Source organism: Microbulbifer thermotolerans (assembly GCF_001617625.1).
In the GTDB taxonomy this organism is placed as follows: Bacteria; Pseudomonadota; Gammaproteobacteria; order Pseudomonadales; family Cellvibrionaceae; genus Microbulbifer; species Microbulbifer thermotolerans.
The window spans coordinates 1,078,210-1,135,880 of sequence record NZ_CP014864.1 but is presented as its reverse complement, the minus strand read 5'-3'; the positions used below and the strand labels follow the sequence as shown (position 1 = coordinate 1,135,880).

The 57,671-nt window shown below is 58.7% G+C and carries 46 protein-coding genes (2 of these 46 only partly in view); 20 read left to right on the top strand and 26 right to left on the bottom strand.

The features are described from left to right. From A3224_RS04730 to A3224_RS04720, 3 genes are all read left to right on the top strand, one after another. Positions 1–821 carry the 3' portion of a PstS family phosphate ABC transporter substrate-binding protein gene (locus A3224_RS04730; RefSeq protein WP_139223108.1) on the top strand. It extends 514 nt beyond the left edge of the window, so only the last 821 of its 1,335 coding nucleotides appear in the window; the start codon falls outside the window, past its left edge; its stop codon occupies positions 819–821. Between the two features lie 138 nt (positions 822–959). Beyond that, positions 960–1,826, top strand: coding sequence for a DUF6279 family lipoprotein (locus tag A3224_RS04725; protein ID WP_067152098.1), 867 nt, complete (start codon positions 960–962; stop codon positions 1,824–1,826). A 280-nt stretch (positions 1,827–2,106) separates the two neighbouring features. After that, positions 2,107–3,381: an aminotransferase class I/II-fold pyridoxal phosphate-dependent enzyme gene (locus A3224_RS04720; RefSeq protein WP_067152096.1), complete on the top strand. Its 1,275-nt coding sequence runs from the start codon at positions 2,107–2,109 to the stop codon at positions 3,379–3,381. Positions 3,382–3,423: 42 nt separating this feature from the next. Here A3224_RS04720 and A3224_RS04715 read toward each other — a convergent pair whose 3' ends face one another. From A3224_RS04715 to A3224_RS04705, 3 genes are all read right to left on the bottom strand, one after another. Next, complete coding sequence (locus tag A3224_RS04715; protein WP_067152094.1) at positions 3,424–5,097, bottom strand: lysophospholipid acyltransferase family protein; 1,674 nt, start codon at positions 5,095–5,097, stop codon at positions 3,424–3,426. Continuing rightward, positions 5,094–5,885, bottom strand: coding sequence for a UDP-2,3-diacylglucosamine diphosphatase (locus tag A3224_RS04710; RefSeq protein WP_067152092.1), 792 nt, complete (start codon positions 5,883–5,885; stop codon positions 5,094–5,096). The genes A3224_RS04715 and A3224_RS04710 overlap by 4 nt, the downstream gene beginning before the upstream one ends. A gap of 186 nt (positions 5,886–6,071) precedes the next feature. Next, the gene (locus tag A3224_RS04705; RefSeq protein WP_175487728.1) at positions 6,072–6,404 is read right to left on the bottom strand and encodes a DUF1820 family protein; all 333 of its coding nucleotides are present in this window, start codon (positions 6,402–6,404) and stop codon (positions 6,072–6,074) included. A gap of 268 nt (positions 6,405–6,672) precedes the next feature. On the opposite strand from A3224_RS04705, the gene miaB reads away from it, so the two are divergent. The 6 genes from miaB (at position 6,673) to A3224_RS04675 (ending at position 13,383) form a co-directional block, all read left to right on the top strand. Next, positions 6,673–8,052 carry a tRNA (N6-isopentenyl adenosine(37)-C2)-methylthiotransferase MiaB gene (gene miaB / locus A3224_RS04700; protein ID WP_067152090.1) on the top strand — a complete coding sequence of 460 codons (1,380 nt, stop codon included), beginning with the start codon at positions 6,673–6,675 and terminating at the stop codon, positions 8,050–8,052. Between the two features lie 161 nt (positions 8,053–8,213). Beyond that, positions 8,214–9,266, top strand: coding sequence for a PhoH family protein (locus tag A3224_RS04695; protein WP_067152088.1), 1,053 nt, complete (start codon positions 8,214–8,216; stop codon positions 9,264–9,266). 8 nt (positions 9,267–9,274) lie between these two features. Further along, positions 9,275–9,769 carry an rRNA maturation RNase YbeY gene (gene ybeY / locus A3224_RS04690; protein WP_067152082.1) on the top strand — a complete coding sequence of 165 codons (495 nt, stop codon included), beginning with the start codon at positions 9,275–9,277 and terminating at the stop codon, positions 9,767–9,769. Positions 9,770–9,826: 57 nt separating this feature from the next. Then, positions 9,827–10,711 carry an HlyC/CorC family transporter gene (locus tag A3224_RS04685; protein WP_231902462.1) on the top strand — a complete coding sequence of 295 codons (885 nt, stop codon included), beginning with the start codon at positions 9,827–9,829 and terminating at the stop codon, positions 10,709–10,711. Between the two features lie 40 nt (positions 10,712–10,751). Next, positions 10,752–12,338: an apolipoprotein N-acyltransferase gene (gene lnt, locus A3224_RS04680; protein WP_067152080.1), complete on the top strand. Its 1,587-nt coding sequence runs from the start codon at positions 10,752–10,754 to the stop codon at positions 12,336–12,338. 127 nt (positions 12,339–12,465) lie between these two features. After that, a complete protein-coding gene (locus A3224_RS04675) occupies positions 12,466–13,383 on the top strand; it encodes a TIGR01777 family oxidoreductase (protein ID WP_067157455.1) in 918 nt (305 codons plus the stop codon). A gap of 28 nt (positions 13,384–13,411) precedes the next feature. Here A3224_RS04675 and A3224_RS04670 read toward each other — a convergent pair whose 3' ends face one another. From A3224_RS04670 to A3224_RS04660, 3 genes are all read right to left on the bottom strand, one after another. Beyond that, on the bottom strand, positions 13,412–13,786 hold the full coding sequence (locus A3224_RS04670) for a hypothetical protein (RefSeq protein WP_067152078.1): 375 nt from the start codon (positions 13,784–13,786) through the stop codon (positions 13,412–13,414). A 165-nt stretch (positions 13,787–13,951) separates the two neighbouring features. Next, positions 13,952–14,731, bottom strand: coding sequence for a YdcF family protein (locus A3224_RS04665; protein ID WP_067152076.1), 780 nt, complete (start codon positions 14,729–14,731; stop codon positions 13,952–13,954). Continuing rightward, positions 14,731–15,180, bottom strand: coding sequence for a zinc ribbon-containing protein (locus A3224_RS04660; RefSeq protein WP_067152075.1), 450 nt, complete (start codon positions 15,178–15,180; stop codon positions 14,731–14,733). Before A3224_RS04660 ends, A3224_RS04665 begins: the two co-directional genes overlap by 1 nt. Positions 15,181–15,352: 172 nt before the next feature. Here A3224_RS04660 and leuS point away from each other — a divergent pair, with 172 nt between their 5' ends. The 4 genes from leuS to A3224_RS04640 all read left to right on the top strand — a co-directional run bounded on the left by leuS (position 15,353) and on the right by A3224_RS04640 (position 21,451). Next, positions 15,353–17,950 (top strand): leucine--tRNA ligase, encoded by a 2,598-nt coding sequence (gene leuS, locus A3224_RS04655; RefSeq protein ID WP_067152074.1) that lies wholly within the window; start codon positions 15,353–15,355, stop codon positions 17,948–17,950. Between the two features lie 167 nt (positions 17,951–18,117). Then, a complete protein-coding gene (locus A3224_RS04650; RefSeq protein ID WP_067152073.1) occupies positions 18,118–18,636 on the top strand; it encodes an LPS-assembly lipoprotein LptE in 519 nt (172 codons plus the stop codon). Positions 18,637–18,652: 16 nt separating this feature from the next. Next, positions 18,653–19,654, top strand: coding sequence for a DNA polymerase III subunit delta (holA, locus tag A3224_RS04645; protein ID WP_067152071.1), 1,002 nt, complete (start codon positions 18,653–18,655; stop codon positions 19,652–19,654). Between the two features lie 123 nt (positions 19,655–19,777). Continuing rightward, positions 19,778–21,451: an acyl-CoA dehydrogenase family protein gene (locus A3224_RS04640; RefSeq protein WP_231902461.1), complete on the top strand. Its 1,674-nt coding sequence runs from the start codon at positions 19,778–19,780 to the stop codon at positions 21,449–21,451. Positions 21,452–21,482: 31 nt separating this feature from the next. Here A3224_RS04640 and A3224_RS04635 read toward each other — a convergent pair whose 3' ends face one another. The 3 genes from A3224_RS04635 to A3224_RS04625 are packed head-to-tail and all read right to left on the bottom strand — an operon-like array spanning position 21,483 to position 23,524. After that, on the bottom strand, positions 21,483–21,851 hold the full coding sequence (locus A3224_RS04635; RefSeq protein WP_067152068.1) for a SirB2 family protein: 369 nt from the start codon (positions 21,849–21,851) through the stop codon (positions 21,483–21,485). Beyond that, a complete protein-coding gene (locus tag A3224_RS04630; protein ID WP_067152066.1) occupies positions 21,851–22,288 on the bottom strand; it encodes an RrF2 family transcriptional regulator in 438 nt (145 codons plus the stop codon). The genes A3224_RS04635 and A3224_RS04630 overlap by 1 nt, the downstream gene beginning before the upstream one ends. A gap of 12 nt (positions 22,289–22,300) precedes the next feature. Further along, on the bottom strand, positions 22,301–23,524 hold the full coding sequence (locus A3224_RS04625) for an NnrS family protein (RefSeq protein ID WP_231902460.1): 1,224 nt from the start codon (positions 23,522–23,524) through the stop codon (positions 22,301–22,303). A 311-nt stretch (positions 23,525–23,835) separates the two neighbouring features. On the opposite strand from A3224_RS04625, the gene ytfE reads away from it, so the two are divergent. After that, positions 23,836–24,504 (top strand): iron-sulfur cluster repair protein YtfE, encoded by a 669-nt coding sequence (gene ytfE, locus A3224_RS04620; RefSeq protein ID WP_067152064.1) that lies wholly within the window; start codon positions 23,836–23,838, stop codon positions 24,502–24,504. 2 nt (positions 24,505–24,506) lie between these two features. Then, complete coding sequence (locus A3224_RS04615) at positions 24,507–26,804, top strand: nitric-oxide reductase large subunit (RefSeq protein ID WP_082817385.1); 2,298 nt, start codon at positions 24,507–24,509, stop codon at positions 26,802–26,804. A gap of 95 nt (positions 26,805–26,899) precedes the next feature. Here the strand turns inward: A3224_RS04615 and A3224_RS04610 are convergent, their stop codons facing one another. From A3224_RS04610 to A3224_RS16800, 9 genes are all read right to left on the bottom strand, one after another. Continuing rightward, positions 26,900–27,748 (bottom strand): ATP-binding protein, encoded by an 849-nt coding sequence (locus tag A3224_RS04610; RefSeq protein WP_231902459.1) that lies wholly within the window; start codon positions 27,746–27,748, stop codon positions 26,900–26,902. Then, positions 27,749–29,770: an aminotransferase class I/II-fold pyridoxal phosphate-dependent enzyme gene (locus A3224_RS04605; RefSeq protein ID WP_082817384.1), complete on the bottom strand. Its 2,022-nt coding sequence runs from the start codon at positions 29,768–29,770 to the stop codon at positions 27,749–27,751. A gap of 221 nt (positions 29,771–29,991) precedes the next feature. Next, a complete protein-coding gene (locus A3224_RS04600; protein ID WP_067152062.1) occupies positions 29,992–30,396 on the bottom strand; it encodes an NUDIX hydrolase in 405 nt (134 codons plus the stop codon). A 4-nt stretch (positions 30,397–30,400) separates the two neighbouring features. Next, entirely contained in the window at positions 30,401–31,495 is a 1,095-nt protein-coding gene (locus A3224_RS04595) for a phospholipase A (RefSeq protein WP_231902458.1), read from the bottom strand. A 194-nt stretch (positions 31,496–31,689) separates the two neighbouring features. Then, the gene (locus tag A3224_RS17395; RefSeq protein WP_197463050.1) at positions 31,690–31,869 is read right to left on the bottom strand and encodes a phospholipase A; all 180 of its coding nucleotides are present in this window, start codon (positions 31,867–31,869) and stop codon (positions 31,690–31,692) included. Next, positions 31,859–32,617, bottom strand: coding sequence for a phospholipase A (locus A3224_RS04585; RefSeq protein ID WP_082817382.1), 759 nt, complete (start codon positions 32,615–32,617; stop codon positions 31,859–31,861). Before A3224_RS04585 ends, A3224_RS17395 begins: the two co-directional genes overlap by 11 nt. A gap of 323 nt (positions 32,618–32,940) precedes the next feature. Continuing rightward, a complete protein-coding gene (locus A3224_RS04580; protein ID WP_067152055.1) occupies positions 32,941–33,663 on the bottom strand; it encodes a hypothetical protein in 723 nt (240 codons plus the stop codon). Positions 33,664–33,908: 245 nt separating this feature from the next. Further along, a complete protein-coding gene (locus A3224_RS04575; RefSeq protein ID WP_067152053.1) occupies positions 33,909–34,418 on the bottom strand; it encodes a GNAT family N-acetyltransferase in 510 nt (169 codons plus the stop codon). A 16-nt stretch (positions 34,419–34,434) separates the two neighbouring features. After that, positions 34,435–34,593, bottom strand: coding sequence for a hypothetical protein (locus A3224_RS16800; protein ID WP_156481427.1), 159 nt, complete (start codon positions 34,591–34,593; stop codon positions 34,435–34,437). A 121-nt stretch (positions 34,594–34,714) separates the two neighbouring features. On the opposite strand from A3224_RS16800, the gene can reads away from it, so the two are divergent. The 4 genes from can (at position 34,715) to A3224_RS04555 (ending at position 38,604) form a co-directional block, all read left to right on the top strand. Continuing rightward, positions 34,715–35,371 (top strand): carbonate dehydratase, encoded by a 657-nt coding sequence (can, locus tag A3224_RS04570; protein ID WP_139223107.1) that lies wholly within the window; start codon positions 34,715–34,717, stop codon positions 35,369–35,371. A 70-nt stretch (positions 35,372–35,441) separates the two neighbouring features. Further along, entirely contained in the window at positions 35,442–37,100 is a 1,659-nt protein-coding gene (locus A3224_RS04565) for an FAD-dependent oxidoreductase (RefSeq protein ID WP_407939275.1), read from the top strand. A 116-nt stretch (positions 37,101–37,216) separates the two neighbouring features. Beyond that, positions 37,217–37,729 carry a flavin reductase family protein gene (locus A3224_RS04560; protein WP_067157440.1) on the top strand — a complete coding sequence of 171 codons (513 nt, stop codon included), beginning with the start codon at positions 37,217–37,219 and terminating at the stop codon, positions 37,727–37,729. Positions 37,730–37,827: 98 nt separating this feature from the next. Next, positions 37,828–38,604: a glycerophosphodiester phosphodiesterase gene (locus tag A3224_RS04555; RefSeq protein WP_231902457.1), complete on the top strand. Its 777-nt coding sequence runs from the start codon at positions 37,828–37,830 to the stop codon at positions 38,602–38,604. An 83-nt stretch (positions 38,605–38,687) separates the two neighbouring features. On the opposite strand, the gene A3224_RS04550 is transcribed toward A3224_RS04555, so the two are convergent. The 5 genes from A3224_RS04550 to A3224_RS04525 all read right to left on the bottom strand — a co-directional run bounded on the left by A3224_RS04550 (position 38,688) and on the right by A3224_RS04525 (position 47,943). Next, positions 38,688–41,303 carry a TonB-dependent receptor plug domain-containing protein gene (locus tag A3224_RS04550; RefSeq protein ID WP_067152047.1) on the bottom strand — a complete coding sequence of 872 codons (2,616 nt, stop codon included), beginning with the start codon at positions 41,301–41,303 and terminating at the stop codon, positions 38,688–38,690. Positions 41,304–41,751: 448 nt separating this feature from the next. Next, a complete protein-coding gene (locus tag A3224_RS04540) occupies positions 41,752–42,696 on the bottom strand; it encodes a DUF4340 domain-containing protein (RefSeq protein ID WP_067152042.1) in 945 nt (314 codons plus the stop codon). A 28-nt stretch (positions 42,697–42,724) separates the two neighbouring features. Beyond that, the gene (locus A3224_RS04535) at positions 42,725–45,649 is read right to left on the bottom strand and encodes a Gldg family protein (RefSeq protein WP_067152040.1); all 2,925 of its coding nucleotides are present in this window, start codon (positions 45,647–45,649) and stop codon (positions 42,725–42,727) included. Further along, a complete protein-coding gene (locus A3224_RS04530; protein WP_067152039.1) occupies positions 45,639–46,586 on the bottom strand; it encodes an ABC transporter ATP-binding protein in 948 nt (315 codons plus the stop codon). The genes A3224_RS04535 and A3224_RS04530 overlap by 11 nt, the downstream gene beginning before the upstream one ends. A 1,036-nt stretch (positions 46,587–47,622) precedes the next feature. Further along, positions 47,623–47,943 carry a hypothetical protein gene (locus A3224_RS04525; protein WP_067152038.1) on the bottom strand — a complete coding sequence of 107 codons (321 nt, stop codon included), beginning with the start codon at positions 47,941–47,943 and terminating at the stop codon, positions 47,623–47,625. Between the two features lie 197 nt (positions 47,944–48,140). On the opposite strand from A3224_RS04525, the gene A3224_RS04520 reads away from it, so the two are divergent. After that, positions 48,141–49,130, top strand: a complete 990-nt coding sequence (locus A3224_RS04520) for a transposase (RefSeq protein ID WP_067152036.1) — start codon at positions 48,141–48,143, stop codon at positions 49,128–49,130. Between the two features lie 321 nt (positions 49,131–49,451). On the opposite strand, the gene A3224_RS16795 is transcribed toward A3224_RS04520, so the two are convergent. The 3 genes from A3224_RS16795 to A3224_RS04505 form a co-directional block, all read right to left on the bottom strand. Continuing rightward, a complete protein-coding gene (locus tag A3224_RS16795; protein ID WP_156481426.1) occupies positions 49,452–49,712 on the bottom strand; it encodes a hypothetical protein in 261 nt (86 codons plus the stop codon). 452 nt (positions 49,713–50,164) lie between these two features. Further along, positions 50,165–50,611: a hypothetical protein gene (locus A3224_RS04510; RefSeq protein ID WP_067152032.1), complete on the bottom strand. Its 447-nt coding sequence runs from the start codon at positions 50,609–50,611 to the stop codon at positions 50,165–50,167. 12 nt (positions 50,612–50,623) lie between these two features. Next, a protein-coding gene (locus A3224_RS04505; RefSeq protein ID WP_067152030.1) for an RHS repeat-associated core domain-containing protein crosses the window boundary here: on the bottom strand, positions 50,624–57,671 show its 3' portion. 2,825 nt of this gene lie beyond the right edge of the window; 7,048 of the gene's 9,873 nt are visible here — the last part of the coding sequence; the start codon falls outside the window, past its right edge; its stop codon occupies positions 50,624–50,626.

The following is a 57,671-nucleotide window of genomic DNA, read 5'->3' as shown; positions in this document are numbered from 1 at the left end:
GTGCCGACCTTCCGATCCACCCCCTGCACCGGGATATCGAGTCCGGTACCCGCGCCACTTTTGACGAAGAAATTTTTGGCCACAGCCGCCCGGCGGCCCCCGGCATTTATGAAGTCTCTGGCAACGCCGAGACCCAGCGCATTGTCCTGCGTGAAGCTGGCGCCATTGGCTACCTGCCCTTCGCCGACGCCGAAGGGGTAAAGAAAGTGGCCATCAAGGCAGGCGATCTAGCCGCCACAGTGCCAGACCGCGGCATTATCGCCACCGAAGACTTCCCCCTCACCCGGCGCCTTTACCTCTATAAAAACCCCAGCCAGTTCAAGCCCCATGTGGACAATTTTCTGCACTTTGTCGAATCCGCGGAGGGGCAGAAGCTGGTGGCTGAATCCGGCTACATCAACCTGACACCGGTGCGCCTTAAGATCCCCGCCTATCCCAATGCACCACAGGCATACCGGGAGCTGATGGAACGCGCCGAACGCCTGAGCATCTCCTTCCGCTTCGCCGATGGCAGCGCCGACCTGGACAGCCGTGCACTCGTGGATCTGCATCGGCTGGAGGAGTACATCGACCAAAACGGTAATGCGCTGGATCTAACTCTGGTGGGCTTTTCGGATCAGAAATCCAACGACAAGATCACCGATATTATTTCGCGCTTCCGCGCCCTCAAAGTCCAAGGGGCACTGTTGCGCGACCATCAACTTAAGGGCGTAAAAATTCTGGCTCTGGGAGCCTTCGCCCCCCTCACCGCCGACCGGGAACAGGCGCCGATTAAGAACAGCCGTGTCGAGGTGTGGATAAACACGGAAACGGCCGATTGATATCGGCGCAAAACGCGACCCGGTCGCGCACCACGGCCCAAGCCGGAAACGTCGCGCAATGAACGGGGGGCTCCCCATTCATCTATAGTGAAGATTGGCCCCTTAAGACGATGGGCCGATATTTACAGGGAATAACAGATGGCGCGCCCGGCTGCAGCAATTCTGAAGCGTACACGCAACTTCGCGACACTGATTTCCACACTGCTGCTTCTCGCCAGCTGCTCCAGCGTCCAATTTGCGTACAACCACCTGGACCTGTGGATGCGCTGGCAACTGGACGACTATGTCGACTTTAACGCCGAGCAGAAAGCCGCGCTGCACGCCGCACTCGACAGCTTTCACACCTGGCACCGCCAAACCCAACTACCCCGCTACGCGGACTATCTCGAGCTGCTCGCCGAGAGGGTCGAAAAAAACCAACTGCGAAAGCCACATTTGGAATCGACGGAAATACAGATCCAAAAATTCCTGCACACCGCCAGCGCGCAGCTCTGCGACCTGCTACTGCCCCTGGCCGAAACATTGACTCCGGCACAAATAGACACTCTGGAAAAAACGCTGCGAAAAAAGCGCGAAGAATCTTTGGAGAAATGGCAAAAAACACCGGATAAAATCCAGCGCCGACGCAACAAGCATATACGCAAGCAGAGCAAGCGCTGGCTCGGGTCCCTGAGCCTTGAACAGGAACAAATGATTGCCGCCTGGGTCACACAAGTGGAATACAACCCACTGGAACGCAACCATCAAAGGGAAATCTGGCAGGCGCGCTTTGTGGAACTTCTGCGCAACAAACCCGAAGGCTACCAGGCCCAGTTGCGCAATCTGGTGCTCTATCCGGAACAACTTTGGTCGAAGGACTACCGCCGGATACAGGAAGAACGCCAGCGCCAAGCCCGCCGGCTGGGCGAGCGTATACTCGCCAGCACCACCGAAGCCCAACGCGCCCACCTGATCCGCACCCTGCGCAAATACGCACAAGACTTCCGCACACTCTCCGCAAACTAAGGAACCTCTGATTAAATCACTTTCTGGTGGCAGAAGCTCTTCGCGGGCGGATGTGAGGCTCAGGTGATAGGGCGGACATTTCGAAACCGTCGGATACAGGGATGTATCCGTCGGAGCTACAGGGAAGTACTCGTGCGCTTTCGAAATGTCCGTCCTATTGCCCGAGCGACCCGAAACCAATGACAGCGCTCGTGTGAATTAATCTGAGGTGCCCCTAGTGCAATTAGCGCCCGCTTACTGCTAAGCTCGCCGCTCTCACTCACCAGATGGAGAACAACCCGTGGATATCGACGCCGCCACGCGCGAACAGCTGCAAAACTGGGAAAAAGAACTGAACGCGCAGTATCAGCGCATCTGCGAGCACGAATTGAGCCTCGACATCACCCGGGGCAAGCCTTCCGCGGACCAGCTGCACCTGTCCGACGGACTGGACGGTATTCTAAATGGCGAATACCGCGCGGCAGACGGCACCGATACCCGCAACTACGGCGGCCTCGAGGGGCTGATGTGCGCCCGCGAACTGGGCGCAGATATCCTGCAGGTACCCGTTGAGGAAGTGATTGCCGGCGGCAACAGCTCCCTGACCCTGATGTATTGCGCCGTGCTCACCGGCTACCTGTTCGGTTATGCCGGCAACAAACCCTGGAAGGAGCTGGAAGCGCCCAAATTCCTCTGTCCGGTACCGGGCTACGACCGCCACTTCGCCATCTGTGAACAACTTGGGATTGGCATGGTGAACGTGCCAATGACCGACAGCGGCCCCGATATGGACGCCGTGGAGGCACTGATCGAAAAAGACCGGGACATCATCGGCATCTGGTGCGTCCCCAAATTCTCCAATCCCACCGGTGTCACCTACAGCGCGGAGACCGTGGAGCGGCTGGCACAACTGGGCCGCATCGCCAATCCCGGCTTCCGCATATTCTGGGACAACGCCTACGCGATTCACGACCTGGACAACCAGGTAAACCTGGCCAATATCCGCACCGCTACCGTGGAAAACGACACCGCCGATTCGGTGATTCAGTTCGCCTCCACTTCCAAGGTGACCCACGCCGGTGCCGGCCTCGCCTTTGTCAGCGCCAGCAGCGACAACCTGGCCTCTTTGAAAAAACAAATGCAGGCCATGACTATCGGTCCAGACAAGATTAACCAGCTGCGCCACGCGCGCTTCTTTGCCGAATTCACCCTGCTCAAAGAGCATATGCACAAGCACGCACAGATCCTGAAACCGAAGTTCCAGTGCGTGCTGAGCCATCTGGAAAAAGCGTTCAAAGATTCGGATCTCGGTGAGTGGGAAAATCCCCTGGGGGGCTATTTTGTCTCCTTCAACACCCGCCCCGGATGCGCCGCCGCGGTAGTAGAACTGGCCGCACAAGCGGGCGTGAAGCTAACGCCGGCGGGCGCCACTTTTCCCTACGGAGTGGACCCGGAAGACCGCAATATCCGCATAGCGCCCAGCTTCCCGCCGCTGGACGAGCTGGACACCGCCATGTCGGTGTTTGTGTTGTGCGTGAAGCTGGCGAGTGTACGCAAACAGCTGGAAATGCTGTAGGAAATTCCCTCAATGCCGGGGAGCGGTGCGACCGCTCCCGCGTCAACCACCGAGGTAGCGTTTGGCAAATTTCGGGTCCGCCCGCTCCAGATCGACAACCACCAACCCGTCCACCGAATCGCAAAAATCCGGGTCCACGTTGAAAGCGTGAAAGCTGGTACCGCCGGGCCTGGTCACCGCGGTGTACTTCTTGAACAAAGGCGGCAACACAACGCCCTCTTCCTTCAAAATCTGTTTCAGCTGCACCATGTCCGCTCCCGCATCGCCGGAAAGTTCCGGCAGATCCTCGCGCGCTTCCACGAAAGGTAAGCGGGCGTCGCCCAAGGGGTTGTCGGTAGCAAAATGGTGCAGGAAGTAGCGCACAATGGCCGATTTGGCGCGCGCGGAGAAGGTGCCGGGCATGGATACCGGCCCGAACAGATAACGCACCTGATTGCGTGCAATCCACTGGCCGATACCGCACCAGAGCAAGTCAAGTCCGCGGCTGCGCCAATACTCGGGCAGAAGAAAGCTGCGCCCCAGTTCCGCAGAGCCCGGCAGGCACTGCCGCGGCGGCCGCGGGTAATTAAACAGCGTCGAGCTGTATATCTGTTCCGGCTCCAGATCATCGGTCTTCGCCAAGCGATAGGCTCCGGCAATCTGCTGCCGCTCGCCATCCCAGAGCAGCAGGTGATCGTAATGCGCGTCAAAGGCATCCCAATCCCGGCTTTGGCCTGTGCCCTCCCCCACAGCGCGGAAGGCGATCTCGCGAATGCGCGACAACTCGCGCATCACCGGGCAGTCGACCTGCTGGCGGTAGAGTTTCACGGAAAACGCCCCCTGTTCGACCAAGGTGTCGCAGTTTTCCATCACCCGCATCACTTCTTCCACCGGCTCGGCGGCGGCGATAGGCTCAGGCCCCAACGGGCGGGGCGATTTGTGCAGTTTATACACATGCTTGCGCCACAGTGCCGCCTGAGCCCGCGGCGCCATGGGCCATTCGCTGAAATGCGCGGTCTCCACTGGCGTGCCGATACGGATATCGATGCTGCGCCTGGACTGCTTAAACATTTCCCGTACCAGCCACAGGGTCGACAACGGCTTGTTCACCATCGACAGGCCGTAGAACCACCAGGAATTGCGCCCTCGAACCTGCACCGGCAGGATGGGGGCGCCGGTCTTTTCCGCGAAGCGGACAAACCCCGGATTCCAGCGACCATCGCGCACACCCTGGGGAGTGAGGCGCGAAACCTCACCGGACGGAAACACAATGATTACCCCGCCGTTATGCAGGTGGCGGTAGATGGCTTCCACATCCCCCCGACGGGTGCGGCCGTTGAAATTATCCACCGGCAGCAGATAGGGCCGCAGCGGCTCGATATTCCACAACAGTTGGCTGGCGATAGCGCGCACATCCTTGCGCACCCGCGCCACCATATCGATCAGCGCCAGGCCGTCGAGACTGCCCAGCGGGTGATTGGACACAATCACCAGCGGCCCGTTGCGGGGCACCCGCTCCAGTTCCAGTGGGTTGAGGTCGTAGCGAAAATCGAGGTCGGCGAATACCTGGCGAATAAAATCCAAGCCACCCAAATGCGGATAGCGGCGGCCAAACGCCTGAATCCGCTCTTCACAGCAAATTTTCTTTAAAGTCGCAGACACCAGCCGGCGCGTCGGGCGGGAAGGGGCCGCACTGTACCACGGGTTTTGCTGTAGCAAGTTTTCCAACTGGATCATGCCGCCACCACCTCCGTCATAATGCTGGCCAGCTTGGGCGCGCGATGCCAGTGCAACAGATCCAGACTGCCGTCGTGCTTCTCCACTACCGCGCTCATGGAATCCACCCAATCGCCGCAGTTGGCATAAGTCACACTGCGCGCCCCGCCTCCCCCCTCGCGGATGGCGGCGCGGTGAATATGACCGCATATCACACCGTCAAAGCCACGCGCGCCCGTCTCCCGTATCGCGACCTCCTCAAAACTGTTCATTAAGCGCCTGGCCGCGTGCACGCGGTTTTTCACGTGATTGGCAAGCGACCACCAGGGCAGATCAAAACGACCGCGCCAGTAATTAATCCAGCGGTTCATGCGCAGCATGAAGTAGTAACTTTGATCGCCGATGTGATAACTGATGGGATTGACCTTGATTTGGTGCTCAAACTGATCGCCATGAGTTACCCAGTAGCGCTTGCCGTCTTCCGCAGTGTGAACCCACTCGCGTTCCACACGGATATTGCCCAGGCGCTTGCCGGCCCAACTGCGCATCGGCGCGTCGTGATTTCCGGGGACATAGATAATTTCGGGGGTCTTACTGGAGAGCTCCGACAGCATGCCCAGCAAGAGAGACGAGGATTGGCACCAGCTGCCCTTGCCCTGGGCCAGAGCCTTCATATCGAAAATATCGCCGACCAAATAGACGGTGTCGGCGCGATTCTGCGCCAGGAAGTCCGCCAGTCGTTGTGGCTCGCTGTCCCTGCTGCCCAGGTGAACATCAGAAATCCACAGTGCGCGGTAGCGGTTACTCATAGCAAGTTCCCAGTTTTTAACCCTGCGGTATTGGGAAACTTTGCATCAGTTTTTTTACAATTAAGCGGCTGTTTATTGAAGCTTATATTGCAAGCAGGAGCCTCTGTTTCTGATTGAATTGCTCCCTGGCGATAAAGAGACTTTGTGGCCGGGCGGAACGCCCGGCGCGGCGTGGAGATGTAAAAGCTATTCCGTATCCTGCGGCTGACGCATCGGCGGTGCGAAGGGGAACTGCGCCACCTTCTCCCCTTTGACCGGAACAATCTTTCCAGTCCCCTCTTTTTCCACCTCATCGATGCGCACAATGCTGTGCATCGGTATATAGGAACGGGTCACCGAGGCGAACTCCGCCTTCAGTTTCTCCTCGCTGGGGTCGACCACCAGCTGGGCCTTCTCGCCAAAAACAAACTCCTCCACCTCGATAAAGCCATACATATCGCTCTGGTAGATGGCCCGGGCGTAGAGTTCGTACACCTGGTTCTGGTTGTGGAAGATGACTTTGTAAATCGGATTGGCCATAAAACTCTCTAAATGGGGACTGTCCCTGGATTCTAACGTGCGGGAATACCTCGCGGTTCAATACCGCCCTCCCTGGCGCTATCTCCGGGCATTGCGGCAAACCCGGGCACAGCCGTCCACGCTGCTCGCCGACCCGCATTGCGCAAGCGGGACAGCCTGAAAAAGCGCGGAAGAGTAGCACTCTAATGCCCCTCCGTCTATGCAGTCCCGAAACGTATCGCTATAATGCCCCACCATTTTCATTGAGCAGTTTTTAACCAGGCAGGATATGTCCGAAACCAGAGCTAAAACCGGGGTGAAGAAACTCTATATCAAGACCCACGGCTGCCAGATGAACGAGTACGACTCGGCACGCATGCGCGATCTGCTCGGCGAATCCCACGCCATGGTTCCCACCGACGATCCGGAAGACGCGGACGTGCTGCTGGTCAACACCTGTTCCATCCGCGAGAAAGCACAGGAAAAACTGTTTCACCAACTCGGGCGCTGGAAGCACCTGAAAGAAAAGAAACCCGACCTGATTATCGGCGTCGGCGGTTGCGTGGCCAGCCAGGAAGGTGAAGCCATCGCCAAGCGCGCACCCTATGTCGACTTGATCTTCGGCCCGCAGACACTGCACCGACTGCCGGAGATGATGGAAACCAAGCGCCAGAAAAACGGGGCCGTGGTGGTGGATGTCACTTTCCCGGAAATCGAGAAATTCGACCGCCTGCCGCAACCCGAGGCGGATGGCGCCACCGCCTTCGTCTCCATTATGGAAGGCTGCTCCAAATACTGTACCTTCTGCGTAGTGCCCTACACCCGCGGGGAGGAAGTCAGCCGCCCGGTGGCGGATGTGCTCGAAGAGGTGGCCCACCTGGCCGAACAAGGTGTGCGCGAGGTGAACCTGCTGGGCCAGAACGTCAACGCCTACCGCGCACCTGGCGAAGACGGCCAGATAGTCGATTTCGCCGAGTTGATCACCTACGTGGCGGCTATCGAAGGCATCGACCGCATCCGCTATACCACCTCCCACCCGGTGGAGTTCTCCGATGCCTTGATCGACGTCTACGCCGAGGTGCCGGAGCTGGTGAACCACCTGCACCTGCCCGTGCAGAGCGGCTCGGACCGCATACTGATGGCGATGAAGCGCGGCCACACGGCATTGGAATACAAATCCAAGATCCGCCGACTGCGCAAAATACGTCCGGATATCTGTCTGTCCTCGGACTTTATCGTCGGCTTCCCAGGCGAGACGGAAAAAGATTTCGAGGCGACGATGAATCTGATTCAGGAGGTGGGCTTCGACATCTCCTTCAGTTTCATCTACTCCCCGCGCCCCGGCACACCGGCGGCGGACCTGCCGGATGACACGCCGGAAGAAGTGAAGAAGCAGCGCCTGCAACTGCTGCAAAACCGCATCAACCAACAGGCGGCAGCCATCGCCCGGCGTATGGTGGGCAACACCGAGCGGGTGCTGGTTACCGGCGTATCGAAGAAGGATCCTGGCCAACTGCAGGGCCGGACCGAAAACAACCGCGTGGTCAACTTCCGCGCCGACGACCCGGCTCTGATCGGCAAATTTGCCGACATTCTGATCGAGGAGGCACTGCCCAATTCACTGCGCGGAACTCTGGTGGCTTCGGAGCTGGACGGTCCCTTATCCTAAATAAAGTGCAGGATCACAAGCGGTCGAAGGCTCAGAGATTCCTTAACTGTAATGCCGGTATGTTATAAGCTTGACGACCGGCTAGAACCCATTCGTCACACTCAATGCTTTCCCCTAGCGGGAAAATGGGTATAACCTAGCAGTGAATTCCCCAGATAAAGGTGTCTGAAACCAATTTGGAAACGCTCACCCTCGCTCACAGTATTACTCTGGAGCCCAACGACGCCCGCCGCTTGGCCAATCTCTGCGGCCAATTTGACCAACACCTGCGCCAGATTGAAGAGCGCCTGGATATCGAAATCCGCAATCGCGGCAATCAGTTCGCCTTCTACGGAGAGCCCGAGTCCGCCCGCGCCGCTGGCGAAGTGCTGAGTTTCCTGTACCGGGAAACCGGCAGCCGCGACCACCTGACGCCGGAAGAGATCCACCTGGCCCTGCAGCAGTCGGGGGTAGAGGAGCTACAAAAGCGCCGCGACGACGAGGGCGCTGAGGCAGAGCAGGTGGTGCTGATCCGCACCAAGAAGTGCACAGTGCGGCCCCGCGGCCTGAACCAGCGCAAGTACGTGCGCGCGGTACAGACCAACGATATCAACTTCGGCATTGGCCCGGCGGGCACCGGCAAGACCTATCTGGCGGTGGCCTGCGCCGTGGAGGCACTGCTGAAGGACCGGGTGGAGCGCATACTGCTGGTGCGCCCGGCAGTGGAAGCCGGCGAAAAACTCGGTTTCCTGCCCGGCGATCTAAGCCAGAAGGTGGACCCCTACCTGCGCCCCCTCTACGATGCACTGTATGAGATGCTCGGCTTCGAAACGGTGGGCAAGCTGATCGAGCGGAACGTGATTGAAGTGGCTCCCCTCGCCTATATGCGCGGCCGCACACTGAATAACGCCTTCGTGATTCTCGATGAGAGCCAGAACACCACCCGCGAGCAAATGAAGATGTTTCTGACCCGCATCGGCTTCGGCTCCACCGCGGTGATCACCGGCGACCCCAGCCAGATCGACCTGCCCCGAGGCCAGGCCTCCGGCCTGCGCCACGCGACCGAAGTGCTGAGCAAGGTAAACGGCATCAGCTTCACACACTTTGGCGCCAAGGATGTAGTCCGCCACCCGCTGGTACAGCGCATTGTCGAGGCATACGACGCCCACGAAGCGGAGGGCGAAGCTGCCACCGCAGAGACAGAAACCGGCAACCGGGATGAAAACGCGGCCTGAATCCAGCCATGATCGATCTGCAACTCGAAGTGCAGCGAGCCAGCTGCTGCGTCAATTTACCTTCCGATGAGAAGATCCGCACCTGGGTCACCGCCGCCCTGGCGGGCCGACGGGATGAAGCGGAGCTGACGGTGCGCATTGTCGACGCCGATGAGAGCCGACAGCTCAACGGTCAGTACCGCGGCAAGGACAGACCCACCAATGTACTGTCTTTTCCCGCGGATCTTCCCAGTGACATTAATCTCCCGCTTCTGGGTGATCTTGTCATCTGCGCACCGGTTGTTGCGCAGGAAGCGGATGAACAGCACAAAGCACTCTCCGCACACTGGGCACATATGGTGGTCCATGGCACACTGCACCTTTTGGGCTACGACCACGTCGAAGACGCGGACGCCGAGGTGATGGAAAAGCTGGAAACCGGCCTGCTCGCCGGGCTCGGCTACCCAGACCCCTACGCCCCCATGGAGGAAAGCGCGGCGCAGCCGCGCGCCGCGACAGACTGACGCGACCTACTACCGACTAACGTAAATACGAGAGAAATCCGGAGCATGGCCACTCCCATGACCACAGACGAACCCCCAAGTAGTCAGTCAGCCGGCAAATCCCGATCGGGAGAAAAGAACTGGCTGGAAAAGCTCTTCGGCGCCTTTTCCACCGAACCCAAATCCCGTGACGAACTGCTGGAGATCATCAAGGACGCCGCTGAAAACCAGCTGCTGGATGCCGAGGCGCTATCCATCATTGAGGGCGCTCTGGACGTCTCCAACCAGCAGGTGCGCGAGATCATGATCCCCCGCTCGCAGATGGTGGTGGTCAGTCTGGGGGAAAAGCCGGAAGAGTTCCTCAAGAAAATTATCGAGTCTGGCCATTCCCGTTTCCCAGTGATTGGCGACAGCATCGACGATATCCGCGGTATTCTGCTGGCCAAGGATCTACTGCCACTCATCCTCAAGGGCACCGACAACTTCCAGCTGGAAGACATCATTCGCCCGGCCAATATCATTCCCGAGAGCAAACGCCTGAACATTCTTCTGCGGGAATTCCGTGAAAACCGCTACCACATGGCGGTAGTCATCGATGAGTACGGCGGTGTATCCGGTGTGGTCACCATTGAGGATATCCTCGAAGAAATCGTCGGCGAGATCGAAGACGAAACGGACGAGGAAGAGGAAGACAGCTTTATCCGCAAGGTGGGCGAAAACGACTTTATCGTTAAGGCACTCACCCCCATTGAAGACTTCAACGAATACTTCAACAGCGAACTCAGCGACGAGGAATTCGATACCATCGGCGGTCTGATTATGCAGTCCTTTGGGCACCTGCCCGGCCGCGACGAGGTCACCCGCCTGGGAGACTTTATGTTCCGGGTCCTCTACGCCGACAGCCGACAAATCCACCTGCTGCGGGTGAGTCGCATGGAGCCGCAGGCACCGACATCTGGTTAAACCGCGGATAGCGCAGACTTATCGGGCGTAAAAGACAGTCATGAGAAAAGCCTTCGCATTCCGCATTCCCAATTTCGTGCTATCGGCTATCGCTGGCGGATTGCTGACCCTCTCTTTCGCGCCCTACGGCTACTGGCCCTGTGGTCTGGGATCCCTGTCCCTGCTCGCCTGGCTGTACCTGCGCGCGTCCGGGGGCAGGCAACTATCCGGGCGCAGAAGTCTGTGGCTGGCGTTTTGTTTCGGCCTGGGCCTTTTCGGCAGCGGAGGCTCCTGGGTCTATGTATCTATCACCGAGTTCGGCAACTCTTCGGTATTGTTGGGCACCGCACTAACCGGTGCCTTTGTTTCTATCATGGCGCTTTTGCTGGCCCTGCCCTTTTATTTCCTCGGGCACTTCACCGGTCGCGGGCTCAGCTTCGCACTCGCCTTTCCCGCACTGTGGTTTGTCAGCGAGTGGCTGCGCAGCTGGATATTTACCGGCTTCCCCTGGCTCTATGCCGGCTACGGACAGATTGAAACCTGGCTGTCCGGCTGGGCGCCGGTGCTCAGCGTCTACGGCATGGGGCTACTGCTGGCCTTAAGTGCGGCAGTTATCGCCCTGGCCGCGGCGGGGCGCTTGGCACTGAGGGCCAATCCCGCTGGGCAGGGCGCATCCGTACTTCTGGTAGTGGCGGCGCTCCTGCCCTGGCCGATCGGCGCTCTCCTGGCACAGGTAGAGTGGACCCAGCCGGAAGGGGACACCATCACTGTCGGCCTGGTACAAGCCAATATTCCCCAGGAAAAAAAGTGGCTACCGGAATTTCGCGGCGAAACCATCCGGCGTTACCAGGACGGCAGCCGCGCGCTTAGTGAACAAGGTGTCGACGTCATTGTCTGGCCCGAAGCCGCTCTGCCCGTGCTCTACAGCCACGCTCCGAATCTGATGCAGGCCCTACAACGCAATGCGGAGCAGACCCGGACTGATCTGATCGCCGGTATACTCTACGACCGCCGGGAGCCCGGACGCCGGGTAGTGCACAATTCCGCCACCGTTTTCGGCCGCAATCCCGGCATCTACCACAAACGCCACCTGGTCCCCTTTGGCGAATATGTGCCGCTGGAAGACTGGCTGCGCGGCACCATCGAATTTTTTAATCTGCCCACATCCTTCATCCAGCCGGGGCCGGAGGAACAGCAGCCGCTGAACGCCGGCGGCACCAGCTGGGCCCCGCTGATCTGCTACGAAATCGTCTATCCGCGTATGGTTGCCGACAGTGCGCTATCGGCACAAGTTCTGCTGACCATTAGTAACGATGCCTGGTTCGGCGACTCCATAGGCCCGCTGCAACATATGCAGATCGCCCAGATGCGCGCCCTGGAAACAGGCCGCTACCTGGTGCGCAGCACTAACACCGGCGTTACCGCTATTGTCGACCCGCGCGGCCGCATAGTGCACAGGCTCCCCCAGTTCGAACGCGCCAATTTAACTGGGGAGGTCCGCGCGATGCGCGGTGCCACCCCCTTTATGCTCACCGGCATTACCCCGGTATTCGCATTGGCCCTGCCAATGCTGGTTGCCGCCTCTCTGTTCCGGCGCCGCCGGCCCGCCGCGGCGAAGGCCCCGCTGGCAGGAGAGATTTCAGACTGACCGCGAAAATGACCTCGCACGCCAAAATTTTTGCCTAAATCGCAGCAAAGCCCACTCCCCCCCGCCGCTGCCGGTCACCGCTGCTATGCTGCAAAAACAAGCAAACGGCGGCAAGGAAGCCTACCTTATGCACTGTCTTATCAGCGGCGGCACCGGCCTGATCGGCCGGCTGTTTTGTAAGCACTGGCTGGCGCGCGGCGGAAAATTGACCGTGTTGAGCCGACGGCCGGAAAAAGTGCACCTTCTCTGCGGTGAGGCCACCCAGAGCTGCCGCGAACTGCGGGACGTGGAAGGGCCGGTGGATGTGGTGGTCAACCTGGCTGGAGAGACAATCACCCGGCGCTGGACGGAAACACACCGCACAGAAATCCGCAATTCGCGCCTGCGCACCACGGAAAAGCTGGTGCGGTGGTCCCTGTCCCAGGCCCCGCGTCCCAGGTACTTTCTATCCGGCTCCGCAGTCGGCTACTACGGTGACCGCGGCGGAGACTTGTTGCGAGAAAACAGCCCTCCCGGCGGCGGCTTCGCCGCACAGCTTTGTCGCGACTGGGAGGCGGCTACCCTGCCTCTGCAACAGGCTGGAATCTGTGTCGGCACTATGCGCACCGCCATCGTACTCTCCACACGCGGTGGCGCCCTCGCCAAAATGTTGCCCGCTTTCCGCCTCGGGGTCGGCGGCCCCATGGGGTCCGGCGAACAGTGGATGAGCTGGATTCACGAGGAAGACATTGTCGGCCTGATGCTGCACGCAATCGACAAGCACCTCTGCCACCCCTTCAACGCCTGTGCTCCGGAGGCGGTGACCAACAACAGTTTTTCCCGCCTCCTGGCCAGGCAGCTGCACCGGCCCTGCCTGATGCGCACACCAGCCTGGATGCTGAAATTGATGTTCGGGGAAATGGCGGAAGAACTGCTGCTAGCCAGCCAGAAGATGGAACCGCGCGCCGCGCTGGACAGCGGTTACACCTTTCGATTCCCGACTCTGGAACAGGCCCTTGCGGACCTGCTGCCGAACAAGCGCAGGGCGGCAGAGGGAAACAGGTAAATGGGCTCGTCTGCCGCGGCCGCGGCTTCTATGCGGCCTCTATACTTCGGTTGAGCGCCTGGTCCAGATAACGGCGGCCGGACTCACCGGCCACCAGCTCCGCCCGGCATTCCATGGGTGCGGAGCCCACCCACTGGGCGTGCCACCGGTACCACTGCTGCTCTTCGCCATTACAGCGCAGTTCGACAAAGTCCACCTGCTCGGGATCCAGGCGAAACTCCCGCACTATTTGACCGGCAAATGTCTCGAAATTCTTGCTCACCTGTGCATCCCCTTCACCGCCGGCGCAGAGGAATACCAGCTCCCGCTTATCCCGGTGCGCGCGCTTGAAACCAATCCAGACGGGACGATTGAGGCGATTGTGTAATTGAATCGGGGAAAAGGAAGCAGGAATGCCCTTCATCTCAGCGTTACCTCTTTTATTGTTATGGTTGTATTCACAGCCGCCACTCCGTAGTGATAAACATCCACTGGCGTCTGCTGCGAGGCCAACCATCTTAGTGGCCCTTGCGGGTCGCGGACAAGGCCGCATCTGCAGTTTAAGAGTCCCCACATGGACATGAGTTCCTCAGCAGCTTCGAACCGGCGGCAGAGGCCGCCACTGATACCATTTGCGCGCCAGTATCTCCCGCCAGTACACCTGGGTGCGCAACAGCGCCGAGGCACTCGGCAGCCAGCGCAGCAGACCGCTTTGCGCCCTCGGCAACAGTTCCGACGGGCTGCCCACCGACAGCGTTTGCACCTGCAGGCCTGCGCGTGCGAACAACTCGGCAGCCCGGGGCATATGCCACCAGTGGGTGACCAGCAGTACGCTTTCAACACCGGAGTCGTGCAGGAGCGCGGCACTGTTGACCGCATTCTCGGCAGTCGTACGACTGCAAATCTCGCGCCAAGTTACCGGACGGTGGAAAGTTTCCTGCAATAACTCCGCCATCAACCCGGCCTCCGGCGCCCGCTCCAGCTCGAAAACTCGCCCCCCGGAAACCAGTATGGGCAATCGCTCCGGCGCCATCCGGGCGGCGCCGGCCACCCGCTCAAGGCTGGTCGCAGACAGGCGTTCGTTACCGGAATTCTCATCCCGGTAACGGCCACCCCCCAGCACAACCACCGCCCGCGGCACCGCCTGTGGCGCCTCGGGCGGTGCGCCGAGGCGCGCGCCCAGCCAAGAGGAAAAAGCGGGAGTCGCAGAGACCCACAAAACAGCGACGGAGAGAATAGTCAGAGGCAATGACAATTTTGCGAAAAAAGAACCGGCCGGAAAAAACCGCAACACCAATGCCAACACCAGGCCCAGCAGTGGTGCCAGCGGGGGCATTACCAGCGCCGCGAGGATGGCGTGCGTCTCCATCAGTCTTCCAGGCCACCCTCTATTTGTAGAAAGCAGCCATAGCCACAGCGGTGGCAGGGAGTGATTTGGGTTCCCGCCTCAGGCAAGGCGCGGTAGCCGCACCCCAGGCACTGCAACTCTTCTCCGCCCACCGTGCGCTCTCCCGCCAGTGCCCAGGGTTTACCCTCCTTGATACAGCGCATCAGGTTGGGCCAGGCAGTTTCCGTGGGATCGGCGGCGTCCAGCAACCAACTGCCGCCACGCTCCTCCAGGGTTTGCAGCTCACCGCCAAGACCGCGCAAATAGTCTGCAGCCCGGTGAAGATCATCTTTTAGCCAGGCGCGGAGAAAAGCGGCCTTGTTGGCCGTCAGCGCCTCCACCGCCAGTTCATCCTCTACGAGTTCTTCCAAATCCCGGCGCAACGTCTCCGCCAGGTTCTCCTCCTGCGGCAACTTCGGTTCCTTCGTCATGACAACCCTCATATAATTCCGCGCTTGTGCATCCTAACCGGTGCTATCAGAACTATCCCTGATCGAGATCAAATGCGCCTAACGCGCGAACGATCGCGGCCTCGGGCCGTCCTTCAGGGCGACAAAATTCTTTTCCCGAAAATTTAGATCACAGAGTATAGGTCCCCAATCGATGGAAGAGCAGTACACCCCCTCCGCAGTCGAAGCCGCCGCCCAGCAGTTCTGGGAGGAGCACAAAAGCTTTGAGGTGACAGAGGACGCCGGCAAAGAAAAATTCTACTGCCTGTCCATGTTCCCCTACCCCAGCGGCAAACTGCATATGGGGCATGTACGCAACTACACGATTACCGATGTGATATCCCGCTACCAGCGCATGCAGGGCAAGAATGTACTGCACCCTATGGGCTGGGACGCTTTCGGCCTTCCGGCGGAAAACGCCGCCATCCAGAATAAAACAGCACCCGCCAAGTGGACCTACGCCAACATCGATTACATGAAAGGGCAATTGAAAGCTTTGGGGTTCGGCTTCGATTGGTCCCGCGAACTGGCCACCTGCCAGCCCTCCTACTACCGCTGGGAACAGTGGTTCTTCACCCGCCTGTACGAAAAAGGGCTGGTCTACAAAAAGAACTCCGCGGTGAACTGGTGCCCACACGATCAGACGGTGCTGGCCAACGAGCAGGTGGAAGACGGCTGTTGCTGGCGCTGCGGCACTACGGTGGAACGCCGCGAACTGGCGCAGTGGTTTATCAAGATTACCGACTACGCAGAAGAGCTGCTCAACGATCTGGACAAACTGCCCCACTGGCCCGAACAGGTCCGCACAATGCAGCGCAACTGGATCGGCAAGAGCAAGGGTGTGGAACTGTCCTTTGCCCTGCCGCAGCCTATCGCCGGCCTCGATCACTTCGATGTTTACACCACACGCCCGGATACCCTGATGGGCGTCACCTACGTCTCCCTTGCCGCCGAACACCCGATAGCGCTGGCCCTGGCGGAAGACAACCCGGAACTGAAAGCCTTTATCGCCGAGTGCAAGAAACAGTCCCTGTCCGAGGCCGACATGGCCACCATGGAGAAAAAAGGGATGGACACCGGCATCAAGGCGATTCACCCGCTCACGGGCAAAGAAGTGCCGGTGTGGATCGCCAACTATGTACTGATGGACTACGGTTCCGGCGCGGTAATGGCGGTACCGGCCCACGACCAGAGGGACTGGGAGTTCGCACGCAAATACAAACTGCCCATCGAACAGGTTATTAAGCCCGCCAGCGGTGAATCCATTGACCTCTCCGAAGCCGCTTTCACGGATAAGGGGGTACTGACCAACTCCGGTGACTTCGACGGTCTCGATTTTGATGCCGCTTTCAGCGCCATTGCCAGCGCACTGGAAACCGCCGGCAAAGGCAGAGTGACCACCAACTACCGCCTGCGCGACTGGGGGGTCTCCCGCCAGCGCTACTGGGGCGCGCCGATTCCCATGTTCAATCTGCCCGACGGCGGCGAAATCCCGGTACCCGCGGAAAAATTGCCCATCCTGCTGCCGGAAGACGTGGAACTGGACGGTGTTCAATCGCCGATCAAGGCAGACCCACAGTGGCGCAAAGACGAGCTGAACGGCGAGCCCGTCGAACGCGAGACGGATACCTTCGACACTTTTATGGAATCCAGCTGGTACTACGCCCGCTACACCTGCCCGGATTTCGAAGAGGGCATGCTGGACACCGAGCGCGCCAACTACTGGCTGCCGGTGGATCAATATGTCGGCGGAATTGAGCACGCGATACTGCACCTGCTCTACGCGCGCTTCTTCCACAAACTGATGCGCGACGAAGGGCTGGTAAACAGCGACGAACCCTTCGAGCGGCTGCTGTGCCAGGGCATGGTACTGGCGGAATCCTTCTACAAACTGGTGGATGGCCACAAGGTGTGGATCAATCCCTCCGAGGTGGAAGTGGAACGGGACGAGAAAGGCAAGCCCATCCGCGCGGTAGAGCGCGCCACTGGCGACGAAGTAATTCCCGGCGGTGTGGTGAAAATGTCCAAGTCCAAAAACAACGGCATAGACCCCCACGCCGCAGTGGAACAGTACGGCGCGGACACAGTGCGTCTTTTCACCATGTTCGCCGCCCCGCCGGAGCAGACTCTCGAGTGGCACGAAGCCGGCGTCGAGGGCGCCAACCGCTTCCTGCGTAAATTGTGGAAGACGGTACACAGCCACCTGCTGGCTGGTGACGGCAGCGAAGGCTTCACTCCCGATGCGCTGACCGATAAACAGCGACAACTGCGCCGCAAGACCCACGAGACCATCCAGAAAGTGGGCGACGACTACGGCCGCCGCCAGACGTTCAATACCGCCATCGCCGCGGTGATGGAGCTTCTGAATGAAGTAAACCGGCTCGCCGAGCGCGACAGCGCCCAGGGCCTGGCCGTGGAGCGCGAGGCACTGCAGGCCGCCGTACTACTGCTGGCCCCGGTCACCCCGCACATCTGCCACGAGCTGTGGATGGCCCTGGGCAATGACACCCCGCTGGTGGACGCCCCCTGGCCCCAAGTGGACGAAAATGCCCTGGTCCGCTCCAGCATCACCCTGGTGGTGCAAGTCAACGGCAAGGTGCGCGCGAAACTGGAGGCACCGGCGGATGCCGACAACGACACCCTGGAACAGCTGGCCCTGGCCAACGACAATGTGCAGAAATTTATCGGCGATGCCACTGTGCGCAAAGTCATCGTGGTGCCGGGCAAATTGGTGAATATCGTCGCCAAATAATCCGGGGCTCAAACCCGTCACAAGCAGGCTTGCGGGCGGCACTGCCGCCCCAGCCTGACGCAGCCCGCCACCCGGGGAACCACAGGCGAACGCAGTCGGGGCTGTCCCGACACATCGCAACCTGCGCCCGGAAAACTGCTAGAGTGCGCTCAGAACAGAAGCAAACAATGATGAAAATCCTCCCCCCACTACTGCTGCTTACCCTGCTCGCCACCGCCGGTTGTGGATGGCACCTGCGCGGCGCGCCGCAAAACTTTCCCCCGGGCAGCCTGCTATACATTTCCAGCGAAGACTCGCGCAGTGATATCGCCAACGAGCTGACCCGCCTGCTGCAAAATACCGGGGTACCTATGGCGTCCTCCCCACTGGAGGCAGACTATACGCTGCTTATCCACAAAGAGACCGAGCGCAAGCGCACCGTCTCCGTGGACGCGCGGGGCCGCGCCTCCGAGTACGAGCTGATCACTAGTGCGCTCTACAGCGTGCGCGACAGCGGCGGCAACTGGCTGTTGAACAACGCCCAGGCAGACGTCTACCGCACCCTGGAATGGGACGATAACGAAATCGTCAGTAAGGGGGAGGAAGAACGGTTGCTGCGCGAGGAGATGCGCCGCGAGCTGATCAGCCGCATCATTGACCGCCTGCGCCGCATCGACGTCGAGGCGAGCGCAGAAGAAAGAAACTAATATTTCCGGGCCATTTATGCGCATCAACCCCCGGCAACTGCAACAGAGTCTCAGCAAGGGCCTGATGCCCATCTATGTCGTCACTGGCGACGAACCCCTGATAGTGCAGGAGTGTTGCGACAGTATCCGCGCCGCTGCCCGGAACGGCGGCTTCTCGGAGCGGGAGTTGCTGCACGCGGAACACAGCTTCGATTGGGGGCAACTGCTCTCCTCTGCCGGGAGTATGTCCCTGTTCGCGGAAAAGAAAATCATCGAACTGCGCCTGCCCGGTGGCAAACCCGGCGACAAAGGCAGCAAGGCGCTGCAGGAGTTCGCCGCGCTCGCCGGCAATGACCTGCTGCTATTGCTGGTTCTGCCTCGGCTGGACAGATCCCAGCTCAACAGCAAATGGATCAAGGCCCTGGAACAAAACGGCGTGCTGATCCAGGTGTGGCCGGTGGAGGCCGCGGAAATGCCCCGCTGGATTCACCAGCGGCTGCGCGCCGCCGGTCTGGACGCCGAGCCAGAGGCGATCCAGATACTGGCGGACCGAGTCGAGGGCAACCTGCTCGCCGCCAGCCAGGAAATCGAGAAACTCAAACTGCTCGGTTCAGACAAGCTGATCACCGCCGACCTGATGCGCGACGCCGTGGCCAGCTCCGCCCGCTACGATGTCTTCAACCTGATCGACCGCGCCCTGGCTGGCGATGCCGAGGGGGCGGTCAAAACACTACAGGGCCTGCGCGCGGAAGGCGTCGAAGCGCCAGTGGTGCTCTGGGCCCTGGCGCGGGAAATCCGCAGCCTGCTGGAAATCGGCGAAAAACTGGACCGGGGACAGCCGATCGCACGCCTGGTCCGCATCCCCAAACGCCAACCGCTGGTGCAGTCCGCCCTCGCCCGCCTCACCCCCGCCCGGCTGGAAAGCCTGCTGCTGCGCGCACGTGCGGTGGACACAGCCATCAAGGGCGGCAGAGATCAGGACCCCTGGATCGGGCTGCTGGAACTCGCCTTGAATCTGTCCGGCAAACGCAGCATTTGAAGCGAACACCGCCTTCGAACCGCGCGTCTTGAACACAAAGATGCAAACGGGCTGGCCGGCAAAAGCGCAGTTGCACTAACCTAGGCAACACGGAAACCGCCAATGCTGCCAGGGATACGACCAGTGCCAAAACCAACCACTCCGTCCGTCAAAGCCACAAATTGGGCCGACACCCACGAAGTTTTCAATCAGGTAGCGCCGCTCGCCGGCCACAATCTCTACGCCGCCGATACCGCCCTGTGTCAGGCCGTTCAGTACAACGGCGGCCACTGGGCGGAGGACGACCTGCAGCGCTACGGTGAAGTCTGCGGCCGCCCGGAGATGATTCAGCGCGGCTTCGACGCCAACGAATTCCCCCCGACCTTCGAACCCCACGACCGCGTGGGCAACCGTGTCGATCTGGTGCGCTACCACCCGGCCTACCACCAGCTGATGCAGCTGGCTCTGAGCGAAGGTCTTCACAGCAGCCCCTGGACAGACCCCAAACCCGGCGCCCATGTGGCGCGGGCGGCCAAGTACTATCTGCACTGCCAGCTGGAAGCGGGCCACGGTTGCCCGGTAACCATGACCTTCGCCGCTGTGCCTTCCATTCGCCTGGCGCCGGCACTGGCCGAAGAGTGGCTGCCCAAGATTACCAATCGCGGCTACGACCCGAGCAACCGCCCCCATACAGAGAAAACCGCCGTCACCATCGGCATGGGTATGACAGAGAAACAGGGCGGCTCCGACGTGCGCGCCAACACCACTACCGCTACGCCGCTCGGCGACGGCTGCTACGAGCTGGTGGGGCACAAGTGGTTCACCTCAGCCCCTATGTGCGACGCCTTCCTGATGCTGGCCCGCACCGATGCCGGCCTCAGCTGTTTTCTGGTACCCCGCTGGCGGCCGGACGGCAGCAAAAACCCCGTCCAGATCCAGCGCTTGAAAAACAAGGCCGGCAACGTCTCCAACGCTTCTTCCGAAATCGAGTTGCGCGGCGCCCTGGGCTGGCTGGTAGGAGAAGAAGGCCGAGGAATCAACGCCATTATCGAAATGGTGGCCGTAACCCGCTTCGACTGCATGATCGGCTCCGCGGGCGGCCAGCGCCAGGCTGTCGCACAGGCCATCCACCACGCTTCACAGCGCAGCGCCTTCGGCAAGCGCCTGATCGACCAACCGCTGATGCAGAATGTGTTGGCCGATCTGCAACTGGAGGTGGAGGGCTCCGTCGCATTGACCATGCGCATGGCCCGCGCTTTCGATCACCCGGAGAAAGAGCACGAAAGAATGCTGATGCGCCTGGGCGCCGCCGTGGGCAAATACTGGATTTGCAAGCGCACACCGCACCACGCCTACGAAGCCATGGAGTGCCTGGGCGGCAACGGAGTGATCGAGGATTTCATTACCGCCAGGCTCTACCGGGACGCCCCCATCAACGCCATCTGGGAGGGGTCCGGCAATATTCAGGCACTGGATGTACTGCGCGCCGCCGCCAAAATGCCCGCGACCATCGACCACTGGTTCGACGAGCTGGCGGACAGCACTGGCGCCGATCCTCTGCTGGACAGATGGATTCTCAGTTTGAAAAACCAACTGGCGGACAGCGACCAGATCGAATTCCGCGCCCGCCAACTGGCAGACCAACTGGCACTGGCGATGCAAGCGCACCTGCTGATACAGGGCAGCAGCAGTGCCGTGGCCGAAGCCTTTATCGCCTCGCGCCTGAGCGCGCGGGGCGCGCACAGCACCGGCACTCTGCCGAAAGGACTGGATGTAGCCACCCTGATCGAGCGCGGTAACCCGCAGGGGAACCTCTGATCTATCCGCGCGGACTTTACAGACTGTCGAATCAGAACGGCTTCAAGACGGCCATCATCACCGCACCGCCCACCAGGCAGAGCGCCAAGAGCCCGAACAACATCCGGCGGCCGGCATCGGCCGCCCGCATGGCGCCGATACCGGCCCAGATGTAACCCGCAATCAACAACAACTTGACCAACAGCCAGGGCGCCTGCAGTGGCGACAGCCGGTAGAGCGTGGCGATGGCAATACCCGATAGCAGCAGCAGCGTGTCAATCAAATGAGGCGCGGGCTTAATCCACCTGGCCTCGACAAAGCCCGCCCCCATCTGACGCCCGAGAAAGCGCAACACAAAAAAACTGACGGAAACCGCCACCAAAGTAACGTGCAAGTGCTTCAGAAGCAGTACATTGACCATCAGCCGATCCTCAATAAACGCACCATGTGCTGCGCCTTTCCCTTCGGCAACAAATCCGCCAGGGTGTATTGGTCCAGCACCTGGAAAAAAGCTTCCAACGCCTCGGCAAATATCCGCTTGAGTTCACAGGCCGGAGTGATCACACAGCCCTTGCCATTATTGAAACACTCCACCAACGCCAGATCCTGCTCCGTATCCCGGACCAGGTGACCGACATTGATGTCCTCCGGTCTGCCCGCCAGGCGCACACCGCCGTTTTTGCCGCGAATGGCAATCAGATAGCCTTTGCTGTTAAGAGACTGCACCACTTTCATCAGGTGGTTTTTGGAAATTTCGTAACTCTCGGCGATTTCGCGGATTGTGGCGAGTTCTTCACCCTTGAGGGCCACGTACATCAACACGCGCAGGGAGTAATCGGTATAGCGGGTAATATGCATACTTCAATCTCGTTATCCCGGGCGGCCATCCGCCCGCGGACGGCTCAGTATCGGCCAGTAGAGCACCGTAAATAGCCCAAAGGCCAGGGTCCAGGCCAGCCCCGCCAGGGACAGCCCCAGACGAAAATCCAGAACTTGCAAGGCAACCAGCAGGCGCAGTACGGCAGCGGCGGTAATCGCCAGGTAAATACCCAAACCAAATGGAGCCAGCTTTAACGGGCGCCCCGTATGCCCCACTGCTACACGGGTCATAACACCCAGCAACAGCGTGCCGATCGCTCCCGCACCGAGGGCGTGCTGCCAGGCGCTATCGGGTACCGCACCAATCAGGGCCGCCAGCGCCCGCAACGACAGACTCAACACAATCCAGGCATAGCCGAGGTGCAAAATCCACAGCATGGGCTCTTTACACACGCGCCAACCGGCCCACTGCCACAGGCGCAGACCGTTGCTCAACGCCGCAACCAAGGCTATCAGACCGAGCGACGTCTCCGATACACCCAGCCCATCCAGTGCAATCAACAAAGCAACGGACATCAGTGCCACGCGATCGGTCCAAACTGAGCGCGTCACCCAGTTGGCGTCCCCTCCGTGCATGCGCAGCCAGTTGGCGGAAAACGCCGGAATAATGCGCCCGCCGATAACCGCCATCAGCAGCAGAATCAAATCCAGGCCCAAGCGTTCGCCAGCAGCAAGCAGGTCCGTGCGCCCACTGACAAACCCCAAATGCATCAGCAAATTGCCGCCGAACAGCAGCGACAGCACCACCACCAGGAGCAAATTGCGACGGTTCTTATACGCAACCAGCACCCGCAGCAGGTAAAGTGCCAGCACCGGCAGAAATGCCAGATCCACCAGTGCCACCAGCCAGGTGGGTATCCAGGACGCCAGCCACATGGAGATTCGCCCGCCCATCCACAAAAGCACCAATGCCAACAGGCGCCCCCCTTTGAGAGGCGGCGCTCCCGTCCAATTGGTGACGGCAGTCAGCAAAAAACCGGCGATGGCGGCAGACACCAGGCCGTACAACATCTCGTGGCTATGCCATTGAAAAGGCGACCACCCCAGAGGCAGCGACCAGCCGGCAAAGAGAAACCCCAGCCACCCCAGAATCAGTACAAGTGCGTAAGCCCCGGTCAACAGGAAAAAAGGCCGGAAACCATAGGCGAGCAAAACCGGAGCCTGCCCCTTCTGCATCAGCGGTACCTCCCGCGGCTGCATCGGATGAATGTTCATGCCGAACCCCTCACAAATGATGCATTTAATTTACAACTTTTACTTAAGCACATCAACGATCAACACCCAAAGGGCCTCTGATGAATTCGCTGCCTGGCGGTAAAGAAACCTCAAGACCCACATACTGAGCGCCCCATAACCCATACAGACATAGCACCTATGCAAATTGCTCAAAGACTCCCCATGGTTGATCGAGATCAATTCGATCCCGAATTAAGATGCAAATATTTTACATCTTTAAAAGATGCAAACATAATGAATCTTAAGTGGCACCCCACCAATCTGACAAACCGACAGCGAGGAGGAGTTTTGTGAATACCCTGGATCAACGCCTGGACCGACTGGCGCACCGGATCCCAGGCGCAACTGAGGTGTTTTTTGATCACCGCCTGGATTTCTGTAACAGCGGCGAGCAGACCCTGCGGGAAGCCGCTGCCCGCAAAGCGCTGGACCCCGCAGCCATCGCCGCGGAGCTAGAAGCGCTCGCAAGGGAAACGGAAACGGAAAGCTGGGATCAGGCGCCAGACAGCGCACTGGTCGAGCACATTCTCACCCGCTATCACCAGCGCCATCGCAAACAGCTACCGGCGCTGATTAACCTGGCCGCTCAGGTCGAATCCACACACCGGGATCACCCGGATTGTCCCGCCGGCCTGGCGGAACACCTAAGGCAGATGCTCGCCGAGCTGGAGAGCCACATGCAAAAGGAGGAGCGGATTCTCTTTCCCATGATTCTGCGCGGCATGACCGAAATGGCACGGGCGCCGGCGAGTGTAATGCGCCACGAGCATCTCGACCACGGCCGGGCCCTCGAGCGCCTGGATCGCTTGACCCACTATTTCAGCCCGCCCGCAGAGGCCTGTGAGCACTGGCGCGCGCTGTACCGAGAGGCGGCCACCCTGGCGCGGGATCTGGCGGAACACATCCACTTGGAAAACAACCTGCTGTTTAAACGCATCGAAGAACGAGGGGGGCTCTGAACATGGGGCAATATCGCAAATTGTGGTGGACACTAATCGGCATTCTCGCCGTTACATTTTCGCTGTTGGGATACGTGGGCGTGGAGGTCTATCGCAAGGCACCACCCGTGCCGGCCCGCGTGGTCACGGAAAACCAACAACTAATGATGACCCGCGACAGCATTCTCGACGGCCAGACCGCCTGGCAGTCGGTCGGCGGTATGCAGCTAGGCTCCATCTGGGGGCACGGCGCCTACCAGGCACCGGACTGGACCGCCGACTGGCTGCACCGGGAAATCACCGCCTGGCTCCAGCTGGCGGCCCGGGATGAATATGGCAAAGCGTATGCGGAGCTTAACGGCGAACAACAAAATGCGCTCCGCTATGCTCTGAAAACCGCCTACCGCACCAACACTTATGACCCGGAAACCGGCACCCTGGTTGTGTCCGCGCGGCGCGCGCAGGCGATCGCGCAGACGGCGGATTATTACCGCCGCCTGTTCAGCGATGCGCCCGAACTGCGGAGCACACGGCAGAGTTACGCCATGAAGGAAAACACCCTGCCCGATCCCGAGCGGCGCGAAAAGATGACCCAGTTCTTCTTCTGGACCGCCTGGGCCGCGGCCACGGAGCGCTCACCCGGCGGCGCCACCTATACCAACAACTGGCCCCACGAGCCACTGATCGACAACAAGCCCACAGCGGAAAATATCATCTGGTCCATTACCAGTGTGGTGCTGCTGATTGCCGGTGTGGGATTCCTGGTGTGGGGCTGGGCCTTTTTGCGCGCCGAAGATGAAGAGAAAATCACCGCGCCCGCACAGGATCCCATTACGACTTTCGCCCTCACACCATCGCAACAAGCGCTGGGCAAATATCTATTTGTAGTGGTGGCACTGTTTACCTTGCAGGTCTTCCTCGGCGGCTTTACCGCGCACTATACGGTGGAGGGGCAGAGCTTTTACGGTATCGATGTCTCGCAATGGTTCCCTTACAGTCTGGTGCGCACCTGGCATATTCAGGCGGCACTCTTCTGGATCGCCACCGGCTTTCTCGCCGCGGGCCTCTTCCTCGTCCCCATTATCAACGGCGGCAGGGACCCCAGGTTTCAGAAACTGGGTGTGGATATTCTTTTCTGGGCGCTGGTTCTCGTGGTGGTGGGCTCCTTTGCCGGCAACTTTCTCGCCATCGCTCAGCTGCTCCCCCCCGAGTGGAGCTTTTGGTTGGGCCACCAGGGCTACGAATACGTGGATCTCGGCCGCCTCTGGCAAATCGGCAAGTTCCTCGGCGTGGTCTTCTGGCTGGTGTTAATGCTGCGCGGCATTGTTCCGGCCCTGCGGCAACCGGGGGATAAAAACCTGCTGGCACTGCTGACCGCTTCCGTGATGGCGATCGGCCTCTTTTACGGTGCAGGTCTCGCTTATGGCGAACGCACGCATATCTCGGTAATGGAGTACTGGCGCTGGTGGGTGGTACATCTGTGGGTGGAAGGTTTCTTCGAGGTCTTCGCCACCGCGGCCCTGTCTTTTATCTTCTGCAGCATGGGGCTGGTTTCCCGCACCATGGCCACCACAGCCTCTCTGGCATCGGCATCCCTCTTCCTGCTCGGGGGCGTGCCCGGCACCTTCCACCATTTGTATTTTTCCGGCACCACCACGCCAGTAATGGCCGTCGGCGCCACCTTCAGCGCCCTGGAAGTGGTACCTCTGGTAGTGCTCGGTTACGAGGCCTGGGAAAACTGGCGCCTGAAACAGCGCGCACCCTGGATGCAAAACGTCAAGTGGCCCCTGCTTTTCTTTGTCGGCGTTGCTTTCTGGAACATGCTGGGAGCCGGGGTCTTCGGCTTTATGATCAACCCGCCGATTTCCCTCTATTATGTGCAGGGCCTGAACACTTCCGCGACCCACGCGCACGGTGCCCTCTTCGGAGTCTACGGCCTGCTGGCGCTGGGCTTTACTCTGCTGGTTTTACGCTATATTCGCCCGCACATGCAGTTTAATGACAAACTGATGAGCACCGGTTTCTGGTGGCTGAATATCGGTCTGGCGATGATGCTGTTTACCAGTCTCTTGCCGATCGGCATCATTCAGTTCGCCGCCAGCGCCTCGAAAGGCATGTGGTATGCGCGCAGTGAAGCGCTTCTGCAGAGCGACTTGCTGCACACCCTGCGCTGGGTGCGCACCATCGGCGATGTGGTGTTTATCGTCGGCGCCCTGGCGGTAAGCCTGCAAGTGGTCAAGGGACTCTTTCTCCCCACGGCTGCGCGACAGGGCGAGGCGGCACCCAGCCGTGTAAACAGCTCGCGCGCCGCGGCCGAATAACCGGCAACAGGACTCGGCAGGCCCAGAGCTTTATGGAACTCGAGGCAGGTGCCCCAGGGCAACTGCCTTGACGCGCACGCCCAACGGCCCCCGGATTACTCTCCGGGGACGCCGTCGAAACTGAGCCGGAACTGCAGTGCGGTGCGGCCGCTGTGATTGGCCCGCAGCATGGCGAATTGTTTCGCCGCCCGGTGCAAGGCTTCGCGGTCGCCCGGGTAGTCGGGAAAGTAGCTATCGACAATTTGCAGATAAGTGCTCCAATCCGCGGGATAAAAACTCAGCCACAGACCGAAACGGTCGGCGAGGGACAGAGTCTCCTCGACACTGTCACCGTAGTGCAACTCAGTGCCGACCACACGGGTCTGTTCGTTGTCCCGCGCATCCTCCGGCAACAGGTGGCGGCGGTTGGAGGTGGCATAGAGGAGAATGTTTTCCGGCGGCAGCTCCAGGGAGCCGGCAAGTATCGTCTTCAAACCCTTATAACTGGTATCGCCCGTCTCGAAGGAGAGATCGTCACAGTAGAGAATAAATTTGTACTGGCGGGCCTCGGCGGTATCCAGCAGGTCGACAATTTCCGGCAGATCATCCAGATCCGCCAGATTCACTTCCACACAGCGCAGCCCCTCGTCGCCGAACTCGTTCAACAACGCCCGAATCAGACTGGACTTTCCAGTGCCGCGCGCTCCCCACAAAAGGGCGTGGTTGGCAGGCTCGCCACGCAGAAATTGCCGCGTATTTTCCAGCAGTGCCTGTTTCTGCTGCTCAATCCCGAGTAAATCGTCCAGGCGGATCGGGTCCAGGCGGACAACGGGTTTCAGACGGGCGTGTTTGGCCCGCCAAATAGCGGCTCGATTTTTTTTCCAGTCAACAGATTGCATAGTGTGTGCAGATCGTTCTTCCATTGCTGTGTCGGGGCGGCTGTGGGCCTTTTTTCGGCGGGGCAATTACTCTTCCCGCTTTTTCTCTCTCGTTTCCCTGACCACCCGCAGCAGCGGCTCGTCCGAGCGAAAAATCAGTCCGTGAATTTCGGTGGCCGTCTGGCCCTGCAGCAATTGCTGCAGATATTGCACAATCTGCGCGGAGATTTCCTGCCCCGGAACCAGCACCGGAATGCCCGGTGGGTAGGGCACGATTTCATCCGCGCTGGTGCGGCCGATCAAGTCTTGCGCCGCCACGGCGCCATTGTCCATCAGCGGCAACTCCTCCGTCTCGGCGAAATAGGCATCCGCCGGCAGACAGTTGAAGTGGGTGAACTCCGGCAACCGCCTGGGGGAACCCACGTGGGCGCGCTTGCGGGGATTGCGGGCCAACTGCTTGAAGGCATGGATCAGGCGCAGCAGTTTGCTCTCGGTACTGCCGAGTGTCACCAATACCGTAATGGTGTTGTAGGTGGTCTTTTCCACCTGGATGCCGTACTGGTCGAACAGCTTGATCTGCATCTCCTTGCCGGAGTAGCCGCTCGCGGAAATATCGATGGTCACCTTGGTGGGGTCCAGACGGATATTGTCGCCACCGAGCGGCTCGGCGATCAGGTCTTCGCGGGTCAGGGCGCGGAAAACGCCTGTCTCATCCACCGCGCGGCGCAGAGTCTCCACCATTTGCAGACACTGTTTCAGGCGGCCATAGCCCTCCATCGCCATCTGCTTGCGCGCCACATCGAGGCTGGCAATCATCGCGTATTGCGGGCTGGTGGAGGCGTGCATGTTCAGGTTTTCACGGAAGCGGTGGTCGTCGAAATCCGGGTCTTGCACGTGGATCATGCTGGCCTGAGAGAAGGCGGACAGCATCTTGTGGGTGCTCTGGGTCACATAGTCGGCGCCGCATTCCAGGGCTGTCGGACGCAGCTCCGGGTGGAAGTAGCCGTGGGCGTACCAGGCTTCATCCACCAGCACCTTGACGCCGCGCTCGTGGGCGTAATCGATAATCGGCCGCAAATCGTAGCGCAGACCGTCGTAGGTGCAGGAAGTAATCACCAGCAGGCGCGCATCACTGTGTTCATCCAGCGCGGCTTCGATATCGCTGCGCCTGACCGGGCCGTAGATGCCGAATTCCGGATGAAGAACCGATTTCAAATACACCGGTTCACAGCGATTCATCACTATCGCATGGTGAACCGATTTATGGCAGGCCTGGTCGACGATAATCTTGCCGCCGCCGCCGAGTATCTGCTGTATCACCACCTTGTTGGCGGTGGAGGTGCCATTGGTCAGGAAAAAGGTATGCTGGGCACCGAAAGCCTGGGCTGCCAGATCCTGAGCCTCCTGAATCACCGAGTGGGGCTCCAGCAGGCTGTCCAGCACCTGCACCGATACGGAGAGATCGGTGTTGAACACATGCTCGCCCATAAAACGGTAGAAATCGCCGACCCAGGGGCTGTTGCGCAGGCTGTCGCCGCCAGAGTGGCCGGGAGTGTGCCAGGCGTCCCGGGCACTGAAAACATACTCCTTCAGGGTGTCGGCAAAAGGGGTGGAGGCGCGGCGAGCGATAAACGCCTGCACCAAGCGGAACATATGGTTGAAGTTGCCCTCACGGCGGTCGAACAGCTCGTCGAAGCGCTGGCGCAATGTCGCGATGGAACCCGTCGACTGCGGCGCGGCACCGGCAAAAGCCCCGTGGGTGATGAGAAAAATGTTGAGTTCTGAGCGCAGACCGTGGATCAAGTCCGCCAGCGCCTCCGCCGCGGCGAGCCCCTGAGCGTCGCTGCCGCCGTCGACGATTAGCGCCTGTAATCGGTCTTCCTCCCGCAGCAAGTGCTCAACACCGGCGGGAGTAACCGCCTCAAAGCGCACACCGTAAGGGTTCTCGTGCTGCGCGGCAGTGGTATTCAGCGCATTGACCCAATCGCCCGCAAGTGTGCGATCGGCACTGACCAGGGCGACCCGGCACTCCAGCGGCTGCACACTCTCACTCAGGTTGCCCAGATCAGGCATCTTCAGTTCCAAACCCATAGTCTTATCCATCAGCATAGCCCGACACTTTCCACAGGCCGCTGCATGCTTCTATTAACCTATTGATATTATTTGATTTTTTGCCCGCTGCGGCATCGGAACCGGAGGGAAATGACCCGCGGGACAGGAGGCAGAGTCTAAAGGAGGCAACGTGGAAATTCCGCGAGTCGGCAAGATTTCAGCACCATCCACCAAAAGCAAAACCAAAACCCACACAAGATATCACATAGCGAAAATTTTTAGAATTTTGCACTATGCACCCACCCGTTGAATTCCAGGCAGTCCCGCACCCGCTGACGCTGCACCGGAGACAGCGCTTCGAGCGGAAAATAGGCCGCGTCCGAGTGCTCGTCGGACAAAGTGATCTCACCGGTGTCGGAGAAATGGGCACGAAAAATAAATACATGGGAGCGGTAGACACTGTGGTAGTAAACACCGCTCAGATACTCGATGCGCACCGCCCGCCCCAGCTCCTCGCGGCACTCCCGTAGCAGCGCTTCGTGAATGGTTTCGCCCGGGTCCAGCGCGCCTCCGGGCAGACCCCAGTTTTTATCTCCATAGGTGGCCCGCAACTGCAACACCTCTCCCTGCCCGTTGGTAATAACGGCGTGCGCGCTGAGACGATAGGTGTCTTCAAATCCCATTGCACTAGAACCCTTGCGCCAGCTCGAAACCAAATCCGAGCGTCTGCACCGACTCATCGTAATCGATCAGGCTCTCTCCATAACCATTGAAATACTTCATGTAACCGCGCACCCGGTTACCAATGGGAAAGCCCCAAGACAGCTCGACAGCACCGTGGTTGTCGGAGCGAAGGTTGTTGCGCAGCATCAAAGAGATGGAGTGCTCGCCCCGCTGGTAGCGGCCGCTCAACTCGAAATGTCCGAGGTAGTGTTCTATATCCGGGTTGTCATCATCTTCGCGCTTCTCGGGAATCCGATACCAAGGCTTGAAACTGATAAGGTAGCAGTCCCGTGCAAAAACAAAATTCGCATAGATTCTATTCCAGCTGCGCGACAGGGGTTCACTGCGACCATTGGACTGGTGGTTGATCGCCAGCTGGTTGGCCACATTCTGCCAACCGAACAGACTCCGATCATTCAGCCACGTCATGATCAGTTCCGGTTCGTGATTGGTCTCGCGAAAAGGCGAAGAATTATCGGAATTGTACGCCTGCCAAAAACTGCGATTGGTGTAAGCGACGCTCATAAAAGAGGCCTGGCCGAGAAAGCCGCGCCACACGGGCACTTGCACTGACAACTGAAACTGCACTTCCAGGGAATCCAGTTCTTCTGTGTCGCCGATAAGTGGCTCGATATCTTCCAGACCCGCTTCATCCGGTGACGGATTGTAGACCAGCGGCAGCAAATAGTTGGTCTTGTGAGAAGCCAGGGTAAAGGGGTTGCTGGCGGCATCACGTATGGCCATGGCGGCATCACTGGTAATGACCTCATCGCCGGATACCGGCTCAGGTGCGGACTCAGTGGCAAAGTGCGAGCGCTCCTCCCGCAACACCGGATCACCGTGCACCTGCTCAGTACAGAAACGGCGCATTTCCGCCACGGTGACATCGGACTGGGCCATCAGTAACTGCTCGCGCAGACAGGTCAACTCCCGCTGCTCCATGGTCAACTGGGCGTCCACCGTCTTCGGGGTTAAATCCGCCTCCTGCACGTCCGCTACTGCGGGCAGGTTACAAAATAGAGACAGAAAGAAGCCGTGAACAAGCTTGCGGCACAACAAAGCGCCCTCCCCCCTTTAGAATTGAATCCGGCGGCAAGCTTACACTGCTTGAATGAATATTACCCGAACAACCCGACAACTTTGCCCAAACCCGTTGGGGGAGGCTTCGATGAGTCCGCGTAAATGCCGCATATCGTGGCCGGCGTGTGGATTTTTGCAACGACAGCCCCCATACGGATAGGTCAGGGATACCCCTAAAACCCCTGCGCCAACTCAAACCCCACACCAAGTGACTGCTGACGGCGATCGTAATTGATCAGATTCTCACCGTAGCCGTTGAAATATTTAACGTAGCCGCTCAGCCTCTGCCCGAGGGGAAAACGCCAGCGCACCTCAAAAGCACCGCGGTTTTCCGCCCGCAAATTATTGCGCACCAGCACAGACACCCCATAGCCCGACGTGCGGTACCCCCCCCTCCAGCTCAAAGTTGCCCAGGTAAAACGCAAGATCGGGGTTGTCATCGCCCGCCCCCTCTTCCGGAATACGGTACCAAGGCTTAACTGATAGAAAAAAATCTTCCCGTTCAAATACAAAATTGGCGTATACGCGGTTCCAACCGCGGGACATCTCGCCCCCTCGGCCGTTGGACTGATGGCTGACCGCAAGCTGGCTGACAACGCACCGCAAACCCAACAGTGTCCAGTCACTCAGCCATGTCATTATCAATTCCGGTTCGTGAGTGCTTTCGCGAAAGGGCGCAGAGCTGGTATAAGCCTGCCAGAAGCTGTGATTGGTGTAGGCGAAGCTGATGTAAGAGCCCTCGCCCAGAATTCCGGCCCAGACAGGCACCTGCACTGAAAACTGAAACTCCATTTCGAGCGCATTCCAATCGGCCGTTTCAGGGCTGTCAGTGTTTTCCGCATCGCGGGTGTCGCTGTAGGAAAGGGGCAAGACATAATTGGACTTGTGAGAAACGAGCGAGAAACGATTCATCGACGCCTCGCGCACCGCCTGAACCCGGTCGCTGCTATGTACCTCAGCAGCCGAATGCGAAGAGACGGGACCTCCTCCGCCGGGCGCCACCGCCGCTTCCTGCGATAACTCCTGGCCGAGCAGCGGACTCTGAGGGAAAAACAAAACGCACAGACAAACCCAGCATCCCTGGCAAAAAGCGGAAGGCATGGCTTTTACTCCCTGTTAAAGCCAACTACCTAAAGAGCTTAGGTAACCTCTGATTAATTCGCTTCCTGACGGTAAAAATTCTTTGGAGCTAGATGAGAAGCTCAGGTGATAAGATGGTCATTTCGAAACCGTCGGATACAGGGAGGTATCCGTCGGAGCTACAGGGAAGTACTCGTGCGTTTTCGAAATGGCCATCCTATTGCCTGAGCGCCACGGAACTAACCAAAGCGTTCACGCGAATTAATCAGAGGTTCCTTAGACTCGCCGGGCTGGTTTAGCGTGATAAGGCGTACAGGCAGGCGCTGCAGAGTCAGCACTCACTATCACACGAGGCGCAGCAACTTCGGCGACCATTCGAGGTCCCGCAACCGTACCTGCCACAGCCGACCGGTACTTGAAGGCCAGTCATAACCGACCAACAGGCCGCGCTCATCCACGTAGCAATGGGCGTCGCGCTCGGCCTCCTCTCCCTGATAGATATAACCGCAGACATTGTCCCCCAGCTCCTGCGCGCCCTGGGTAGCGGCATCGCCGGCTAGCGGCCGTGCGCTTCGGTGGCTAACCCGCGGTGCCAGCAACTTGCCACGCTGGGACGGGTCGACGATATCGGGACTGACGACTTCCAGCCCCTCGCGAAAGGTTTCCAGCTTGAGCAATAAAGGCCCCATAAAAATGCGCATGAGCGGAAACAACAGACGCCCCGCGCCCTCGACACTCGCACTCTGCGGACCGTTGGGTCCCGTCCAGTCCACCGCTATCGGGTCTCCCAGTCGCGGCTTTTGGCCGGCGTCATGGCACAGGCGGTAGCGGGCATTCTCCTCACCCACCTGGTCCCGCCAGCGTATGCGGAAGTCGCTCACCAGGCCCTCGCAGAAGCGGGCGCAAACTTCCATGCCGAAGCCCTCTTCACCCACCAGGCGTCGACTGATCACGATGCGGTGGCCCTCGGTGTCCTCACCCAGTTGCCAGCTGTCCTGAACTGGCATGGCCCGGCCGTCACAACTGTAGTGATAACGGCCCTGTGCCAAAGTTGTACTCAGTCGCATTGCAAACTCCCTCCCTGTTCCGCGCGCACCAAACTGAGGCGTTGATTCGCCACACACCCGGAACACACTACTTTCAAAAGTATTGCACAGGGCGGCGCGCGGCGCCGTGGCAAGCCGCCGCCGAAAAGTAGAAAGCCGCGCTGCAAAGAGCGCTCGGAATATCAAAAGGGCTCGGATTTTTTCGCCCCTCTAGAGGAAAGACACGGAGCTCCGGAAAAGAGAGCGGCGCCGGGAGTCTCAGCCCCCTACAAATACCGCTGCCAAAATGCCGCCTGCCCCATTGCTTCATCCAGGGCATAGGGCCTAAAGCCTGACTTTCGGTATGCAGCCTGCGCCGGCAGGTTTTTCTCCAGCACTTCCAGGGTCAACTTGCAGCAACCGCGTTTTTTCGCTTCCTTCGCCACCAGCTCCAGCATCTGCGTACAAACACCGGCACCGCGGGCATTCTTGCTGACGATCACATCGTGGATATTCACCAGTGGTTTGCACAGGAAAGTGGAGAATCCGGTAAAGCAATTGACCAGCCCCACCGCGCGGTTTTCACGGTAGGCCAGCACGCTGAAAGCGCCGGGGAATTCCGCCAGCCTCTGCACCAGGTGTGCCCGGCAAAAGTCGGATAGAGGCTCCCCCCCGCCGAAAGGATCGCGGGCGTATTCCTCCATCAGCGCCAATATGTCCCGCGCGTGTGTTTCGTCGCGATAGTCGGCGATCGAAGTGGTTATAGCTGTTTCAGCATCCCGTATCGGTATTCCCATTGAGTGCATCCTTCTGCTACCCGCCCTCAAATCCGGCAAAACGGCGCAGATAATTGCGCAACCGGGTACGTTGCGCCAGCAACCAGCGCACCCGATTGCGATGCCGACACAGGGCACTGGCGCGATAGGAGCGCCAGCGCCGCCAGCGGGATACCCCCACTCTCTTTCTGCCCACAGACTACCCTCCCTTGATGTCGAAACCGGCATTTCCCAGCGGGGACTTTGCGCTTGGCCACTACCGACAAAGCCGCTATGCTGCGCATCACATGGACAATCGGCCAGATCAGGAATCCCCTTTGCCCCCGCTCAAGCACCTACTAAAGAACAACAGACAGTGGTCCCTCGCAACCCGCGAGCAGGCCCCAGACTTTTTCCTCAAGCTCTCCGAACAGCAATCCCCGGAGTATCTGTGGATCGGCTGCGCCGACAGCCGGGTGCCCGCCAACGAGATTGTCGGGCTGCTGCCGGGTGAACTGTTCGTGCACCGCAACGTGGCCAACGTGGTAGTCCACACAGACCTCAACTGCCTGTCGGTACTGCAGTATGCGGTGGAAATTCTCAAGATCAAACACATTATTGTCTGCGGCCACTACGGCTGTGGCGGCGTGCAAGCGGCGCTGGATAATCAGCAGCTGGGCCTGATCGACAACTGGCTGCGCCATATTCAGGATGTCCGCGACAAACACCACACGCTGATCGATCTTTTCCAACAAAAGGAGCGCACCGATCTGCTGTGTGAACTGAATGTTCTGGAGCAGGTGATCCACGTGTGTCAAACCACCATTGTGCGGGACGCTTGGCGCGCCGGCCAGCCGCTGTCGGTCAACGGCTGGGTCTACGGCCTCAAGGACGGTCTGGTGCACGATCTGGGCATCTCCATCACCCATCCGGGCGAGATCGCCGAGATCTACCACAACGCCCTGACCAATATCGCCCAGCGCGACCGTGAATAGCGACTTTCGCGAATATTTTTCTTAATATTTTCATTCCAAACCAACCCGGCAGAAGCCGGGTTTTCTATAGATGACCGAGGGAGCAATGGCCGAGTACCGCGTGTGGGAGTGTCAGATCTGTGGCTGGATTTACGATGAAGCCGAAGGCTGGCCCGAGGATGGCATAGCGCCGGGCACCCGCTGGGAAGATATCCCCGATGACTGGTGTTGCCCCCAGTGCGGCGCCGCCAAAGAAGATTTTGAGATGGTGGAGGTGCGCCGCAAGCAACAGCCGGAGGCGTTGAACGCCGCCACCTCTAAAGAAGCGCCTTCAAGCGAAAAAACAAACGCCGCACCGGCACAGGCCACCTACCGCATCTGGGAATGCATGGTGTGCGGCTGGGTCTACGATGAATCCAAGGGCTGGCCCGAAGACGGCATAGCGCCGGGCACCCGCTGGGAAGATATCCCCGACGACTGGTGCTGCCCTCAGTGCGGCGTGGGCAAAGACGAATTCGATATGGTACTGGTGGCCGAGGTTGAACCCCCGGCCCCGCCCCAGTCGCCCACTTCCGGTGTCGATAGTGGTGAGGAACCGCTGGTGATCGTCGGCACCGGTCTCGCCGGCTACAATCTGGCTCGCGAATTTCGCAAACTGGACCAAAGCACCCCGCTGCTGTTGATCACCGGCGACGACGGCACTTTCTATTCCAAGCCGCTGCTCTCCGCCTCCCTGGCCCACGGCAAGACGCCGCAACAACTGGCCGGCACCTCCGCCGAGGAGATGGCGCGGGAGCTCAACGCAGAGATACTGGTATTCACCCAGGTAACCGCGATCCACACCGGGTCCAGGACTCTGACCCTGACGTCGGATAATGGCAGTGCGGAAGTTCGCTACGGCAGGCTGGTACTCGCAACCGGTGCCAGCTGCCGTCCTCTGCCGCCGATCGGCGGCGATGGCCACGCCCGCCTCTTCCGCATCAACAACCTCGCCGACTATCACCGCTTCCGCACCGCACTGGTGGGCCGCAAACGCGTACTGCTGCTGGGCGCCGGCCTGATCGGCTGCGAGTTTGCCAACGATCTGACTCAAAGCGGCTATCAAGTGGAAATGGTGGATACTCTGGGCTGGCCCCTGGCCACACTGCTGCCGGAAGCCGCGGGGCGAGACCTGCAGCGCGCACTCGAATCCGAAGGCGTACGCTTCCATGGCAACACCAGGGTACTGCGCCTGGACCGCAACGGTAACAGCATCCGCGCCTACCTCGATAATGGTGAGCAGCTGGAAGCGCACCTGGCACTGGCCGCCCTGGGCCTGAGCGCCAACACCAGCCTGGCCGCCGCAGCCGGATTGCAAGTCGCGCGCGGTATTGCCGTGGACCGCTATCTGCGCACCAGTGACGCCAATATCTTCGCCCTGGGCGACTGTGCCGAGGTGGAGGGCAATCTGCTCTACTTTGTTGCCCCGCTGATGGCCTGCGCCCGCGCCCTGGCCAAGACGCTGGCTGGAACACCCACGCCGGTGCGCTACGGCGTCATGCCCCTCGCCGTCAAAACCACCCTGCGCCCCGTCACCATCTGCCCGCCGCCCGCCGAAGCGGAGGGCAAATGGCACATCGACAGTAATGAGCGTGGAGTGCGGGCAGAATTTCGCACCGAAGCCGGTCAGTTACTGGGCTTTGCCCTGACCGGCGCCGCCATCGCCGCAAGAGATGACCTCGCCGCTGAATGCGTGCCAGTAATGGGATAATGATTACGCGGTGCCTGCTTGAAAGGCCGCCTCCGGGGAAGCAAAGCGCGCAACGGGACAGCTTTTGACGTAGAATGGCGTCCAAACCCAATGCTGTACAAAATTCAAACAACCCTATGACCACAAACAGCCCCAAAGCCCTGTCCCCAACAGACCAACAAAGCCGCGCGCTGCGCGACACCCTGGGCCAATTTGCCACTGGCGTGACTGTGGTCACCACCCGCGACGCGGCGGGCCAACCCGTCGGCATGACGGTCAACAGCTTCAATTCCGTATCGCTGGAGCCGCCGCTGATCTTGTGGAGCATCGACAAACAGTCCCTCAGCTACGACGCCTTCACCACCCAACCGCACTTCGCCGTACACATACTGAAGGCCGACCAGCAGCATGTATCCAACCTCTTTGCCGGCCGTGGCGCCGATAAGTTCGGCCAGGTGCACTGGCATACGGGAGCCGACGGGGTGCCCCGCCTGGACGACTGCGCCGCCCTTTTCCACTGTCGGCTGGCCCAGTGCGTCGACGGCGGCGACCACACGATACTGCTGGGCGAGGTACTGGAATTTTCCGCCTCAGGCGGAGAGCCGCTGATCTTCCACCGCGGCCGCTACCGCACTCTGGCCGGAGACTGAATTACAACGAAAGGCCCCCGCCCAATGGCAATCCAGTAACCGGAACGTCATAATTTCCTGGCATGCTGGCGCCCAGCCAGCCGATAGGCCGACACAAAATGCAGACACCTACCCCTCTCTTCTGCTTTGCCCACCGCGGCTACCGCCAGCGCGCCACAGAAAACACCCTGCAGGCCATCGCGCACGCGCTGGAATTCGACGTGGACGGTATAGAGGTGGATATCTGGAATATCCGCGGACAACTGCTGGTCAAGCACGACCGCCGGCTCGGACGCCTGATCGCCGGCAGCGAACTGCTCACCGATCTTTGCCCCGAGGCGCTGCGCCAGAGACTCCTCCCCTGCGGCCAGCAGGTACCAACCCTGCGTGAGGTACTGGAACTGGTTGGCAACAACGCGCAGCTGAATATCGAAATGAAGGGGCCCGGCTGCGCCGCCCTGGTGGCGGCGGAACTGGAATCCTACGTGCGCGACAGCGGCGCCAGCTTCGAGCAATACTTGATCTCATCCTTTGATCACCGCCAGCTCTACGAGAGCCTGCAGCTGCTGCCCGAGGTGCGCCGCGGCGTATTGATCGATGGCGTTCCCCTGAACCTAGCCGCGTGTGCGGAACCGCTCAAAGCCTATTCGGTACACCTGAACCTGGATTTCGCCGATACGGAGATGATCGCCGACGGCAAACGGCGCGGCCTGAAAAATTACATCTTCACCGTTAACCACCCCGACGACCTGCCCCTGATCGCCGCCATGGGCGCGGACGGCGTCTTCACCGACGAGCCTCGGATAGTGATGGACTACAACGCCCGCTTAACCGCGGAGATGCTGTTAAATCAGCAGATGCAGGTAGACGGAGGGGATATACCGCAGGTCCCCTAGGGAACCTGCGATTCAATCACCCGAGCTTCTTCTCTCGCCTCTAAGTCTCTTTCCTTCCAGGAAGCGAATTTATCAGGGGTTTCCTAAAAGTTCGCACTGACACGCAGATACCAGAAGCCGCCATTAAATCCGAAGGGGGAAGTGAGAGACTGGCGTACCCCCAGGTATTGCAGAGTGGGATCTGCCTCCTGGTCCGCCTCGACATCGAAAATATTCTCTCCACCCACGGACACCCGATAGTTTTCAGCAAGGTCAAAGGTGGCTTCCAGATCCACCAGTACCTCGCCACTGTAGGTCGCAGCTTCGGAGCCAAACAGACCGCCTGTGGACTCCCAATCACTGTAGCGGTTAAAGCGGAGGTAACCGCTAAACAGCTCGCCGGTATCGTAATTGAACGTCAGTGTGGTCCGGTCACTCGGCACCTGATTTTCCAGGTCGTATACACGCAGAGCATCGATGGTATTTTCCTCGACTCGGGTCACCTCCTGCTCGTTGTGATTGTGGCGCAGATCCACCGTCAACAAACTGCCCCCCAGCTCGAAGTCGCTGGTGATTGCCAGGTCTATCCCGCTCACCTCCGAGTCGTAGGCGTTGACAAAATAGTTGACGTTACCGCCGAGGAACTGATCGGCGTTGGCAACACCGGCAGCAGTCAACAGTGCCAATTCATTAACACCGTCGGTATCGTCTCCCTCACCGTTGCCAATGGTGATATTGCGCAGGGCGAGCCGGTTCTCGATATCGATGTTGTAGTAGTCGATGGTAATACTGGTATTGTCAAACGGTGTAATCACCGCCCCCAGAGTAAAACTGGTGGACTCCTCCGGCACCAGCGGCACAGAGCCAAAGGCCTGTGCAACCGGATGGTTAACGGGGTAGGTGCCGTTTGGAATCAGCTTGCCCTCAGAGTTCGCCGTTGTGGTCACATTCAGTGTGTTGACCTGGCCCGGCGTCGGTGCGCGGAAGCCGGTATTGGCGGTTGCGCGCAGTGCGAAACGCTCGTTGAAGTTGTAGCGGGCGGACAACTTCCAGTCGGAAGTGGAGCCAAACTGATCGTAGTCCTCGTAGCGCAGCGCCGCACCGGCAGTGAATTGATCGGTGATATCGGCCTCGAGATCCACATAGACGGCCACGCTGTCACTGTCGTAGCTGCCGGCGGCCTCCAGGGGAAAGCCCTGGAAGCCGTCGGAACCTTCACCGAAGTAATTTGCCGTGGGAGAGCTGGCCCGCGAGGCTTCATCGCCAGCGCCAATTTTGTAGGTTTCCCGTCGCCACTCCGCACCGAAGGCCACGTTTAAAGGCGATGCCAAAGCGGATATATCGATGGGTTGGACGAAATCGGCATTTACGCTGGTTTCCTCCTGGGTCAGTGTGCCCGGGTTGAAACTGGTGGGCGTCAACAATCCCAGACTTGGGTTGATGGACCCCTCCAACACGTACTCCAGCTCGTTCTCCGCAGTGCGCGCGCGCAGATCCCAGGTCATACCACTGGCGAATTCGCCACGGGCACCAAACACAGCGGAAATGTCAGTAATATTTGCTCCGAACTTCGGGTTGTAGCCGCCCGGAAACAGGGTATAGATGGGATTGCGCAGCACGTATCCGCTGGGACTGGAAGCATCCGCCACCAGCAGATCGGACGGATTCATTCCCGCAGCGACAATATCATCAATCAGTGATTGCGGTGCCGGATCGGGCAGGAAGTCGCCATCGGCATCCTTCTGCAGTGTAGCGCGGGCGGCAATTCCGTATTGCGGATCCAGCACCGGGGTGCGGTAGAAGAAATCCGATATGGTTTCGTTCTCGGAATAGCCGAAGTTGCCGTATAGCTCGATGCTGTCGCTGATATCGTAACCGGTATTTACAAACAGCTTGGAAATTTCCACCTCCGGATCGCCCCAGCGTTGCCCGAGACCATCCAGTGGCACCTGATCCACACCGACCACTTCACCCACCTGCGCCGCATCGGCGTGGGTTCCGCCCCGGGAGGTTGTATCCGCACTGGAATATTCGAAAGTCGTATTGACAAAGCCCTGCTCACCCAGAGCGAAACCGGCATTGGCGGACACACTGTAACGCGTTCCGTCGCCCTCAAAATATTCACCGGTCTGCGCCGACACACTGAAGCCCTCGGCGTCGTCTTTCAGAATAACGTTGACCACCCCCGCGATCGCATCGGAACCATACTGGGCCGAAGCGCCATCGCGCAGCACTTCCACGCGCTCAATGGCGGCCGATGGCAGCGCAGAGAAATCCACCGCCTGCGCACCCTGATTGATCGTACCCAAAGGCGCCACCTGCAGGTTGACCAGTGCAGAGCGGTGGCGGCGGGTGCCATTGACCAAAACCAGTGTCTGGTCCGGAGACAAATTGCGCAGAGTCACCGGGCGGATAAACGCCGTACCATCGGCAATCGGAAAGCGCTGGGTATTAAACGATGGTGCTATCTTGCTCAGGGATTCGGTGAGGTCAAAGCTCGCCTGATCCGTCAGATTGGCCCCGCCGACCAGATCCACCGGCGACAGGGTTTCAGTGGGAGAAACGCCTTCTTTCCGCGTACCAGTGATAACAACTTCCTCAATCGCACCGGCCCCGGTAGAAGGAGATTGCTCGTTCTGCGCAAAAACAGGGGATATTGGTAATGTCAGTGCGGTGGCAATGGCAAGAGACAAGGGGGTGAAGGAGTATGGATTATGCATGAGCGCCCGTCCTCTCTGTTTATTATTATCCGGATAAATATTCCGGTTTTGGGAAATTTATTGTTATGTGTTTCCTACTTCAGCGACAACACCAAAGTGTTGAGCCAGAATATGGGATTCGACCGCAATCTTCAATCAAATATTGACCAGTTGAATCAAGTGTCAGTATTACTGAAAAAAACTGTAACAAAAAGTCATTTAAGTATTAAATGAATAAAAAAGGCGACTCAAAAGCCGCCTTTATTCTCAATGACAAAACACCGATGTAAGCACGATTTTTTTGCCGTGGTGGAATCAGAGGTGCCGGAGTACTCGGGCAGCGGTGCGGGGGTCTTCGGAAACACAGGAGAGCATCAAACCCCTGTGCCCCCGATCGCGCCACTGTCCGATCTTTCCGACCGGCGCGGATTGCCCTTAGGCACCACAGGCAAAAAAATTCACCAACCCCTTAGCTCTTCGCCGCGTTTTTCTCCTCCTCGGGTTTCTCTTCAGCCGTTTGTTCCGGCTCTTCCTTTTCCTCTAATACCAGGGCCTCATTACGCAAATCCGCAATGCGTTCATAATCATAGCGGGAGAGTTCGAACAGCTGTTCGCGGTCGCCGCGACGGACGAAGAAGCGATCGTCCGCCTGCATAAACTCGTATTCGAGTTCGCCCTCGCTGCCAGCCACCTGGAGACGGACCGGATCCGCCTCTGGCACCTCGTCCGCGGGTTTGGTTATGCGCAAACTTCTCAAGGCCACAGCCAGTTGGCGGGCCTTGTCTGCATCCAGTTTTTTCTCGCCCTCGGCGAATTGCCACTTGCCCTCGCGCTTTTCCAGCCGGTAATCGGGACCGGTGATACGCTCCACATCACCGGCGGCAAGGAGCTGTTTATCCAGCCAGTTATTCGCCTGTGCGGGCATTTCATAGCTGTTTAATGTCACCGCGTAGATGGCATCGTCACCGGCGGCCCGCACATGGACCTTGCGGAAGCCTGGAGAAGTACCGACATAGAGTTCCGCCACCGGTTTCTCACCGCCGCTGTAGAAACGCAATCGTTTCTGGAATTTGTCTTCGGCCACTTCGAAACGCTCGTGGCTGGCGGCACTGGTGGCCACCGGCCAGCCGGCTTTCAAATCTGCGATTTTATCCAGTAGAGATTGCAATTTCTCACTGTCTACCGGCAGGTTATGCAATTCGGGCAACAGCCAGTGATCGCCCTCTTTTTTCAAGCTGACAGTGTCATCGCCCGCACTGATTTCCAATCGTTGCAATTGGCCGGGCGTCACCGCCAGCAGCGCTTCGCGCTGCTGTTGCAGACTCTGTTGATGCTGTTCGCGCCAAAAGAGACCCGCGGCCAATATCAGCTGCAAGGCGAGAAAACCGCTCAAATAAAACTGCAGTTTTTTCATTGTTCCATTCCTCGTTTCGCTACGGGAACTACTCTGCCCCGAGCAGTTCGCGGTATTTGTTTTGCCGCGCGCGCTTACGCAGCTGCTGAATCAGTGCCACCAGTCCCAAAGCCAACAGGGCACAGATATAGTTCAGATATTCCCAAAACATTTGCGTGCCATGTTCCATTGGCGGCAATGTGCGGTTGAAGTGACCGCGCGAGCGAATCGACAACAGCCCCGCATCTTCGAGCGCCCAGTCGACGCTGTTGGCGATCATTTGTAGTGAATTCAAATATTCACTGCCCACGGCGGAACTGGTCATACGCACCACTTGGTCGCGCACGAAGTCGTTGGAGGAAAAGAGAATAATGCGCGCGGACTCAGGCGAGCGGTTGATCTGAGTCGGCAGTGACTCCAGTTCCGCAACACTTTCTCCCTCGCTGTCGCCTTCCTGCGCCTCTTCTTTTTCCGCCAGTTTCTCCGCCAACATAGGCGGCTGCTTGCCTGCGAAATAGGAATCAAATCGACCGGCACTAATCACGCCGAGCAGCTGAGTGCCGGTTTCACCTTCGGGGGTAAAGGGACTGACGGCGCCATTCACCAGCCGTGGCATGACATTGGTGGAAGTGGAGAGCCAAGCGCCATCGGAGCTTTTCAGCAACTCGGTGATTTTCCGACCCGCGGATTTCTCCCCGTCGACGCGGATCGGCGAAGCCCAACTCATAGTCACCTGTGGCAGATTGGCGGTGATGGGGTTGTCGCTGTTCAGGCCGTCGCCGCGCGCGTCGATAAAATATGGGTAGTCGAGCATGCGCAGCTCCTGCAACTGGAAGCCGCCGATATTGCGCGTCACCGGCACCGGGAAGGCGCTGTTTTGCGGGTCCAATACCAGCTTGTGCTCGACCTCGAGACCCATGTGCTTCAGCCAGTCTTCGAGACCGCTGTTCACTGTCGCCAGTGTCAGGTTGCGGTTGCTGAGTTCTGCACTGTAGGGCGAAGTGGCTGCGATCACCGTGCCGCCCTGCATCAGGAACTGATCCACCGCGTAGAGTTGTTTCTGATCCAGGTTGCGCGGCGACAACAGCAACAGAATATCCGCTTCACCGGACACCCGGCCGTCACTCAGGTCCTCACGCTCGATATTCAGTTCAGCACCGAGCAGCGTTTCCAACTGGCTGAAACGCTGGCCGCCGCTGAAGCCGTGACTGAAGTCCGGCTCCGGGGCCACCAGCGCCACCGTTTTGGTGAAACCGCTGGCAAAACGTTTGATACCGGCCTCCAGGTTGCGTTCCAGGCTGTCTTTTTTCAGGTCATCCAGGGGAATCTGCACCACCTGGTCGCCCTTGGCCAGGGTCAAATAGAAGTAAAAAGGTTCACCGAATAGACCTGCGGCCATGGGCTGAAAACCGTAGTCGGCGGCAATGCGCTGTGCCACCTCCCCGCCGTTTTCCTCAGGTTCTATGAACGTCACCGACAGGCGCCCGCCTGCCTGCTGTTGCAGATCACCGACCACCTCATTCACTGCCTGCTTGAAGTCCTGCAGCTGCTGCGGGAGCCGTTCATCCGCCGAGACATAAGCGGTGAACTGCAACTCGCCTTTGACGGTATCGAACAGATTGCCGCCAGCCTGATAACTCTGCAGCACTTTCTTGATGGCCCGAGTCAGGTCGTGCTCCGGATTGCGCAGCCGGACATCCACGTCGGTCTCGCTGCCGGCTTTGATTTCGATTAAATCGCGGAAGCCGAGCACTTCGTGTTCATCGCCGTACTGAACCAGTACGTCGAAATAGGAGCTGACAATGGATGCCTGGTAGCGGTCTGCCACCTGAAAAGGCACAGGTTCAATGCCGTACTTCTGATTGGCTTCCTGTTCCAGCTCGGGCTCTTTGACCGGGTCCACAAACTCAACCCGCACCCGGCCGTCACCGGCCACCTGATACTCCCGCAACAGATCGCGCAACTGCGGTACCAGCGGTGCGAGCAGCGGGTGCGTCTTGGCACTGAAATAGCCGCGGATTAAGAGCGGTTCTTCCAGCTGCGCCAAGTAACTGCGGGTGGCGGGGGAAATGGAATAGAGGCGGCCTTCGGTCACATCCAGACGCAGGCTATGAATCTGCCCAAGCCACAAATTCGCCCCCAGGGCATTGGCCACCAGCAGTGCGGTGATTGCACGCCAGCGGTTGCGGTTGGCGGCATCGCCGCCGGCAGCCCAGCGCTCCCGTTCCAGTACCAGCGTATTCAGAGCCAGGAAAACCGCCACCAGGCTGAGATAGTAATAAAGGTCACGCAGATCGATAACACCTCGGGTGATCGCGTCGAAGCGCGAGCCAGTGCCCAGTGCCCGCAGCCAGTCGGCAGCGCCACTGCCGAACAGATCCGTGAGCACGGGCGCGCCCAGCAGATAAAAGACACCACAGAGGGCACAGGCGACGATCAGGCTCACGATCTGATTGCTGGCCTGAGCCGATACGAACAGCCCGATACTGAGGTAAGCGGCACCGAGGAGGAAGGTGGCCAGATAACCGGCCACCACCGGCCCCCAATCCAGGTCGCCGATAATCGCCACCGTCACCGGCAGAGGCAGCGTAATCGCCAGAGCGATGCCCAGCAGCGCCAAGCAGGCGAGAAACTTGCCGGCGACAAAGTGCCACAGGGGAACCGGCATGGTCAGCACATGCTCCAGGGTGCCGCTGCGGCGCTCCTCGCTCCACAGGCGCATGGTCAGAGTGCTGCACAGGAAAATCAGCAACAGCGGCATCCACTCAAACAGAGGCCGCACATCAGAGATATTGCGAGCGAAAAAAGACTCGCCCCAGAAGAACACAAACAGGCTCACCGCCGCAAAGCAGGCGAGGAATAAATAGGCTACCGGAGAGGCGAAAAACAGGGTGATTTCCTTCCCTGCAACGCGCCGAATCAGAGCGCCGCCGGACTTGCGGTTGCCGGATTGCACAGTTGCCTCAGGCTGCATCTTTCAACTCCTCCTTTGCCATAGCACCAGTTTCGCTCACTTGGCGGAACAGGCTTTCCAGATCCCGCTGCTCTGGCTGTAACCGGTACAGTTGTTCCCCCGCCTCGACAACAACCTTGGCCAGCGCTGCACTGACCGCGCGCAGATCCGCGCCCTCCGCCAACGCCAGGCGGTAGCCGCCCTCCTCCTGCAGTTGCTCCACGGAAGCCACTCCGTCGACAGAGCGCAATTTGTCGCCGCTGGCTGAGGATGAGCTCTCGAGCCACAGGGCGTTGCCGGCGCGCAGCTGGCTCAGCTTCTCGTCCACCGCGAGGCGTCCGCCGTGGATAATCAGCACCCGGTCACACAGTGCGTCCACCTCCTGCAGGATATGGGTGGAGAGGATCACCGTGGCCTCCCGGGCAATCTCCCGGATCAGGGCGCGCATCTGCTGGGTCTGGGTCGGGTCCAGGCCGTTGGTTGGCTCGTCCAGAATCAGCAGCTTGGGGCGGCCGAGAATCGCCTGTGCCACGCCCACCCGCTGTTTGAAACCGCGCGAGAGCGTATTAATGGGTGCAGTCAGTTTCACGCCGAGGTCCGTGGCGCGCACCGCGCGGCGTATCTCCTCGCGCTTCTGCGGACCGGACAAGCCCTTGAGTTCAGCGGCGTAGTCCAGGTAATCCGCCACCGTCATCTCGCCGTATACCGGCAGGTTTTCCGGCAGATAGCCCAGGCTGCGTTGAATTTGTTTCGCGTGCTGCGCCAGGTCCAGACCGTCGATGCACACTTTTCCGGCATCCGGCTCCAGGTAACCCGACAGCATTTTCATAATGGTGGTCTTGCCGGCGCCGTTATGTCCCAGCAGGCCCACGATCTCGCCTTTGTCGATGGTGAAGCTGACGTTGTCTACGGCCTTGAAGGCGCCATAGCAACGGCTCAGATGGCTGACTTCCAGCACCTTTTCCTCCTTATTTTTTGCGTTTCTTCTGAGGTAATTTGTGAATGGCAACAACGGACTCAGGGCGGCGGGCGCGCTGTCAAAGCGTGGCGACGCCGGTGGGAGCAGCGTTGAGAAAGGGAGACGGCACCCGCCCCAGGGGTGCACGGAAAACCGGGCCGGCGGGCCCGGGACAGGGGATTGTAGCCAGCGCCGGTCAAGCAACGCCCATCAGTCGCAAAAATCATTGTTCGCAGCAAACAGACAAGGGGACGCCCGTTTAAACAAGCTTCATACGATTGATGGCGGTTAGATAGTGGCGCCCGGTGAAAGTTCAAGGCTCGCAAGGGGGAAGGACCGCAATAGCGAGAGGTGGGTCACAAGCCGGCAGCCTGGGGCAGTTTTACCGGTATCGTACCCTAGGACTAGCATAGCCCTTGCCGACACCGAACCGGGCACTGCCCGGTTACTGCGTATCCAAACCTCCGCGCTTCACCGGTAACTAGACTCTGGTCTGAATAGCGGGCGCAGGCACAATCGACGAACAACTGCCGCCGATTCTCGAACGTTTACAGATCGACCCACAGCACTGGCTCTACCTGAGCCGCAATTTCGAAAGCCGCTTCAAGTCTCTAGTTGGTGCCGCGCAATCGGTGCGCCCTGCCTGCGAACAGCTCGGAAAACGTTGGGCCCACGGAATCCGCGACTGCGAGCGCTATCTCTCCCCCCGATCACTTCCTAAAGTTTTGCCTTTGCCTGAAAAGCACCACTGCGGGCTTCTGCGAAGGGCTGCTGCACCCCAATAAAACTGTTTGGCGCAATTCCACGCAGGACGTCGGATCTACTTGTCCGTATAGCAAGCTCTGGCAATAGTGGACTGAATATGCAGCAGATTTCCCACCAACTTTTCAATTAGTGGGCAACTTTTCAATTAGTGGGTGTCCAGTTTCAGTTTTTGGTTGTTTAGATTTCGTGGGTCCAATTTTTGCACGCCCGAGCCAATAGCCCCAGCAGAGTGATCTGCCGGGACTCTGTCGTTGCTTGAGCACAGGAACTGTCACTCAAACATGCTTTGATCTAAACCTTCAGCTCCCGAGACAATAATTCCAGAAAGAATTCCTATAAGAACAACCACAATCAGCAATATTCGGAAGAAGCGCCTTCTTATTAATTGGCCCTTTTCTGTCAAGCAAGAAGGGTAAAACAGATAGACTGGAAACAGCTTAGCGCCAATCCCTCCCTTAGTTCGATCAATCTGGTTAAACATGCCTAACCAGAGAACAAACAAATAAATCATCAATCCGACAATGGCCAGCCAAAGAAATCCAGATGCGACTTCAACCAATCCACGCATAAAAAGGTCCATATCTTGCTTCATCTCACCAGCTCTCTAACATACAAACCTACTGCAACCGGAGCCGGTATAGCCATTTCGGAGCGTTAAAGTAGAAGATGCGATTCATGTGCGATTCATGGACACCCACAAAATAAAAAGCTTTCAACGCCAGTCATATTGCAACATTCTCTACCTTATAGAAAATACTGTTCATCCATACATATGAATGGATAGCCAAAATGGGACTCCCGCGCAAATCCCTGATCTCTCTTGAAGCTATTCCCTACTATCACTGCGTCTCCCGCTGCGTGCGCCGCACATTCCTATGTGGCCGGGATGAGCGCACCGGGCGCTGCTTCGAACACCGAAGGCAGTGGATAGAAGATCGGCTGTTGGAGTTGGCCGAGATATTTGCGCTGGATATCTGCGCTTATGCAGTTATGAGCAACCACTACCATGTGGTATTGCATATCAATGCAGCACAAGCTAAAGGCTGGATGTTACGTGAGGTGGTGGACCGCTGGCATCAACTCTGTAAAGGTTCTCCCCTATCCCAACGTTTTGCTCGCAACGAAGCCTTGAACGGCGCAGAACTGGCCCGGCTGAGGGATGTGGCCGCAGAATGGAGAGCAAGGCTGATGGATATCATCTGGTTTATGCGGATGCTCAATGAGTCCATTGCCCGCCAAGCCAATCGAGAGGATGGCTGCACTGGTCGATTTTGGGAGGGCCGATTCAAGTCTCAGGCCCTGCTCGACGAGCGAGCTCTGGCAGCCTGTATGGCCTATGTGGATCTGAACCCAATCCGGGCCAAAATGGCTGATACGCCCGAAACCTCAGGCTATACCTCCATACAACGGCGTATTTCAGCAGTTCAGGATGGCAAACAGCCACAGCAGCTCTTTCCCTTCGCTGGTAACCCACGAGAACCTATGCCAATGGGGCTGCCGTTTCACGTTCAGGACTATCTGGAGCTGGTGGACTGGAGCGGTCGCTGCCTTCGTGAAGACAAGCGGGGCGCTATCGACGAACAACTACCACCAATTCTAGAACGATTACAGATCGACCCTCGGCACTGGCTCTACCTGAACCGCAACTTCGAAAGCCGCTTCAAGTCTCTGGTTGGTGCCGCCCATTCAGCGCGCTCTGTCTGCGAGCAACTCGGCAAACGGTGGGCCCACGGAATCCGCGACTGCGAGCGCTACCTATCCCCGCCGATCACTTCCTAAAGTTTTTCCTTTCCTTGAAAAATAACATCGCGGGCTTCTGCGAAGGACTGCTGCGCCACAGCAAAGCTGTTTGTCGAAATTTCACACAGGACGTCGGGTCTACTCGCCCGTATAGCAAGCTCTGGCAATAGTGGACTGAATATGCAGCAACTTTCCCATCAATTTTTCAATTGGTGGGTGTCCAATTTTGTTGAGCTCTGGCAATAGTGGACTGAATATGCAGCAACTTTCCCATCAATTTTTCAATTGGTGGGTGTCCAATTTTGTTGCTACTGCGCCATAACAAAACTGTTTGGCGCAATTCCACACAGGACGTCGGATCTACCTGTCCATATAGCAAGCTCTGGCAATAGTGGACTGAATATGCAGCAACTTTCCCATCAATTTTTCAATTGGTGGGTGTCCAATTTTGTTGTCAAGATACCCTCTACCTTTATTCTTAAGCTTATAAATAACTTCCAAATTCTGACAGTCAACACCAACCCCAAGCTCTGCATTTTTCTCAAACAAATCTTCAACCGCCATAACATTCTCAGCAATAAATAAAGAAATGACAGAAAAACCCCAAGACCACATACTCATTTAATCAACTCCAGCAGACCTTGATACGCATACGGATTCCTGTAATTACTTGAGCTATATGCCCTACTTCTAGCAAACTCAACACCGCTCATATTGGGCTTCTGTCTGTCATAGGCGACATGTTGAAAGTTAGCTATATGTGCAATTTCATGAAATAGACCAAACCTCAAACTTCCTGATCCGGACAGCACGTTTTGGACCACTAAAACTTTTCCTTTCCTTGAAAAATAACATCGCGGACTTCTGCAAAGGACTACTGCGCTACAACAAAACTGCTTGGCGCAATTCCACACAGGATGTCGGGTCTACTTGCTCGTATAGCAAGCTCTGGCAATAGTGGACAGAATATGCAGCAGATTTCCCACCAATTTTTCAATTGATGGGTGTCCAATTTTGTTTTGTGCAGCAACTTTCTCATCAATTTTTCAATTGGTGGGTGTCCAATTTTGTTGTTACTCATATACAGCTCCGGTCAACACAAGACCAATCATATTATTCTCTCTAAAAAGAAAATATCCATTTTCTTCCACACCGTCATTTGCCCTGGAAAACGCCCTAATTTGATCCCCCTCAGAATATAGAGAAAGAATGCAGCCCGCTTGTTTCACATAGGGTAGAGAATTAATTTCCTCTAATTTTTCAACATGAGCTTCCGCCACCATATCGTCTGGCAATCTGTAATCAAGAATTCTTCGTCTCGCTGCTACATCCATCTCAAGCAACTCCAGAACTACTTGTTCAACCTCTACAACATCATTGGATATGACATACGATTTTATATCCAAATCATCCGACTTAATCGATTTTGACCAGAGACAATGCTCAACCTCGCTGCCAACAGCAAACGGAACACCTAGCGAAAACACTAAACCAATAAATGACTTCTTTAGTATACACATATGCACGCCCCATCATCTCGCACCATTCCAATCTCGCAACAAGCCCTGATAAGTATATATATTGCCAATTTTACCTCTAGCAGCGTCGTATGGGTTTCCAGTTACTTTTTGATGAGAAAACCCGGGCACAAAATGGCCTACCTCATGAATCAATGTGTAACGACCCAAATTTCCTGACATAACATCCTGAAAAGCCGTCTTTGATAAGTAAATAGTTCCCGTCTGCTCCCCCGTACAGACAACACACGCATAAGCACGACTAGTTCCTGCCTTTGGGTTTCCGACCCCTAGCTTCCTAAACTTGTAGCTTTTGAAATTATCCGCTGCTTCATGCAATGGTGCCAAACGATCACTTAGAACATTAAGATCGACGTCTGATCCATACCACTGCTGGACTTTAACCAATGCAGCTTCATTTCCAGCCTTAGCGCTACTAATAATCTCTTTTAATTCATTTGACTGCGCAGTTAGTGAAGCTTTCAGCTTACTCCTTTCCTCCCAGGTAAACTCTGCTCCATTCTCTTCTTTTGAGAAATATTCAACCTCTTTACCCGATTCAGAAGTAGAGCTTAAATTACCAGCCTCAACCGCCACCGAAAACGCCGCATAAGCCGCCGCATTCCCAAACTTTCCACCGGTAGCTCTGGATACGGTCCCAGCAATTGCAATCCGTGCAGCCGCTCTTCCGATATTCGCGAGGGTTTCGCCAGCTCTAAGCTTAAGTGCCCCACCGGTAGCCATACCGATGCTGGCACTAACAAACCCATGCCCAAATTTTCCACCCTGCAGAGTGCTAGTAATACCACCAACTACACCAGCAGCCAGTACCTTCGCAGGTAAGCTCTCAAAACCCATAGCCCCGTTGGCAATACCAGCAAACGCGGCCGCAGATATCCCCTGAATAAACCCTGCTTTCAGCGCATCTTTAAAGCTGGCCCCTTGCGAAAGGGCATCCAGGAAGCCTGCTACCCCCATCAACAGACCAATCGCCACAACACCTTCAACTGCTCCAGCGGCAATCATCGCGGAGGCCATCAGGGTAAATACGAAATACCCACTCGGATCCGTAGCATTCAGCGGATTATTCCGCACATAACCATACCGATTAAACATCTGCGTATCCGACGCAGCCTGCACAAACGGATCCGCCTGCAAGAACCGCCCAAGCCGCGCATCGTAGATACGCCCGTTCATATGGATCAGTCCCACCTGATCCAGCATCTCATGCCCGGTATAGCCCCGCGTCGTCACTCCAGTATCGAAGCCGGTCAGCTCGGAGCCGATCAACGTTTCCCAACTCTGTGTATTCCGCCGCTGCCCCCAGGCGTCGAAAGACATGGCCTGCACCACGGCTCCGCTGGCATCGGTGATCACGTCCACGGAGCCGAGGTGATCCTTGTGCAGATAGTGGCTGCTGCGGCTGGTGGTGCCGTCGGACTCGGTGGCCAGGGTCACCACGGCGCCGCCGGGCAGGTAGCGTTTGATTTCTCTGGTGCCATCGGAACGGGTGATTTTCTCCACATTGCCGATATAGCGGGTCTCGGTGCGTTTGCCGCTGCTGTCGATATCCACGCGCAGGTAGCGGCTTCTGTCCGGCCCGTACTGGAATTTAGTGGTGTGGCCGTTCTTTTCGATCACCAGCGGTTTGTCGAAGGTGCTGTACTGCAGGTTTCTGCCGCTGCTGTCGCTGGTCATATTGCCGTTGGCGTCGTAATGGTAGCTGACGCCATCGGAGGTCTCGCAGACCGCGTGAGGGCCGTAGCCCTCGGCACACTGGCTACCGTAACGGTAGTCCCCCACATCGGACTTGTAGGCGATATTGCCGAGTCCGTCGTAATTCACCGTTTGCGCCGCTCGGCCGCTGACCTGGGCGCTTTTCAGGCGGTTCAGGCCATCGTACTGGAACTCTTCGAACAGGTCTTTGCCGCCGCTGCGGTCACGGCGGTTATTCAGGTTGCCGAGGTTGTCCCACTGGTAGGTGAGATCCTGCACCTGAGTGATACCGAGCAGCGAGGCGCTCTGGTGTTCGAGGCGGCCAGTGGCGGGATCGTATTCACGCACAGTGACCACACCGTTGCCCTGGCGGAATTCGGTCACGTTGCCACGCTCATCCATCGCCAGCACTGTGTAGTAGTTCTCGGCGCTCGCCTGGTTGATATTTTCGCCGTCCACTACCGCTTCCAGGTAACCGTAATTGTTGTAGCGGTTTTCGGTGGCGCTGGAACGCCAGGTGCCGTCACCGCCGGCGTCGAACTGCTGGAAGACGCGGCCGTACTGGTCGTAGGTGGTCCTGGTCCAGTGGTCGTCGCCGGGGGCCAGGCTGGTGAGCTGGCTGTCCGGGCGGCCGAAGCGATCGTAACCGGGCACCTGGGCGTAACCACTTTCGATATCAATCACGCCGGAGAGCGCACCAGGCGGTACATCCTCATCCCACCCCGGGCTGTTGTTGTAGGTCCACAGCGTATCGCCCTCGATATTGTCGTCGGCATTCAGCGCGTCCGGATCCTGGAAATCGCCGTTGCGGTAATCGATGCGGCGCACCAGGCGGCCGAGGCGATCGTATTGGTTGACGACCATCTGCCGCTTGGCATCTATCTGCCACTCCAGCTCACCAAAGCCGTTGTAGCCGTAGTGCCACTCGCCCTTATCCGGATCGTTCATATATTCCTTGCGCCCGAGCTTGTCGTAGCGCATTTCGGTGACGGTGCTGAGTGCGCCGCCTTCGCCGGTGCGAATCACAGTCGTAAGGTTGCCCTGGGCGTCGTAGCGGTAGTCCAGCCTGCCGCCGAGGTTGTCGACCACGGAAACCAGTTCGCCGCGAGCATTCTTAGTCTCGGTCTTAGTATGACCCTCGGGATTAGTGGTGACTGTGGTGTAACCTTGATAGTCCACATGCACATCCACCCCCAGGCCATTGTTGCTCACAGTGCCGGGCAGGTCGGTGCCTATCACGCGGCCTAGGATGTCGTAGCGCATCTCGGTCCAGTATTGCGCGCTGCCTCGGAAAGGTTCTGACTTGCGCACTACGCGCCCGAGTGCATCGTACTGGGTATCGGCGTAGACCCAGTTGCCGTCGAAACCGCGAGTGGCGCTACGGATTTCGCGGGCGAGGGCGTCGAAACAGCTCAGGGACTCGGCACCGCCGGCCTGCTGTATGGTCTGCTGGTAGACGCTGCCGGCCGGGCAGTGGCTGCCTGCGGCGGCGAGCAGTGTAATGCTGTGGGCGCCGGTCTCGCTGTATTCGAGCAGCTTTCGACCAAAGAGGTCGTAGCGGTACTCGGTGACGACGCCCGCCATGTCGGCAACCGCAATCGGCAGCCCCAGCTGGTTGCGCTCTATAACCCTGCGGGTGGTCTGGCCATAGGCGTTGAACTCTCTCGACAGGTAGCGACCCTGATCATTCTCGTATTCCCAGCTGCTGCTACGGGCTTCTTCGCCTTCCGCGCTCTGGGTCACAGTAGCCTTATTGCCGAATCCGTCATAGGTATAGGTGGTGGTCAGCTCAAAGTCGGTGTCAGGCTCCACCTTCTCCCACTCCATCAGGCCGGCGTGGCGGCCGCTGCGGTAGTAGCCGAAACTGCTGATACGCCGCTCTTCATCCGACTCGCCGTTTTCGCTGCGGCGGTGCTCCACCTCAGTACGGGTCAGGCGCCCCAGTTCCGGGAAGCTGGACAGCATCTCGTCGCGGTCGGCGAAGTCGACACTGTCGCTCTCACTGCCGTAGGTATTCCAGGTTTCAGTAGTGAAACTGTCGCCATTAGCCGCAATGGTTGTGACTTTGATCCAGGTCGGGTTGCCGTAGCGATCGTAACGATTTTCAGTGGTGACGGTATTCAGTTCACCGCCTTGCGCCGCGCCGTTTTCTTTCAGCGCATAACTGGTCTCGACACTCTGCGCCAACCAGGGCTGCAGCGGGCCCAGTTTTGCGCTGCCGGCAGTCTTCGCGGTTTGCGACCAACCTTCCTGCCAATCCTCGCCGTCGGCGTTTTTCAGCTTCCAGGTATTGACCGCCCGGCTCAGCAGATGACCCTCTGCGGTCTTCACCTCGGTGCTCTGCGGATAGCCGAGGAAGGGAAAGTCCTGGCGGTAGCTGGTGGTGGTCTGCACACCGGTCTGCTCGTCCACAGTGGTCAGTTTTTCGAAGCCGAGCATGCCGCGGCCGCCGGCCTGAATCTTGGCCTGGGCGTAGTAGTAGCTGACCGCGCTCTTGGCGCTGCTATCAGTGGCGGTGGGCGCGCTGCTGTCCACGCGGGTGACCACATACATGGGCCCCATCAGTTCCAGCGTCGGCGACAGCTTGCCCAGGCGGTCTTCCCCTTCCCAGGCGTCGTTCAGGTAGCCGTAGTAGTCAGCCAGATCGGCCACCGCATAGTCTCGACACCAGGGATAGTGCTCCTCGACCGGTTCGACCCAAGTATCGCCGTAATGGACATTGTCGCAGCGCTTTTCAGTGGTGGCGGCAATATCCCGGCGGGTGTAGTGGCCGGAGTGTGTCAGGGAGCCGTAGGCGATATCCGTCTCGGCGCCGAGACCGTTGGTGATCTTCTCAATCACGTTGACCGGCACACGGAAGTCGGTGGCGGGGTAGAGGAAGGCGCGGTCGTTTTCCGCACGCACATAATCGCTGACACCGTCGCCGTTCATGTCCACGAACAAGTGCAAGGCGTATTCGTCACCGCTGGTTTGACGGAAGGATTCGGGCTGACCGAATTTCTTGTCAAGGCTGCGCCAACGCTTGACCTTCAGCCGGCGGGCGTCTTTGTCGTGCCAGACGATATCGATGTGGCCGTCGTTGTCGTAGTCGAAGTACTGGCGCTGCTCGGGGATTTTACCCAGAGAAATCGCCTCACCAAAGCCGGTACCGGTATTGATGCGGTAGTAGCCGGTCTCACCTCGACGGTAGACGATATCCGGCAGGCCGTCGCCGTTGATATCCACCGCCTCCGGGCTGTTGACGGTGCCCAGGTAATGATAGCTCTCGTATTCGCCCAGGGCGCTAGACGTAACTACGGCAATGCCACCTGAGTATTGACACTCTTTCTCGAACCCTGAGGTGGGGATACAGTCGGAGCGCATGGTCAATTTGACGAAGGGGTCCACCAGGCCGTCGCCGTTGAAATCGGCCGGCGCCGCTTCGCTGTAGACAGTGGCGCTGCGCAGTATGAGCTCGCCGCCTATCGGGTGATCCCACTCAACCTGGCTCCAGTCGATATGCAGCGTGACCGGATTGCTCTGACCAAAGCGGTAGTAGCTGTTGCCGGTCGGCGAGCCGCCCGGTTTTAGCAGCCGATACTCACTGTGGGTCAGATAGTCCACCAGGCCGTCGCCGTCGATATCGACAAACTTGGCATCACGCTGGGTCAGTTCCGACAGATGGCGCGGACTGCCGGACAGGAACCAGTTGCCGTCGGCATCCGGCTGCGACAGCACCACGCCCCAGTGACCGAGATCTTCCAGGTAAGTGACCAGGTCGGCGCGGCCATCGGCGTTGTAATCGATCATCTGCCAGTCGTAGGGGCGGCGGGTGTTGTCCTCCTCCTGATAAACACTGTACTCACCACTGAAGCCGTTTTCGGTCGCCAGCACGTATTTGAAGATCTGGTAGTCAATCTCACTGCCGCCATCGCCGTCCGGATCCCAGTCCGGCTCCAGCCAAATCAGGTCCATGCGGCCGTCGCCATTGATATCCGCCGGGCGGGTGCCGACGGAGGCGCGGTCTTCCTGGGTACTGAGGGTAACCCGGTCACTGGGTGAGGCGGCGAAGCTGCCGGGTACCGGCAGGCGCCAGTCGAATACGGTATCCGGCTGGCAGTAGTTGCCGGCACACTGGCGGATGCGCTCCAGGCGGCTGAGGCTGTCCGCAGGGTAGTCCAAGTATTCGAGTTCGTAGCGGCGCACTTCGCTGCTGCCGTTGTAGACATAAACAGTCTCTAGGCGCACCCCGGTTTCCAGCAGCTCGCCGGCCAGGTAGCCGTTGATATGGTCGCTACGGCCTTTGTAGTCGAACACCACCTTGGCACCGGCGCTACTGCCGGTGCCGGTGAAGGCGTAACGAATCTCGCTGATGCGGTGGCCTCCGTCGTTCGCGTAGACGAACTCTATGGGGTTACCGGCACTATCTTCGAAGCGGCTGATGGCCCAGGTCAGGGTACCCTGCCCGGTTGTCTGCTGGGATTTGTTGCCGTCTCCGTAATAGCTGATGGAACCGTCCTTGCGCTCCACGGTGAAGTAGGCCGGATGACCAGCTTCGCCGCCGTGGGCCTTTATTAACGCGAAGCTGTCAATCTCGGTACGGTAGAGGCTGCCGGGCTCGCCGTACTCGCCCTCGACTACCAGCAGCCGCTGGCCGTCCAGGCAGAAACGGTCTTCACTGCTCCAGGTGATGGCTTTTGCCTGGCCATCCTGCCCCAGGGTCTGACGACAACGGGCAATCGCCGACAAGCCGCCGATGGACCAACCGTGGCCCACTAATCCATTGCCGGCCTGGCTGGAGTAGTTCAGGGAGATCTCCGGAGCCACACCGGCAGTCCCGGCGGGCAGGCTGAGTGGAATACTATAGCTGGCCGCACCGGTCTCATTCACACGGAACTGCCCGGGCAGGCTGCCGACCTGACTGGAGATGGCCACCTGGCCAGCATCCAGTGCCGGCATGGGTGCCGGGGCCGGCGCATCGGCGGTGACGCCGTAGCGGCACCGGTTAGCGCAGGGGTCCAGACCGGCGAGGAAGGCCTCGCGGTTGCTGAGGCCGTCGCCGTCTGCATCCGAATCGCCGCTCTCGATATCCTCACTGCCGAAGAAGAGGATCTCCCAGTAATCCGGCAGGCCGTCACCGTCGCAGTCGCGGGTGTATTCGTCGCCCTCGTCGCAACTGAATACAGCCCATGAATAATCCTGGGTATAGAAGTAGTCAAAGCTGCGGCGCAGCGCTTCGTTGGTGGCGGCGGTGTACTCGACCGACTGGGCAAAGAGTGCAGCCACCTGGGCGCGACTGGTGCCACCTGTCATCGCATCGATCAGGCTACCCCTGGTATAGGTCTGCCCCGCGTAGGTGAAGGCCGGC

What these genes read in the sequence shown, in the direction of transcription:
- A3224_RS04600 (WP_067152062.1), bottom strand. Translation starts at nt 30,396, where the DNA reads ATGGGATTTGAAGACACCTATCGTCTCAGCGCGCACGCCGTTATTACC.
- A3224_RS04725 (WP_067152098.1), top strand. Translation starts at nt 960, where the DNA reads ATGGCGCGCCCGGCTGCAGCAATTCTGAAGCGTACACGCAACTTCGCG.
- A3224_RS04510 (WP_067152032.1), bottom strand. Translation starts at nt 50,611, where the DNA reads ATGTGTATACTAAAGAAGTCATTTATTGGTTTAGTGTTTTCGCTAGGT.
- A3224_RS04685 (WP_231902462.1), top strand. Translation starts at nt 9,827, where the DNA reads ATGACCACAGACGAACCCCCAAGTAGTCAGTCAGCCGGCAAATCCCGA.
- A3224_RS04525 (WP_067152038.1), bottom strand. Translation starts at nt 47,943, where the DNA reads ATGAAGCAAGATATGGACCTTTTTATGCGTGGATTGGTTGAAGTCGCA.
- leuS (WP_067152074.1), top strand. Translation starts at nt 15,353, where the DNA reads ATGGAAGAGCAGTACACCCCCTCCGCAGTCGAAGCCGCCGCCCAGCAG.
- A3224_RS04540 (WP_067152042.1), bottom strand. Translation starts at nt 42,696, where the DNA reads ATGAAAAAACTGCAGTTTTATTTGAGCGGTTTTCTCGCCTTGCAGCTG.
- A3224_RS04710 (WP_067152092.1), bottom strand. Translation starts at nt 5,885, where the DNA reads ATGAGTAACCGCTACCGCGCACTGTGGATTTCTGATGTTCACCTGGGC.
- A3224_RS04585 (WP_082817382.1), bottom strand. Translation starts at nt 32,617, where the DNA reads ATGCCTTCCGCTTTTTGCCAGGGATGCTGGGTTTGTCTGTGCGTTTTG.
- A3224_RS04565 (WP_407939275.1), top strand. Translation starts at nt 35,442, where the DNA reads ATGACCGAGGGAGCAATGGCCGAGTACCGCGTGTGGGAGTGTCAGATC.
- A3224_RS04520 (WP_067152036.1), top strand. Translation starts at nt 48,141, where the DNA reads ATGGGACTCCCGCGCAAATCCCTGATCTCTCTTGAAGCTATTCCCTAC.
- A3224_RS04665 (WP_067152076.1), bottom strand. Translation starts at nt 14,731, where the DNA reads ATGGAGACGCACGCCATCCTCGCGGCGCTGGTAATGCCCCCGCTGGCA.
- A3224_RS04630 (WP_067152066.1), bottom strand. Translation starts at nt 22,288, where the DNA reads ATGCATATTACCCGCTATACCGATTACTCCCTGCGCGTGTTGATGTAC.
- A3224_RS04670 (WP_067152078.1), bottom strand. Translation starts at nt 13,786, where the DNA reads ATGAAGGGCATTCCTGCTTCCTTTTCCCCGATTCAATTACACAATCGC.
- A3224_RS04575 (WP_067152053.1), bottom strand. Translation starts at nt 34,418, where the DNA reads ATGGGAATACCGATACGGGATGCTGAAACAGCTATAACCACTTCGATC.
- miaB (WP_067152090.1), top strand. Translation starts at nt 6,673, where the DNA reads ATGTCCGAAACCAGAGCTAAAACCGGGGTGAAGAAACTCTATATCAAG.
- A3224_RS04705 (WP_175487728.1), bottom strand. Translation starts at nt 6,404, where the DNA reads ATGGCCAATCCGATTTACAAAGTCATCTTCCACAACCAGAACCAGGTG.
- A3224_RS04580 (WP_067152055.1), bottom strand. Translation starts at nt 33,663, where the DNA reads ATGCGACTGAGTACAACTTTGGCACAGGGCCGTTATCACTACAGTTGT.
- A3224_RS04560 (WP_067157440.1), top strand. Translation starts at nt 37,217, where the DNA reads ATGACCACAAACAGCCCCAAAGCCCTGTCCCCAACAGACCAACAAAGC.
- A3224_RS04535 (WP_067152040.1), bottom strand. Translation starts at nt 45,649, where the DNA reads ATGCAGCCTGAGGCAACTGTGCAATCCGGCAACCGCAAGTCCGGCGGC.
- A3224_RS04650 (WP_067152073.1), top strand. Translation starts at nt 18,118, where the DNA reads ATGATGAAAATCCTCCCCCCACTACTGCTGCTTACCCTGCTCGCCACC.
- A3224_RS04675 (WP_067157455.1), top strand. Translation starts at nt 12,466, where the DNA reads ATGCACTGTCTTATCAGCGGCGGCACCGGCCTGATCGGCCGGCTGTTT.
- A3224_RS04715 (WP_067152094.1), bottom strand. Translation starts at nt 5,097, where the DNA reads ATGATCCAGTTGGAAAACTTGCTACAGCAAAACCCGTGGTACAGTGCG.
- A3224_RS04605 (WP_082817384.1), bottom strand. Translation starts at nt 29,770, where the DNA reads ATGCTGATGGATAAGACTATGGGTTTGGAACTGAAGATGCCTGATCTG.
- A3224_RS04625 (WP_231902460.1), bottom strand. Translation starts at nt 23,524, where the DNA reads ATGAACATTCATCCGATGCAGCCGCGGGAGGTACCGCTGATGCAGAAG.
- A3224_RS04555 (WP_231902457.1), top strand. Translation starts at nt 37,828, where the DNA reads ATGCAGACACCTACCCCTCTCTTCTGCTTTGCCCACCGCGGCTACCGC.
- A3224_RS04550 (WP_067152047.1), bottom strand. Translation starts at nt 41,303, where the DNA reads ATGCATAATCCATACTCCTTCACCCCCTTGTCTCTTGCCATTGCCACC.
- A3224_RS04635 (WP_067152068.1), bottom strand. Translation starts at nt 21,851, where the DNA reads ATGGTCAATGTACTGCTTCTGAAGCACTTGCACGTTACTTTGGTGGCG.
- ybeY (WP_067152082.1), top strand. Translation starts at nt 9,275, where the DNA reads ATGATCGATCTGCAACTCGAAGTGCAGCGAGCCAGCTGCTGCGTCAAT.
- holA (WP_067152071.1), top strand. Translation starts at nt 18,653, where the DNA reads ATGCGCATCAACCCCCGGCAACTGCAACAGAGTCTCAGCAAGGGCCTG.
- lnt (WP_067152080.1), top strand. Translation starts at nt 10,752, where the DNA reads ATGAGAAAAGCCTTCGCATTCCGCATTCCCAATTTCGTGCTATCGGCT.
- A3224_RS04660 (WP_067152075.1), bottom strand. Translation starts at nt 15,180, where the DNA reads ATGACGAAGGAACCGAAGTTGCCGCAGGAGGAGAACCTGGCGGAGACG.
- A3224_RS16795 (WP_156481426.1), bottom strand. Translation starts at nt 49,712, where the DNA reads ATGAGTATGTGGTCTTGGGGTTTTTCTGTCATTTCTTTATTTATTGCT.
- A3224_RS04615 (WP_082817385.1), top strand. Translation starts at nt 24,507, where the DNA reads ATGGGGCAATATCGCAAATTGTGGTGGACACTAATCGGCATTCTCGCC.